The organism is Agitococcus lubricus (assembly GCF_003051055.1).
GTDB lineage: Bacteria > Pseudomonadota > Gammaproteobacteria > Pseudomonadales > Moraxellaceae > Agitococcus > Agitococcus lubricus.
The window spans coordinates 1-54133 of record NZ_QAON01000003.1; the positions used below are offsets into that span (position 1 = coordinate 1).

General features: G+C 42.5%; 70 protein-coding genes (1 of these 70 cut by a window edge). 30 read left to right on the forward strand and 40 right to left on the reverse strand.

Annotated elements, in window-relative coordinates; genetic code table 11:
• Positions 1-90: 90 nt before the first annotated feature.
• The 5 genes from C8N29_RS03720 to C8N29_RS03735 form a co-directional block, all read right to left on the reverse strand.
• Positions 91-798 (reverse strand): toprim domain-containing protein, encoded by a 708-nt coding sequence (locus C8N29_RS03720; RefSeq protein ID WP_107864700.1) that lies wholly within the window; start codon positions 796-798, stop codon positions 91-93.
• The gene (locus C8N29_RS03725) at positions 795-1148 is read right to left on the reverse strand and encodes a hypothetical protein (RefSeq protein WP_107864701.1); all 354 of its coding nucleotides are present in this window, start codon (positions 1146-1148) and stop codon (positions 795-797) included. Before C8N29_RS03725 ends, C8N29_RS03720 begins: the two co-directional genes overlap by 4 nt.
• On the reverse strand, positions 1141-1407 hold the full coding sequence (locus C8N29_RS03730; protein ID WP_107864702.1) for an Ogr/Delta-like zinc finger protein: 267 nt from the start codon (positions 1405-1407) through the stop codon (positions 1141-1143). Before C8N29_RS03730 ends, C8N29_RS03725 begins: the two co-directional genes overlap by 8 nt.
• The gene (locus C8N29_RS16730; protein ID WP_170106880.1) at positions 1382-1555 is read right to left on the reverse strand and encodes a hypothetical protein; all 174 of its coding nucleotides are present in this window, start codon (positions 1553-1555) and stop codon (positions 1382-1384) included. The genes C8N29_RS03730 and C8N29_RS16730 overlap by 26 nt, the downstream gene beginning before the upstream one ends.
• A gap of 75 nt (positions 1556-1630) precedes the next feature.
• Positions 1631-1831, reverse strand: coding sequence for a hypothetical protein (locus tag C8N29_RS03735; protein ID WP_107864703.1), 201 nt, complete (start codon positions 1829-1831; stop codon positions 1631-1633).
• Between the two features lie 285 nt (positions 1832-2116).
• Here C8N29_RS03735 and C8N29_RS03745 point away from each other — a divergent pair, with 285 nt between their 5' ends.
• A complete protein-coding gene (locus tag C8N29_RS03745; protein ID WP_107864705.1) occupies positions 2117-2443 on the forward strand; it encodes a helix-turn-helix domain-containing protein in 327 nt (108 codons plus the stop codon).
• A gap of 49 nt (positions 2444-2492) precedes the next feature.
• On the opposite strand, the gene C8N29_RS03750 is transcribed toward C8N29_RS03745, so the two are convergent.
• The 5 genes from C8N29_RS03750 to C8N29_RS03770 form a co-directional block, all read right to left on the reverse strand.
• Positions 2493-2693: a hypothetical protein gene (locus tag C8N29_RS03750; RefSeq protein WP_107864706.1), complete on the reverse strand. Its 201-nt coding sequence runs from the start codon at positions 2691-2693 to the stop codon at positions 2493-2495.
• Positions 2694-2821: 128 nt separating this feature from the next.
• On the reverse strand, positions 2822-3799 hold the full coding sequence (locus C8N29_RS03755; RefSeq protein WP_107864707.1) for a DUF1376 domain-containing protein: 978 nt from the start codon (positions 3797-3799) through the stop codon (positions 2822-2824).
• Positions 3796-4134, reverse strand: coding sequence for a hypothetical protein (locus C8N29_RS03760; protein ID WP_107864708.1), 339 nt, complete (start codon positions 4132-4134; stop codon positions 3796-3798). Before C8N29_RS03760 ends, C8N29_RS03755 begins: the two co-directional genes overlap by 4 nt.
• 72 nt (positions 4135-4206) lie before the next feature.
• Positions 4207-4746, reverse strand: coding sequence for a BRO-N domain-containing protein (locus C8N29_RS03765; protein ID WP_107864709.1), 540 nt, complete (start codon positions 4744-4746; stop codon positions 4207-4209).
• Positions 4743-4913: an Arc family DNA-binding protein gene (locus tag C8N29_RS03770; RefSeq protein WP_107864710.1), complete on the reverse strand. Its 171-nt coding sequence runs from the start codon at positions 4911-4913 to the stop codon at positions 4743-4745. The genes C8N29_RS03765 and C8N29_RS03770 overlap by 4 nt, the downstream gene beginning before the upstream one ends.
• A 106-nt stretch (positions 4914-5019) precedes the next feature.
• Here C8N29_RS03770 and C8N29_RS03775 point away from each other — a divergent pair, with 106 nt between their 5' ends.
• Together C8N29_RS03775 and C8N29_RS03780 are read left to right on the forward strand one after the other, a co-directional pair.
• On the forward strand, positions 5020-5292 hold the full coding sequence (locus C8N29_RS03775; protein WP_107864711.1) for an Arc family DNA-binding protein: 273 nt from the start codon (positions 5020-5022) through the stop codon (positions 5290-5292).
• Between the two features lie 68 nt (positions 5293-5360).
• Positions 5361-5585 carry a hypothetical protein gene (locus C8N29_RS03780; protein WP_107864712.1) on the forward strand — a complete coding sequence of 75 codons (225 nt, stop codon included), beginning with the start codon at positions 5361-5363 and terminating at the stop codon, positions 5583-5585.
• 32 nt (positions 5586-5617) lie between these two features.
• Here the strand turns inward: C8N29_RS03780 and C8N29_RS03785 are convergent, their stop codons facing one another.
• Complete coding sequence (locus C8N29_RS03785) at positions 5618-5833, reverse strand: hypothetical protein (RefSeq protein ID WP_107864713.1); 216 nt, start codon at positions 5831-5833, stop codon at positions 5618-5620.
• 332 nt (positions 5834-6165) lie between these two features.
• Between C8N29_RS03785 and C8N29_RS03790 the strand changes: the two genes are divergently transcribed.
• The 3 genes from C8N29_RS03790 to C8N29_RS03800 all read left to right on the forward strand — a co-directional run bounded on the left by C8N29_RS03790 (position 6166) and on the right by C8N29_RS03800 (position 9058).
• Positions 6166-7308 (forward strand): type I restriction endonuclease, encoded by a 1143-nt coding sequence (locus C8N29_RS03790; RefSeq protein WP_107864714.1) that lies wholly within the window; start codon positions 6166-6168, stop codon positions 7306-7308.
• A 198-nt stretch (positions 7309-7506) separates the two neighbouring features.
• On the forward strand, positions 7507-8475 hold the full coding sequence (locus C8N29_RS03795; protein WP_107864715.1) for a hypothetical protein: 969 nt from the start codon (positions 7507-7509) through the stop codon (positions 8473-8475).
• Between the two features lie 10 nt (positions 8476-8485).
• Entirely contained in the window at positions 8486-9058 is a 573-nt protein-coding gene (locus C8N29_RS03800; RefSeq protein ID WP_107864716.1) for a hypothetical protein, read from the forward strand.
• Between the two features lie 64 nt (positions 9059-9122).
• Here C8N29_RS03800 and C8N29_RS03805 read toward each other — a convergent pair whose 3' ends face one another.
• Both C8N29_RS03805 and C8N29_RS03810 read right to left on the reverse strand, forming a co-directional pair.
• Positions 9123-9350: a hypothetical protein gene (locus tag C8N29_RS03805; protein WP_107864717.1), complete on the reverse strand. Its 228-nt coding sequence runs from the start codon at positions 9348-9350 to the stop codon at positions 9123-9125.
• Between the two features lie 15 nt (positions 9351-9365).
• Positions 9366-9641 carry a hypothetical protein gene (locus C8N29_RS03810; RefSeq protein WP_107864718.1) on the reverse strand — a complete coding sequence of 92 codons (276 nt, stop codon included), beginning with the start codon at positions 9639-9641 and terminating at the stop codon, positions 9366-9368.
• Between the two features lie 144 nt (positions 9642-9785).
• On the opposite strand from C8N29_RS03810, the gene C8N29_RS03815 reads away from it, so the two are divergent.
• Both C8N29_RS03815 and C8N29_RS03820 read left to right on the forward strand, forming a co-directional pair.
• Positions 9786-9968: a type II toxin-antitoxin system HicA family toxin gene (locus C8N29_RS03815; RefSeq protein WP_107864719.1), complete on the forward strand. Its 183-nt coding sequence runs from the start codon at positions 9786-9788 to the stop codon at positions 9966-9968.
• Positions 9969-10012: 44 nt separating this feature from the next.
• Positions 10013-10417 carry a type II toxin-antitoxin system HicB family antitoxin gene (locus tag C8N29_RS03820; RefSeq protein WP_107864720.1) on the forward strand — a complete coding sequence of 135 codons (405 nt, stop codon included), beginning with the start codon at positions 10013-10015 and terminating at the stop codon, positions 10415-10417.
• Here C8N29_RS03820 and C8N29_RS03825 read toward each other — a convergent pair.
• The 25 genes from C8N29_RS03825 to C8N29_RS03945 form a co-directional block, all read right to left on the reverse strand.
• Positions 10414-11403 carry a phage late control D family protein gene (locus tag C8N29_RS03825; RefSeq protein ID WP_107864721.1) on the reverse strand — a complete coding sequence of 330 codons (990 nt, stop codon included), beginning with the start codon at positions 11401-11403 and terminating at the stop codon, positions 10414-10416. The genes C8N29_RS03820 and C8N29_RS03825 overlap by 4 nt on opposite strands.
• Positions 11400-11828: a phage tail protein gene (locus tag C8N29_RS03830; protein ID WP_107864722.1), complete on the reverse strand. Its 429-nt coding sequence runs from the start codon at positions 11826-11828 to the stop codon at positions 11400-11402. The genes C8N29_RS03825 and C8N29_RS03830 overlap by 4 nt, the downstream gene beginning before the upstream one ends.
• A 10-nt stretch (positions 11829-11838) precedes the next feature.
• On the reverse strand, positions 11839-14316 hold the full coding sequence (locus C8N29_RS03835; protein WP_107864723.1) for a phage tail tape measure protein: 2478 nt from the start codon (positions 14314-14316) through the stop codon (positions 11839-11841).
• Positions 14306-14425 (reverse strand): GpE family phage tail protein, encoded by a 120-nt coding sequence (locus C8N29_RS03840; protein WP_107864724.1) that lies wholly within the window; start codon positions 14423-14425, stop codon positions 14306-14308. The genes C8N29_RS03835 and C8N29_RS03840 overlap by 11 nt, the downstream gene beginning before the upstream one ends.
• 8 nt (positions 14426-14433) lie before the next feature.
• The gene (locus C8N29_RS03845; RefSeq protein WP_107864725.1) at positions 14434-14736 is read right to left on the reverse strand and encodes a phage tail assembly protein; all 303 of its coding nucleotides are present in this window, start codon (positions 14734-14736) and stop codon (positions 14434-14436) included.
• 60 nt (positions 14737-14796) lie between these two features.
• Entirely contained in the window at positions 14797-15309 is a 513-nt protein-coding gene (locus C8N29_RS03850; RefSeq protein WP_107864726.1) for a phage major tail tube protein, read from the reverse strand.
• A gap of 13 nt (positions 15310-15322) precedes the next feature.
• Positions 15323-16876, reverse strand: a complete 1554-nt coding sequence (locus C8N29_RS03855) for a phage tail sheath subtilisin-like domain-containing protein (protein ID WP_204509268.1) — start codon at positions 16874-16876, stop codon at positions 15323-15325.
• 26 nt (positions 16877-16902) lie between these two features.
• Positions 16903-18162 carry a phage tail protein gene (locus C8N29_RS03860; protein ID WP_107864727.1) on the reverse strand — a complete coding sequence of 420 codons (1260 nt, stop codon included), beginning with the start codon at positions 18160-18162 and terminating at the stop codon, positions 16903-16905.
• Between the two features lie 10 nt (positions 18163-18172).
• Positions 18173-19027: a hypothetical protein gene (locus C8N29_RS03865; protein ID WP_107864728.1), complete on the reverse strand. Its 855-nt coding sequence runs from the start codon at positions 19025-19027 to the stop codon at positions 18173-18175.
• A 9-nt stretch (positions 19028-19036) separates the two neighbouring features.
• Complete coding sequence (locus tag C8N29_RS03870; RefSeq protein WP_107864729.1) at positions 19037-19648, reverse strand: phage tail protein I; 612 nt, start codon at positions 19646-19648, stop codon at positions 19037-19039.
• Positions 19641-20543: a baseplate assembly protein gene (locus C8N29_RS03875; protein WP_107864730.1), complete on the reverse strand. Its 903-nt coding sequence runs from the start codon at positions 20541-20543 to the stop codon at positions 19641-19643. Before C8N29_RS03875 ends, C8N29_RS03870 begins: the two co-directional genes overlap by 8 nt.
• On the reverse strand, positions 20540-20896 hold the full coding sequence (locus C8N29_RS03880; RefSeq protein WP_204509269.1) for a GPW/gp25 family protein: 357 nt from the start codon (positions 20894-20896) through the stop codon (positions 20540-20542). The genes C8N29_RS03875 and C8N29_RS03880 overlap by 4 nt, the downstream gene beginning before the upstream one ends.
• On the reverse strand, positions 20893-21474 hold the full coding sequence (locus C8N29_RS03885) for a phage baseplate assembly protein V (RefSeq protein WP_107864731.1): 582 nt from the start codon (positions 21472-21474) through the stop codon (positions 20893-20895). Before C8N29_RS03885 ends, C8N29_RS03880 begins: the two co-directional genes overlap by 4 nt.
• A 77-nt stretch (positions 21475-21551) precedes the next feature.
• Positions 21552-22367, reverse strand: a complete 816-nt coding sequence (locus C8N29_RS03890) for a DNA adenine methylase (RefSeq protein ID WP_107864732.1) — start codon at positions 22365-22367, stop codon at positions 21552-21554.
• The gene (locus tag C8N29_RS17415; protein ID WP_107864733.1) at positions 22327-22527 is read right to left on the reverse strand and encodes a Com family DNA-binding transcriptional regulator; all 201 of its coding nucleotides are present in this window, start codon (positions 22525-22527) and stop codon (positions 22327-22329) included. The genes C8N29_RS03890 and C8N29_RS17415 overlap by 41 nt, the downstream gene beginning before the upstream one ends.
• A 3-nt stretch (positions 22528-22530) precedes the next feature.
• Entirely contained in the window at positions 22531-22986 is a 456-nt protein-coding gene (locus C8N29_RS03900; protein WP_107864734.1) for a phage virion morphogenesis protein, read from the reverse strand.
• Entirely contained in the window at positions 22979-23425 is a 447-nt protein-coding gene (locus tag C8N29_RS03905) for a phage tail protein (protein ID WP_107864735.1), read from the reverse strand. Before C8N29_RS03905 ends, C8N29_RS03900 begins: the two co-directional genes overlap by 8 nt.
• Entirely contained in the window at positions 23422-24018 is a 597-nt protein-coding gene (locus tag C8N29_RS03910) for an N-acetylmuramidase family protein (RefSeq protein WP_107864736.1), read from the reverse strand. Before C8N29_RS03910 ends, C8N29_RS03905 begins: the two co-directional genes overlap by 4 nt.
• Positions 24011-24283 (reverse strand): phage holin family protein, encoded by a 273-nt coding sequence (locus tag C8N29_RS03915; RefSeq protein ID WP_107864737.1) that lies wholly within the window; start codon positions 24281-24283, stop codon positions 24011-24013. Before C8N29_RS03915 ends, C8N29_RS03910 begins: the two co-directional genes overlap by 8 nt.
• On the reverse strand, positions 24280-24645 hold the full coding sequence (locus C8N29_RS03920; protein WP_107864738.1) for a putative holin: 366 nt from the start codon (positions 24643-24645) through the stop codon (positions 24280-24282). Before C8N29_RS03920 ends, C8N29_RS03915 begins: the two co-directional genes overlap by 4 nt.
• A gap of 1 nt (position 24646) precedes the next feature.
• On the reverse strand, positions 24647-24850 hold the full coding sequence (locus tag C8N29_RS03925) for a tail protein X (RefSeq protein WP_107864739.1): 204 nt from the start codon (positions 24848-24850) through the stop codon (positions 24647-24649).
• Positions 24850-25305, reverse strand: a complete 456-nt coding sequence (locus C8N29_RS03930; protein WP_107864740.1) for a head completion/stabilization protein — start codon at positions 25303-25305, stop codon at positions 24850-24852. The genes C8N29_RS03925 and C8N29_RS03930 overlap by 1 nt, the downstream gene beginning before the upstream one ends.
• Before the next feature lie 93 nt (positions 25306-25398).
• Positions 25399-26187 (reverse strand): phage terminase small subunit, encoded by a 789-nt coding sequence (gene gpM / locus C8N29_RS03935; protein WP_170106881.1) that lies wholly within the window; start codon positions 26185-26187, stop codon positions 25399-25401.
• 7 nt (positions 26188-26194) lie between these two features.
• A complete protein-coding gene (locus C8N29_RS03940) occupies positions 26195-27211 on the reverse strand; it encodes a phage major capsid protein, P2 family (protein ID WP_107864741.1) in 1017 nt (338 codons plus the stop codon).
• A gap of 32 nt (positions 27212-27243) precedes the next feature.
• Entirely contained in the window at positions 27244-28056 is an 813-nt protein-coding gene (locus tag C8N29_RS03945) for a GPO family capsid scaffolding protein (protein ID WP_170106882.1), read from the reverse strand.
• 157 nt (positions 28057-28213) lie between these two features.
• Here C8N29_RS03945 and C8N29_RS03950 point away from each other — a divergent pair, with 157 nt between their 5' ends.
• From C8N29_RS03950 to sixA, 8 genes are all read left to right on the forward strand, one after another.
• Positions 28214-29986 carry a terminase large subunit domain-containing protein gene (locus C8N29_RS03950; RefSeq protein ID WP_107864743.1) on the forward strand — a complete coding sequence of 591 codons (1773 nt, stop codon included), beginning with the start codon at positions 28214-28216 and terminating at the stop codon, positions 29984-29986.
• Positions 29983-30987, forward strand: coding sequence for a phage portal protein (locus C8N29_RS03955; RefSeq protein ID WP_107864744.1), 1005 nt, complete (start codon positions 29983-29985; stop codon positions 30985-30987). The genes C8N29_RS03950 and C8N29_RS03955 overlap by 4 nt, the downstream gene beginning before the upstream one ends.
• A gap of 885 nt (positions 30988-31872) precedes the next feature.
• Positions 31873-33051 (forward strand): vWA domain-containing protein, encoded by a 1179-nt coding sequence (locus C8N29_RS03960; RefSeq protein WP_107864745.1) that lies wholly within the window; start codon positions 31873-31875, stop codon positions 33049-33051.
• Positions 33052-33171: 120 nt separating this feature from the next.
• Entirely contained in the window at positions 33172-33762 is a 591-nt protein-coding gene (locus tag C8N29_RS03965; protein WP_107864746.1) for a hypothetical protein, read from the forward strand.
• 19 nt (positions 33763-33781) lie between these two features.
• Entirely contained in the window at positions 33782-34378 is a 597-nt protein-coding gene (locus C8N29_RS03970; protein WP_107864747.1) for a hypothetical protein, read from the forward strand.
• A gap of 64 nt (positions 34379-34442) precedes the next feature.
• Entirely contained in the window at positions 34443-36341 is a 1899-nt protein-coding gene (gene htpG / locus C8N29_RS03975; RefSeq protein WP_107864748.1) for a molecular chaperone HtpG, read from the forward strand.
• Positions 36342-36497: 156 nt separating this feature from the next.
• The gene (locus C8N29_RS03980) at positions 36498-37523 is read left to right on the forward strand and encodes an NAD(P)H-dependent glycerol-3-phosphate dehydrogenase (protein WP_107864749.1); all 1026 of its coding nucleotides are present in this window, start codon (positions 36498-36500) and stop codon (positions 37521-37523) included.
• 5 nt (positions 37524-37528) lie between these two features.
• A complete protein-coding gene (gene sixA / locus C8N29_RS03985; RefSeq protein ID WP_107864750.1) occupies positions 37529-38008 on the forward strand; it encodes a phosphohistidine phosphatase SixA in 480 nt (159 codons plus the stop codon).
• 84 nt (positions 38009-38092) lie between these two features.
• On the opposite strand, the gene C8N29_RS03990 is transcribed toward sixA, so the two are convergent.
• Positions 38093-38305, reverse strand: coding sequence for a cytochrome-c oxidase (locus C8N29_RS03990; protein ID WP_107864751.1), 213 nt, complete (start codon positions 38303-38305; stop codon positions 38093-38095).
• A gap of 402 nt (positions 38306-38707) precedes the next feature.
• Between C8N29_RS03990 and C8N29_RS03995 the strand changes: the two genes are divergently transcribed.
• On the forward strand, positions 38708-39025 hold the full coding sequence (locus C8N29_RS03995; RefSeq protein WP_107864752.1) for a hypothetical protein: 318 nt from the start codon (positions 38708-38710) through the stop codon (positions 39023-39025).
• Here C8N29_RS03995 and C8N29_RS04000 read toward each other — a convergent pair.
• Entirely contained in the window at positions 39022-39705 is a 684-nt protein-coding gene (locus C8N29_RS04000; RefSeq protein WP_107864753.1) for an SCP2 sterol-binding domain-containing protein, read from the reverse strand. The genes C8N29_RS03995 and C8N29_RS04000 overlap by 4 nt on opposite strands.
• 454 nt (positions 39706-40159) lie before the next feature.
• Here C8N29_RS04000 and C8N29_RS04005 point away from each other — a divergent pair, with 454 nt between their 5' ends.
• From C8N29_RS04005 to lpxA, 13 genes are all read left to right on the forward strand, one after another.
• Positions 40160-40579, forward strand: coding sequence for a phasin family protein (locus C8N29_RS04005; protein WP_107864754.1), 420 nt, complete (start codon positions 40160-40162; stop codon positions 40577-40579).
• A 253-nt stretch (positions 40580-40832) separates the two neighbouring features.
• Positions 40833-43664 (forward strand): ATP-binding protein, encoded by a 2832-nt coding sequence (locus C8N29_RS04010; protein ID WP_107864755.1) that lies wholly within the window; start codon positions 40833-40835, stop codon positions 43662-43664.
• 315 nt (positions 43665-43979) lie between these two features.
• Positions 43980-44711, forward strand: a complete 732-nt coding sequence (gene pyrH / locus C8N29_RS04015) for a UMP kinase (protein ID WP_107864756.1) — start codon at positions 43980-43982, stop codon at positions 44709-44711.
• Positions 44712-44721: 10 nt separating this feature from the next.
• A complete protein-coding gene (gene frr, locus C8N29_RS04020; protein ID WP_107864757.1) occupies positions 44722-45276 on the forward strand; it encodes a ribosome recycling factor in 555 nt (184 codons plus the stop codon).
• Positions 45277-45368: 92 nt separating this feature from the next.
• Positions 45369-46139: a polyprenyl diphosphate synthase gene (gene uppS / locus C8N29_RS04025; protein WP_275656196.1), complete on the forward strand. Its 771-nt coding sequence runs from the start codon at positions 45369-45371 to the stop codon at positions 46137-46139.
• Positions 46132-46944 carry a phosphatidate cytidylyltransferase gene (locus tag C8N29_RS04030; protein WP_107864759.1) on the forward strand — a complete coding sequence of 271 codons (813 nt, stop codon included), beginning with the start codon at positions 46132-46134 and terminating at the stop codon, positions 46942-46944. Before uppS ends, C8N29_RS04030 begins: the two co-directional genes overlap by 8 nt.
• Complete coding sequence (ispC, locus tag C8N29_RS04035; protein ID WP_239986955.1) at positions 46945-48114, forward strand: 1-deoxy-D-xylulose-5-phosphate reductoisomerase; 1170 nt, start codon at positions 46945-46947, stop codon at positions 48112-48114.
• An 11-nt stretch (positions 48115-48125) separates the two neighbouring features.
• A complete protein-coding gene (gene rseP, locus C8N29_RS04040; RefSeq protein WP_107864760.1) occupies positions 48126-49490 on the forward strand; it encodes an RIP metalloprotease RseP in 1365 nt (454 codons plus the stop codon).
• An 11-nt stretch (positions 49491-49501) separates the two neighbouring features.
• The gene (gene bamA, locus C8N29_RS04045) at positions 49502-51787 is read left to right on the forward strand and encodes an outer membrane protein assembly factor BamA (RefSeq protein WP_107864761.1); all 2286 of its coding nucleotides are present in this window, start codon (positions 49502-49504) and stop codon (positions 51785-51787) included.
• A gap of 33 nt (positions 51788-51820) precedes the next feature.
• A complete protein-coding gene (locus tag C8N29_RS04050; RefSeq protein ID WP_107864762.1) occupies positions 51821-52321 on the forward strand; it encodes an OmpH/Skp family outer membrane protein in 501 nt (166 codons plus the stop codon).
• Positions 52322-52403: 82 nt separating this feature from the next.
• Positions 52404-53447 carry a UDP-3-O-(3-hydroxymyristoyl)glucosamine N-acyltransferase gene (lpxD, locus tag C8N29_RS04055; protein WP_107864763.1) on the forward strand — a complete coding sequence of 348 codons (1044 nt, stop codon included), beginning with the start codon at positions 52404-52406 and terminating at the stop codon, positions 53445-53447.
• Between the two features lie 149 nt (positions 53448-53596).
• Positions 53597-54055, forward strand: coding sequence for a 3-hydroxyacyl-ACP dehydratase FabZ (fabZ, locus tag C8N29_RS04060; RefSeq protein WP_107864764.1), 459 nt, complete (start codon positions 53597-53599; stop codon positions 54053-54055).
• On the forward strand, positions 54056-54133 hold the 5' end (the start) of the coding sequence (gene lpxA / locus C8N29_RS04065; RefSeq protein WP_107864765.1) for an acyl-ACP--UDP-N-acetylglucosamine O-acyltransferase. 699 nt of this gene lie beyond the right edge of the window; the window shows 78 of its 777 coding nt (coding positions 1-78); the start codon lies at positions 54056-54058; the stop codon falls past the right edge of the window.

Consider the following 54133-nt stretch of genomic DNA (forward strand, 5'->3'; position numbering starts at 1 on the left):
ATTCAACGCTAGGTTATAAATCACCATTAATATTTGAACGTGATTTTTTAAGACAAGCTGCCTAAATAACTGTCCTGTTTCTCTTGACCATTACACAGGGTCATTATCCATTGCGATAACCAGTTTTGGCTTGGCGATATTGTTGGCTAAGCATTGTTCTGCCAGTGCTTTGATGGCGATGTGTGGGTAATAATTACTGGAAATAATCGCAACTGCCGTTAGTCCGTGGTGCGACAGTGCAATGGCATCGAATATCCCTTCTACAAGCCAAATTTCTTTGGCATGTAAGAGGTCGGTATTTGGCATGCTCCACCATAGTCCATTAGCACTAAAACCAGGTTTAATTCTCGCTTTAGATTTGAAGCGTTCGGGCTTATCAATAATACGTTCCCAATAACCATCAGCAAGGCTAAAGCGTACCGTCGCAGAGCCAATCTCAAGTTCTCTATCAAAGTAATACTCTTGGCTGTAGCAGCTTTTTAATGTTGTGAGGTTAAAGCCACGCGCCTCTTTTAAGTAGGCATCGGCAGCCGCATTGGGGTTTTTGTCGTCCGCTTTAAAACGGTCGCTCCAAGATTCAAATAAATCGGGGTATAAGTCGCGTAGTCCGTTTTCATAGCCACAGTTGTTGATGCGCCCACATTTAATGACCCAAGGTGCTTCAGCCGAACCGTACAGTTCTTTTTTGTGGCATGAGGGACAACGACCTTCCTGAAGCCATTTTCTATTGCCCGTTAATTTGAAGTCAAAGTCAGACTGTAAGCGTGTGAGCGCATCTGATTTAATGATGGGATTCATTGTGAGTTTGCTTTTATGGGTTTGATAGTCAGGACGGAGGCGGTACGTAAAATATCTTCGATGGTGTAATAGAGACGACGATGATTATGATGGTCATCAATCACCACTAAGCTGCTGTTACTTTTAAGGATGTTAATGTCTGCAAGGGCATTTTGCCCTTCAAACGCAGCTAATTCGTTAATGGCGATATCAATTGCAATCGTTAATGGATAGCCTTTGGTGTCGGCTAGATGATTGGCACACGCTATAATTAAATCGTCTCGTTTGCCGTTCAGGTACTGATAATACGAGGCATGAATAAAGTTTTTGGCCAAACCTTTGGCCATATTTATATCAACTTGATTAGACATCTAGCTCTCCTTGGTTTTGCTGTTTTTCAAGTGTCTCAATGATGAGTCGTTTGTTGGCCATTTTAGAAATAGGTAAAAATACGTGATGGTCAGGGGTAGCAGAGGGAGACAGGGTTCTGACCGCGTGTAACATGGCGACGAAGGTATGGCCGCATTCAGGATGACTGCACATAAACGTAATTTCTCTCAGCAAGGCTGTGACTTGCTGACTACGTCGAATAAAGGCATCCTGTTTACAGTGAGGGCATTTGGTTATCATGATTGTCGACCACCACTAAATTCTCTTTGAGCTGCTTGAGTTGAAGATGTATCAAGTAGTTTGCCGTTTCTTGGATGGACTCTAGCTGTAGTGTGTGTTTGACAGCTTCCAGTATGTTGATTTCTTCCTCTGTTAGTTCAATCACCATCTTTGAGTTACTCTTGAGTTACTTATTTTTGTCGAAAAAATGTACCGATGTTGTGCATCGATAGCCCTTATTTTTTTAATTCGTGCCCGTTTTTTTATGCTCAGATAACCCGTGATTGCCCAGTACTTGATTGGCTTGGTTCATGATTAGCTCGCGCACAATACTGGCGCGGTCACGACCCGTCTGCTTGGCAATTTGGTCAAGGAGTCTGATTTCATACGCATTTAGGTTAGTAGTGACACGATGTATGCGAACAAGGTTGGGGTCTTGGTACATGAGTCTTATCCCTGCGTGAATTGTTCTCGTCCTTTTAATCCTTCATTCACAAGAAGCCGTGACATGGCTGCAAGGCTTCTATTTTCGTTGGTTGCGATGGATTTGAGTTTTTGTAGTTCTTCAGGAGATAGCCTCAAGTAAATCGGCTCGTCTTTAAGGACACCCCGAGGGTTGTATGATTTCGTTTTTTGCTGAGTAGGCATGGTGTATTATTCTCTTGCAAAGCATAAGACAATAACATTTTTGCATCATTTTGAGTGCATGTAAATAGGGGTTTGTATCTTTATGGATTCAATAGGGGATAGGATTCGCGAAGAGCGCGAGCGTATTGGCATTAAAAATCAAACAGAATTTGGTCAGATGGGCGGTGTTGAGCGCAATGCACAATCACAATATGAGCGTAATATCCGTTGTCCAGATGCTGAGTATCTTCGCAAAATTGCTGCGATGGGTGTTGATATTCTTTATGTTGTGACAGGCACGCGAGCTACACATGCGAGTGTACTTTCTGATGATGAGCGTCGTTTACTGGCGATATATAGGGGACTTCAACACGATGATAAGATGGCCTTAAGTCGTATTGTGTCATTGATACATCAAGCGACGGTATAACAGACACTCAGGGCATGGTTAGTTTACTAACCATGCTGACTATTTAGGGTTAATCACCCTTATCAATGTTATGCATGATGGTCTCTAGTTCGTGAGCCATCCCATCCAACATATCAAAGAGTGCTTTGTTGTTGATGGTAATGTCGTGGCTACTATGTGCCAGCATGTCGGTCATCACGCGAACGATAGCTGCATTTTTTTGTAATGCTCTTACATCCTCTGGTGATATGAGGTGCTTTTGCTTAGTCATCTCTTGTCTCCTATATCATGCATCTAGTAAGTCCAACTTTTTGGGGTTTACCATCGACTGTTACTAGATGTTAGGAATTTCTATTCAGTCTTTCTAACAAACTGTCTTGTACTTTTGTGATGTGATTATCAGCTTGCTAGGCTGAATCCTTGCCCTTGTTTGGTTTTTTTTGCTGCTGCACGTTCTGCAAAGATTTGCCATTGTGGTCTTTCGTCAGCTAACTTGATGCTGACTGTGCTCCTGCTGTTAGGCGTACTGGCTAAATTGTCAGTGTTGATAGGACTTAGCTTTTGACGCTCAAGCCATTTGGCGTATTGAAAAACCCATTGCTCATGGGTGTTTTTGAAGTCAGTGGCTAGGTAGTGGGCAACAAAGTGGTTGAGATGGTGGTGGTTGTGCTTAGTGATTGGCACTTCTAGTTTGGCCATGAAGGGCTGTAGTTCTTCGATGCTGACGTTAAAGTCAAAAGGCATCTTAAAACGTGTTGTTTGTTGTGGTGTTACCGCGTTACAGGGCGTTACGCTTTGGTTAGTTACGATATCAGTAACCACAATATTTTTATCTAAATTATCTAATCTACATTCTAAATCTCCCCCCTTACCCCCCATTGTAACGGTTACAGGGGTTACATTGGCGTTACTTGTAACGGTTTCAGGCGTTACAGGTGCGTTACAAGGTAGTGTTACATCGTGCGTTACAGCCTTGTTAGCCTCTGCGATTGCTTTTTTGTTAGCACGATGACGAGCAACACGTTCGGCACTGCTGGAGCGTTTGCGTGGTGCTTGCTGTTCGTTGGCTTGTGGTTGTTCGGTGTCGCTATATAGCTCTATTAACATTGGGCTGTAGTAGCGGTTGTCGTTTTGGTTAAAGCTAAATTGAGACAAGACTAATTCTTTAATTTGCAGCCATGCCTCTAATGCAAGACTTGCCCAGCCTGCCAAGACGTTGTCGTCATTGGGCAAGGAGAGGGCAGGCGTTTGTTTCATGGCATAACACAGTAAATCTAAATAGGCGGCCTTAGCAAAGGCGTTGGCCTTTGCTTTGAACTCGCTGACTAAGTAAGCATCGTGGGCAAACTTAAACCAAGGGAGGCTTTGAATGTTCATGCTTGGCCTCCGAATTGGTTATCGTATTCGGTTTGCAGGTCGTCGTGGTTAACCTTGTATTGTTGTGAGGCTTGGTAAATGGCATTAGGGTATTCGATGCCTTTCTCAATAAGCTCGTTTAAATACTCAAGCACGTTGTAACGAATGACCTGCCCGAGTGCGAATCCATCAGTAATCGGCATGGTATACCACTCGGCTGCAACAAATGCCCTATGTTTAGATTTGTATAATGTAGGACTAAGCCATAACTCGCATGTGCCATCGTCAAAGGTTTTTAGGACTTGAACACGATAATGTATCGTGCTTTTTTTATTAAGTTTTGATAAAGTAGTCACTGTAATTACTCGTTCGTGGTTACATCTCTACGCCTCAACGAAAGCGTACTCGTTGAGGCGTTTCTTTTTCTGCTACAGCAATGCTAATTGCTCATTATCTTTGTTGAGCAAACCAATATCCGCCAGTTTATCCAGTCCTTGTTCTACCTTACGCACTGACAAACCAAGCAGAACCGCCATGCGCGATAGGGGTAATCCTTGTTGGTGGTAATACAAGATAACGCCCAGTTTGGGATTGGTGGCTAACAGGTGATGGTTGGCATTGGCGGCCATGTTGCTTTGTTGTCCGTAGCTGCCTGTTTTGCGAATGGTGGGTAGCACGTCGTCACAGACCCATGCCTCGAACGGTTCGGCTTGTGGTTTGTTGCTTTTGATGATGAGTCGGTACAAGTTGCCTTCGTTGATAAAGGTCATTTGTCGGTTCTGTCCACCAGACCAGAGGTCGCGTTTTGCTACCCCAGCTTCGCGACAATGCTTTTGAATAGCGTCTGAATCATTGCTGTAATCCAGTACATCACACACGTCTTTGGCGCAAAATAATGGCTCGCCTTGTTCGTCAAGTAAGGTGCGGATAGCGGTGTTGTTGAAGTTAAAAATGGTCATATTGTTCATGTGCTTTTCTCCGATGCAAGTTGTTGCTGTTTGTTGTACTGCTGCAAGGCAAAGACAATTTCGGCATTGAGTGTGCGATTGTTGGCAATGGCGTGTTGCTTTAATTGGTCTTTTAATGCTTGTGGCATACGAACGGTCATGTTTGGGTTGAGGTATTTACCTGACATACAATGTCTCCGTCTGAGTCTAATAAATAATATCTACTAGACCCTAATATATTGGGGTCTAGTAGATATTATTGTCAAGCCAAGTAGGCGTGTTTATACTTAAACAATGAGTAAATATTTAAACGATGCCTATAATCTTCGACTTCCTGCTGAGCTAAAGGCTCAAATTGCAGAGTCTGCCAAAGCCCATAACCGTTCTCTAAATGCGGATATTGTGCTGCGCCTGCAACAATCCTTTCTAAATGATTCATCAGTGACACCCCTTGAGATAATGCAAAAAGCCGAGCATTTTTTGGCCGAAACAATGGCGATGCGCGCTCAGGTTGAACAACAACTCGAAAAGCTGACGGCCTTGTTAGAGCAACATTCGGCTAAATAAAATTGGGTTAATGCAATGGGGTAGAGGTGGTCATTCACCCCCAATTTATTTTTTCTTAGAGGAATAACATGTTGATTGTGGAAGCAAGAGATTCGGTTGAGGTTTATGTTAATCAACTCGCGCAGGTTGCCATTAGTCACCCTGAGATTGAGGGGGCATTGGTGTCTATTCATCCCGAAGATGTTGAGAAGGTTATTGCTGCCATTATAGCTGCTTATAAAGAGGCGAAAGCATTGCGAGAAGCTCCCAATTTTAGTTTGGATGAGCGTTATCGCCCTGACAGTGAGGAATGAGCCTAGTTTTTTGATATACACGTCTGTACCCCTTAATGAATTGGGGTAGTAGCAGTGTGTTCGATGATATGCGCGGTTCGGAGTTTGTTATCACTACCAAACATATCGCTATGCTTTAGTGCAGCTCGTTGTGCGCCTGCTTTGGTTTTGTAGTGATGTTTTAGAGTGCGGGTAGTGGTTTTGCCGTTGGCGTGGGTAGTAACGACTTGAACACGATAAATAACCGTGACTTTGCTTTGTGCTGCCATGATAGCTGCCTTATGTTCTAGAGGTTTTTACTCCGTCACCATCAAAGACCAATTTGGTGGTGACAGGCTAGACAAGGTTGGTCTTACCAGCTAGAACACTGGCGAGCCTTTCGGCTCCCTTGCCTAGCCCGTCATAACATGCGGGCAGGCAAAAATAGCATAAAAAAAGCCGCAAGCGCGACTATATGCTTGTTCTAGACTTAGCAGGAGACCAATCCTGATTGCAGATGTGTGCAATGTGTTACACATTAAAGATGTCTTAGGGGCTTGTCAAGAATGTCTTGCACAATTAGGATTTTACTAGCAAGGTTAAATAATACAGAGATAGTTACATGGACGAATTTATTAAAAAAGTTATTCATCATGCCCAGCACGTCAAAAAAGTAGGGCACCTATGTACGACCGAAGAAACAACTAAACAAGCGCTCATTTTACCTGTGTTAGATATTTTGGGTTTTAGCCCTTACGACCCCACACGCGTCAGAGCCGAACATAAGGCAGACTTTAAGGGAGCCAAGAGTGGAGAGAAGGTTGATTACGCTTTATTTTGCCAAAATAAATTGGTGATGCTTATTGAAGCCAAAAACTATATTCAGACTCTTCCAAAGCATGATGCCCAGTTAGCACGTTATTTTAATTCGAGTGTTGATGTTTCTGTTGCCGCTATTACTAACGGTCGGGAATGGCGCTTTTTTACAGACCTAAATAATAAAAACGTGATGGACGATGAGCCATTTCTAATCGTGGATTTTTCTACTAACCATGAGTCCAGTTATCAACATTTATATTTTTTTCAGCATGACCAATTCCAACCAGAAAAGCTCCGAGCCTTAGCCGAAGAAGGCCGCTATTTGGCACTGTTCCAAAAAATTGTGAGTAAAAATATTACAGGGAATAATTTAGATTATGTGCGCTTTATTGTTCAGCAAGCTAATTTGCAACGGCAATTAACTAGCAAATTACTTGAGAGCCTTGCTCCAATTGTCAAGCAGGCGACTGAAACGGTATTGGCCGATATGGCGATTATTGGCTTTATGCGTAATGCCCAAGGGGACAGAAAAACACTGGTTGGCTTTCCTCACGAAGATGAGGTTAACCCAAATAACTCTAAAATTATTACCACTGCCATCGAGAAAAAACTCTTTGAACTCACTCAAACCATATTGGCGGATTGTGCCAATGATGTGGTAATGAAGGATACTGAAAGTTACTTTGCAGTGTTGTATCAAGGTAAGGTGAATCGTTGGCTGTATCGTTACTATGGTGACCGTAAAACGCCCAGTATTCAGTTTATTATTGAAATAGAAAATGTCCCTACCTTGTTTTCGGAGTTGATAAAGGCAGGGCTAACAATTCAAAACGGTAATGTGGTACTGCCAACACCTGACGATATTTTACGTATTCCTCAAATTATTAAAGACTGCTACGACTATTGCCAGAATGATGAGAATTTTAGCAAGAGTCGGGTGGGGTAGGTTGCAACGAAATATTTGTTTGATAAAGACTTGGTATACCTTCGTACGCAAAGGTTACATAGATTTATCATGTTGTTCTTATACATTATTCTGATGAGTAATAAATAAAAAATTTTACTAAAAATGAAAAGCATACATAGGCTTTCATCATTTAGTTATCAGCTACTCTTTGAGTAAAAATTAGTAAAGGACTATCTCATGCATAAAAATGAACGTGTTATTTATTTTGCCGACTTAATTGTTTCATCACATTCATCGAAGCAACAGGGCATTTCACCAAAACCGTTAATAGAGCTTGTGACATACCTTGACGCGCTAAAAAATACTGCTATTGCTAAAAAGAAATATGACGTTGATACTCAAACCATATATTTGGCAGACGTAATAGTTGACAATGTCAGAAGAGAAGTGACTCTATTGATTAGTCGCTCTAATAAGAATGCCCCTGATCCTGTTTTTGTGAATCCAGACCGAAATACTCGTCGTGTTATTACAATGCAAGATGATGAAGGTAGTGGTAGCTCTAGCCATATTGTTATTAAGCTAGATCACAAAGTTGGTATGCCTGACCGTTATTTAATGTTGATAGAAATGGCGGTTGGTTTAGGTATTTCACGATTAGAAGCATACTTTAAATATTTACTGAAAGAAGTGGCTAAGGCTAACCCAATGGGTTTTTTGGTTAATGCTTTGGACGGTAGTATAGATGCATCAGGAAATCCTCGTCAGTACAAATATCGCTCTGAATTTGAGATTAGAGGTCATCTAAGTGGTGAGTTTTGGGATGAGTTAAATAAGGGTACTATTGAAGAGCTAGAAGTTTTTACTGAGTTAGGTTATCAAAATTTGTGGGATGATGGCGGATATGCTCGTGAAGAAAAGTCATCTGTACATATTAAGGTACGACCTGATAATACAATTACTAACTCAGCAATTGTTCGTATGGTAACAAGACGAGCTGCACCTAATTATGAAAGTGCTAGATTAAGATTCAAGACTCGTGAAAACTCAAATAGAGAAGTTTTTTTAAATGCTGATAGCTTAGATTTGGCTAGAGACTATATGTATGTTAAGCGACAGATTATTAACGGATTTAATCCGCCATTAATTAGTGCTTATGATACAATTTATGAACCGATAGTGAGCAAAATTAAAACATTATTTTAGGAGAATTAGGATGATTCTTTACCAGCTTTCTCGACCATTTGCATATTTGTCGATTAAAAATCATCCTAGCAAAAAAGTATTTGACTGGATTTTTCCTGCTATTATTTCAATTACTCTTATGGTGATGTTGTCACCTTTTTGGAGTGATATTAATTTCTATGGTAATGATGGATTAATTTCTAAACTCATGACCTTTTGCCAAACTCTGCCTGGATTCTTTCTTGCTGCATTATCTGTTATTGCAACATTTAGTAAAGTTGATATAGACCAGTTACTACCTGCACCAACTCCAAAAATTAAAGTTGAAGTGCGTGGAACAGTGAATGAGATAGAACTGACTCGTAGACGTTTTTTGTGTATGTTGTTTTCTTTTTTGACTTTTGAAAGCTTGATACTGGCAATATTACCGTTGTTTATACTTGCAATTGCACCAGCGGCCTCAAAAATTATTGCTGAAGGATGGAATACATTGGCTGCGATAACTTTTATTTTTGTATATCTATTCACGTTTTTTCAAATGCTGACTGCTACCATGTTAGGTTTATATTATTTGGGTGATAGATTACATCAACCAAACATATAGTTAAAACTTTCTAATTATCCTATAAAACATAATACACTGGTGTGCCTTGTGAGAGTATTTGTAATTAACCAAGCCGATTAAATTTATTATCAATCTTGTTTAATGCCTCTTGCAGCATGGCTAATTGTTGAATCTTGCGCTCAATTTCTAACTGTTGTTGAGCAAAGGACTGCTCAAAATTTAAGTCAAAACCAACTTCATCACTCAATTCAATAAGTAAATCAAGAGCAGCATCTTTGCTTTTTAACCATTCAATTTTATTGGCGAGGGTGTGTTTGTTTAAGCAGCTCATTTTCTATATTCCTAGTTAACCTTGATAACCAATATCTAATAACGATTTTGTAAAATAACTCCGCCATGTTTCTACTTGCCATTTTAAAGAGTGTCCACAATCTAATTCATTAGCCGCATGGCGACCCCACTTAGAATCCAACAAATCACGCGCTTGTTCTTGGCTTAACTCTTGCTCTTCAACCAAGAGCTTCATCGCCTTATTCCATTCTTTTTTAGCGTTTTTACCGTTAATTAAACAAGTACCATAAAAGCCCCAGCCTTCGTTTGTTGTTTGCAAGTATTTTGACATTTTTATGTTCCTAATCAAGTGCTTATGTCGAACACTATATAATACTGTTGAGGTGAAGTGTAGCGAATAAATATAACTCTAGGGGTATTGTTTTGTATTTATTTTGGGGTTATAATAACTACATCAAAATAGGCGGAGGGCAAAATGGATAGTCGAACACTGATAAAAAAGGTGCAAGACGATGGGTGGTTTTTAGTTAGGATTACGGGTAGTCATCATCACTATAAACATGCAACAAAAAGTGGATTAGTGACGATACCTCACCCAAAAAAAGACTTAACGATAAAAACTGTTAATAGCATCTTAAAACAAGCTGGCCTCAAGTGAGGCCAGACTTGGCTATCCATGAGCCTTAAATGATGAGGTGAAAAATGTTGTATCCAATTGCGATTGAATTAGGTGATGAGACCCATGCCTTTTGTGTGACTGTGCCTGATATTGCAGGCTGTTTTTCGGCAGGTGATACCTTAGATGAAGCCATGTTGAATGTGCGTGAGGCCATAGAAGGTCATTTGTCTGTATTAGCAGATGATGGTGAAGATATTCCTGTGGCTTCAAGCCTTGAGGCACATCGTCAGAATCCTGATTTTGAGGGTTATGTTTGGGCGATTGTTGATATTGATATTAGCCGTTTTATGGGTAAATCCGAAAAAATCAATGTGACATTACCCAGTCGATTAATTCATTTAATTGACAATAAGGTAACAAATGACAGCCGCTATAAGTCACGTTCGGGCTTTTTGGCGGCAGGGGCGGAGTTGTTGTTGCGCGGTTAAATCAACGTCTCCAGCTCCAAGCCTGTTGTCAGCCCTGAGCCATTCAAATGATGAGTGGCTTTGGTGACTAGCCATTGATGGCTGTTAATCTCAGCCTTAAAGCCATTGAGCTTAATGGGTGTTTCGGGTGTAATCTCAGGACGACCCAAGGCTAATGTATAGCTAAATGTAGCCACATTACGCTTGTTGCGGTTAAGTTCGGCTTGTGCCGCGTGTTTGGCTTCGGCCTCATTTTTATAGGTTTTACGAATCACCTTGAGCTTATCGCTTGAGCCAACAATCACTTCTTGGCGTTTTGAGCCTTTTTTATCTGCCCAATACGTTTTTACGCCCGTGTAATTGCTGTCACGCTCAACAATGCTGTAGCGGTGTTGGTCGCCTTTTTGTCGGGTGAGGGTAATCGTCGGAATAGCTTTGCCACTTACCGTTGTGGCTTGGCCTGCCTTAAACAGCATTAAATAACCTGACTTAACCGTGACAATCGCATCGTAATCTTTGGCTAAGCGAGAGAGTAGGTTAAGGTCACTTTCGTCTGTTTGGTCAACGTGAGCAATGTTAACGCTTGCCAGTTCTTTACTTACTTTGGGCGTTAATTTATGAGATTTGGCAATGGTGGCAACAATCTCACCCAATGTTTTAGCGTGGTAACTGGTGGCTTTTTTTGCTTGTATGTTGTCGTTAAAGTCTGCGCTGCGAGCTTTAATTGATAGTTTGTCGGGAGAGCCTGAGTGTTCAACCTCGTCAACCGTAAACGAGCCTTTGTTGATTAAGCCAGTCTCTGCCCAACCGAGTGATAATTGAATGTTTGCACCACGTTTGGGAATGGCCAATTTACCGTCGCCATCATCCAGCACCAATTCTAATTCGTCTGCCTCGAGGCCGCGATTATCGGTGAGCGTGAGAGATTCGAGGCGGTCTTGGATTTTGGCAGAAATATCAATGCCACCAACGATTAGCTTAAAGTCAGGCTCGTTGTGACCATTCATAATTCTTCAATGCCTTCTAAGATTAAATCGCCTAAAAGGTCGACTCGATTGTCATCGACACGTTTTAAGTTAAGGTCAAAGTCGATTTTTTTAGCTTGGCCATTACTCAAAAATATGCTCTTGGTTTCGTTTAACTCGGTAATAATCCATAAACCATAAAATCGGCCAGCTCCATCAATTAAAGTCCATGCTTTGCCTGTGTCAGCCATTGAGCGTAAATAACTGAGGCTAATGGCTTTGCCTGCAATTTCAGGGCGTAGTTCACCTTTAAGAGCGATAGTATCAGACCCTAAGCCAATAAATTGTTGGCGTGGCCGTACGTTAAGCACGGGTGTTTCGGCAAACCGCCAAGAGGTTTGCCGTTGAAGTTCTTGGTAGCTAAGGGTAGGGAGGCTAAACACAAATAGGCCAAGAGCAAGCATCATAAGCAAGTCCTTAATCAATATCGGTTAAAGAGGCGCGTTGACGAGATTGTTTGCTGCGTTCGTGCTGTTCAATTTGTTGACGGACTAAAGTAGCCAATTTTTTCTCATCCATCCCTTGAGCAGCATGGATGGTGATGTGGAAGACAGATTGTCCACCTGAGGCCATTGGTGAGCGAGGGCTAATTGGTGGACGGTTATCAATGGGTGTGGCTGCCGCTGTGGTGATTGCACCACCAAGCATTAAGCCAGCAGCACTTTGTTGAAGACGTTTGCTTAGCCCAATTACTGTGTTAAGCGGAGAGTTTTGGTTGTTTGCCAAGCCTTGATTAAGTCCAGCCATCGTGTGCAAGCCAATTTCGGCAAAGACACGGGAAGGAGATTTGATGCCTAATTTCTCTTTGACGGTATTGCTAATACTATCGCCAATTTCTGCAATTTTTGTTTTGACAGCTTCCCATTTACTCGAAATACCTTGCCATAGTCCATCAATGATTTGGCCACCGATGGTCATAAATTGTTGGGGAATGCTACGGACATAAGCGACAATACCTGACCACAAATTGATAAAGAAGGCTTTAATGGGCGCCCAGTGTTGATAAATTAAATAGACGGCTGTGGCAATTAAGCCAATAGCTAACAGCAAGGGATTGGCTAATAACAAGCGACCTAAGCCCATAATGGCAAAACCGACTACACGAATGGCAGTACCAATCGCCTTTAAAATACCGATAAAGTTAAAGCCATTTAGTCCTAAATAACCCAACATAAAGCGCAAAGCAGCAAACGGAACAAGCACCCCAGCAACCGCAATGGTTAAGCCTCCTAAGACAACTAAAGTAATGGCTAACAAGCCTAAAAACTTCATAATCGCATTGGAGAGAATAGGATTTTCTTTCGCCCACTCACCAATGCCTTCAGAAACATCAGCCAGCCATGTTGTTAAGGCTTTTAATTCGGGCGCAATCGCCTCACCAAAATTGGCCATTGCATTGGTAAATGTGCCTGTTGCCGAATCCCAAAGGTTTTTGAGCGTACCGAGTTGTTGATTCACACGTTTTTGTAAATCAGCTTGAGCAGACATTTTACCTAGAGTGTCGTTATAGCCGTCTTGTCCTTTATCAATCAGTAAGTTTAAGGCTTGAATCGTTTCGGAGTCATTACCAAATAGACCACTTAATAACGGTAAGCGGTCTTCGGTGCTCATGGCTTTAAGCTGGTTCAGTTGCTTAAACATATTATCTAAACCGCCAAACTCACCTTTACCGTTGGTAAAGTCCATATTGAAGTTTTTACCAGTCGCTTTTTTGAAGTCGTCTAACTGTTTTTTGATGTTGCCTGTATCCATCATTTTGGCAAAAATTTTACTGTAAGCATTGCCAGCCGCTTCCCCCGACATAGCCGCTTGGTCTGCCATCACCAACAGCGGAGCCATCGCCTGAGCACCTTTTAAGCCTTCCGCTTTAATGGTTTTCATGCCTGCCGCTAATTTGGCAAAACCACTGAGCATATTGGTTTTATCAACACCCAAGTAATAGCTACGCTGAATGGTGTCCATCAAGCCCATCATATCGCCTTCAGCGGTGCGTGTGGCATCTTGCAGCTTAGCCGCAAATTCTGCTGCTTCTTCAAACGGCATTTTCATTTGTACGGCTAAATAGCCCGATGCCTCACCCACGCCGCCTAAAATGGCTTTAAATGACATCCCTTGTTTAACAAGCATGGCCATCATGTTTTGAAAGTCGGCAGTCGTACCAGGTAGGCTATTGCCTAGTTTGGTAGCCAGTGCATTAATTTGCTCAAACTCAGGTGCGACTTGACCATTAGACTTCATCATGGCAACACGGAGTTGCGTGGCGGCATCTTCGTTATCGGCATAGGCTTTCACAGGTACAGAGAGAGCTGCACCTGTCGCAGCTCCAGTCATCATCATACTTGTACCTTTCCCTGCCAACTCTCGACTTTGTTGCATGGTTTGCTGATACTGGCGGTTAATCTCATTTAATCGTCTGAGTCGCTCTTGTTGTTCCCTAATCGCTTGGTTGGCGCGTGCCATATCAGCCGCTAAACGCTGCTCATGTTGGCCTAAGTTATTAACATCAATGCCTGCTTGTTGTAATCGTTGCCTGACTTGCTGTAGCTGTTGTGTATGGTCGGTTTCGGCCTGAGTAAGACGATTAACCGCTAACTGCTGCCGTTGCAAGTCGCGTATCATTTTTTGTGTAGGGTTTGAGGTGGCCGCAATAGCTGCTTGCATTTGTTGCAATTTTTGACGTGCTTGGCCGAGTTCTTGTTGGGTGTCGGCCAAGCCACGGGTAAGCTGCTTAAAGCTATTAATATCACCTTGCTGTTGTTGTAGCTGGCGTAATTGTTGGCGTGCTGTTTGTAAGGCATTAGCAGCCCGCTGACTCCCTCCCGTAATTTGGCGAAGTGGGGCAGTAGCACGGTCAATCACATTTAAAATAGCCTGTAGCTGTAAATTATTCGCCATCTGTCTCTACTCGTTGCCGTGCTTGTTCGCGCCAGTCCATCAATTCCTCTAGTGACATGTCACTCATGGCTTGTGGTGGCCAATGAAAGACCACCGCAATGTCAGCCATTGCATCTTCTACGCGGTTGGGGACAAAGCCTCTTGTTTGTCCTTCTTGACGAAAAAAGAGATTGCACCTGTTCCCAGTTCGACTAAGTCAGCAGGGTCAAGTTGCTGAATATCAGGCTCGTGTAGGATGGGGGTGGTAATACGTGGTAGCAACTTGCCTAATTCATTAACGTCTAAGGTCAGTAAAGAACTCAGGCTTAAACCACGCAGCTCACCTGCATTGGGTTTGCGTACTGTCACTTCGTTAATAGTTTGTTGACCACGTTTAATGGGCGTATCAAGCATGATGGTTTTGCTGGTTGGAGTAGTCATCGTTTATGGCCTCTCACTAAAAATAAAAAAAGGGAGCGTAGGAGGTCGCTCCCCAAACGTTTACGCCAAACCTATAGCCCGACGTTGTTCTTCTAAAATATCGACACCATTGACTTTAAAGACCATGCCCATTAAATCAATTTCGATAAGGTCGACACCATTTTCAACTAAGCGATAGTAAGCAAGCCGTGCTTTAAGTTTGACTTCGGTGTCATCGCCAGCCTTTGCCTTGCCTGTATCAATCTCTTGCCAACGACCACGCATATAAATTTCGTAGGCGGTCACTTGGCCTGAGTCGTCTTGCTGATATGCCCCTGCAAAACGCAATGGCACTCCATCGATTTTGGTTGTACCAAACTGCAACAAGGCTTGTCTGATAATGCCGCCTGCGGTGATTTCAGCTTCAAGGTTTTCTTGTCCCATATCCACACCAACAGCACCGTCCATGCCTGCAGCACGATAGTCTTCAAACTTACGTGCTAACTTCGGTAGTTGAATTTCGGGGACTTGGCCAAGCCAGCTCTCACCATCATTAAACACATTAAAGTTTTTAACTTTTTTGGGTAATGCCATGAGGTTTTAACTCCTATTGACCATTAATCGATTTAGCAAATTCGACTAAATAACGGTCGGTAATACGTTGACGGAACATTAAGTCTTCAAGTGGTGGGACTGGGGTGTAATCGTAATCAAGATAGCAGCGACCATCTTTTAAGATGTCTTTGCTATTAGCTTCAGGGTCAAACCAACATTGGCCGTCAATGATGTAACCATTGTTTTTTAACTCACGAAACTTGGCATTTACTCCTTCAACAATGTCTTTAATCAACGAGGCGTGCATCGGCTTATCAACTGCCCAAAAGTGAGCTTCAGCAATGGTGTCAGCCAACACTTGCGCCGTGCGTGTATAGTTTTCAAAAGCAAAGAGTGGGTCTTCTGAGCAAGTCCGTGACCCCCAAAAGCGAAAACCTTTTTGCTGAATTAAGGTGGTGACTTCGTGACTGTTTAAGTAGCCAGCATCGGTATTGGGGTCTTGTAAGTCCCAGTGAATATCGTTGCTAATTCCCATGACGCCATTAACTGCGACGTTGGATAGGGTTTTATGCCAGCCAATTTCTTGGTCAATTTTAGCGCGCAAACCGAGAGCATAAGCCACCGATGATACGGTTTGTAAACTGGTGATTGTTTCACTATTGGCGTTGCCAGCCCCTTGTGCGCTTTGCCCGTCTAAGCCCAAATAAGTGCCTACATAACTGGGGTCTACATCGACCGCAAGACTGGCATCAGCACCGATTAAAACGGTACTCATACTAAACTGGCCATTGTTATAACTGAGGGTGATGACATTGCTGCCTGCCGCTAAATTAATGGCTGTTTCAATGGTGGCAGCGATTTCATTCAAATTAGCTGCACTGCCAAAATTTAAGGGGGCAGTGACAATATCTGTACCATTAACGGTTACTTCTAAGGTTAGGCCAGATAAAGTTATCCAGTCCTCCAACGTGGTATTTGCTTCATTGATAGGCGAAATAATCGTTGCTACTGAGCCACTAGATTGAGTCGTTAAAACGGCATTTGTAAAATGCGGCCATAAAACCATCATTTCGCGTGCGGCAAAATTGTTACGGTACAAAACAGCTTCTTCTTTTGTTTGTGCACCGTCAGCATAGGCATAAACAAAAGCACGTAATTTTTGCGCAATACTGACTAATTCATTGGTAACGGCTTGGGTATCAAGGTATGGCACACCTAAAATACGAGGCTTTACACCCAGTTGTGACTGGGCGCTGAGTAGCGCTTTTAAGCCCGTCTTTTGGCCATTGGGTAATACCGTGCCAATGACATTAGCGGTAGTCGCTGCTGAACTATTACCTTCTGCTACCCGTACAATAACCATCACGGGTTTGGTATTAGCTTCAATAGCTTGTAGGGTTTTGAGTAATGTGCCTTGTGTACCCGCTTTGGCAATGGCGGCATAAATATCTGTGACTAAAACAGCTTTATTAAGCGGAAAAAAGTCAGCATTGGCATCGTCAGCAATGGCTACAAAGCCAATAATAGCTGTACTGATTGTACGAGTTGTCCGAGTGCCTTCGTTGATTTCGAAAACGCGGACACCGTGGTGATATTGATTAGGCATATAGACCTCGTTTCAATTGATTGATATTAGGCGTAGACAACAATTAAGCCAGCTTGACCATGAGCACCAGCATAATTATTCCCATAAGCGTCGTAGTAATAGCCCTGTCCTAGTTGGCCTGCGGTCAGCTCAAGTGTCATATTGTTATCAGTTGAATTTTTGATGAGGCATTCTAAAATCGCACCATTACCCCCCGGACCTCCTGCACCTGATGGATCATTAGGCGAAAAAGAACCATAAGCACCATCGCCTCCTAAACCATAATTACCTAATGGGACACCATTGATAGTGTAGGCATAGTAGGGGTAAGGATGATCTTGATGTACCCTTTTGGGGGATACGTCTGAAGGGCGTGCTGCCCCTAACAGCATGGCATAGCCGACATTTAAGGCTGCATGACCATGATTACCTGCATAGCCTGTATATCGACCAGCATCTTCACCAATATCACGCATACCTGATTTACCTGCCAGTCCACCTTCAGCTCTAGCAATTTCACCAATCCCAACGAGAGTGATGCTTGAATGTGTGCCATTTTCTGCAAGACCTTGATTGGGAGAACTGGAATAATCATTGACCCCTGAAAAATTTTCATTGACTTGGCCACCACCAGCTCCACCACCTACTAATAAAATCCGAACAATGGTCTGTGGTGGTAGTGTCATTAACCCTGTTTGACCATTTGTTAAGGTGAGAATAGGCGTGTTGAAATAGCCACTTTTTTGCTTATAGAGTTGTTCTAAAGAAACGGCTTCATCTAAATGTGTGGCATTAGAAACTTTGAATGGTTGATTTGAGTTGCCGTTAATTAATGCATAACGCGCATCACCTTCTGCCTGAGACAGTGTAATCACATTCGGGTTTTGAATAATGGTGATGGTGTCAGCAGCACTACTTTGCAGGTAGACAGGAATAACTAACTCTCCACCTGCACCTTGAGTCAGTGTTGGTTTGTAGTTATAGGGATAGTTTGCCAAGTAAATGATATCGCCATCCGTGTCTATGAGTGCAATTTCACAGAGATAGAAACCGCCTACATTCGCAGGTATTTTTATCTTTGCAATATACACACTGGCATCTGAAGGGCTGACAGTCACCGATTCTAATAATGCACGATATTGCTCATGGATAAGAGCGATTGCATTCACCCGTGTCTGTGGTAAATAGGGTTCGCCATTGGCGTCTCCGACCGCAAACTCGACAATCTGTACAGGTGTACCACCGTTAGCGGCACTAGCCAGTTTGATAAGTCCTAAGGAGGTAGGTATGCAGTAAAAGTCAGCCATTTTTCCCACCTTAGTTATTAATCATTTTATTAAGGAGAGCAAATTGAGGACTAAAGTCATCAGAGTGACCTAAGTAAGTAATCACAAAGGTGACACTTGTATTGGCTGAAACTGATGTGTCCGTAGTGACAAATTGACCTGTACCTGCACAGGCAAAATAGACTTCATTAATATTGGTATTTGTATTGACGGTGACCAGACATAGTTGGCCTAAGCTATAATTTTTACGCTCAGTAGTGATACTACCAAAAATAATACTAATGGCTTGACGAGGATTTGAGTCATCTATATTGATGGTCACTTGGCTAGTATCTAGCAAATCATCGCCATCCATTTGCTGTATATTTACCGCACTAAGGTCAGCAGGATTATTTAATTGTTGTGCAAAATACCTTGCCACTTTAGGGAGTAGTTGATTGATGCCAGATAGTTGCGTGTTAAAGTTATTAACTAGTTGACCAAGAATCTGACCTACTTGACCTTCTTCTGATAATGCTTCGTTTATAGCAGTGCTTATTAACTCTGCAATATTTTCAGACGTACCTTCGTTGCTTGTATTATGTCCAATAATTTCGGATAAAAAAGGAATAGGAATAATTGGCTTAAATAAAAGTAGTGCAGCATTGTTCCCTAGATACTTTAATAATTGACCTGTTAATAAAGGTTTGTTTTTGAAAAAACCATTGTGTGTTACCCATAGCACATCGTTAGTGACTAAGTCGTTAGGGAGTTCTGTTGACTGCGCTGGATTAAACTCTCCCGCATACCGTGCATTTTGGAAAAATAACTCTGTATTTTCAGTTTCAATAATTGCTGCCGATAAAGAGGCTAAAACAGCAATTAAGTGACTACGCGCTAAACTCATGAGAAACTCCTAAGGAACAAACGGATAAATCGGCGTGGATACGCCAGAAGATAGAGCGCCTGCTAGTTGAAGGTGCCCTGATAACAAAATGGATGGCGAGTAGGGATAAATGGCCGACTCATATCCAGCGGTCATGCTGCCCCCGTAAAAAGAATCACCAAATGCATCGGTAGTGATTTGTAAGGTATAGTGACTGCGTAAGTTTTTAGCGGCATTTATGACTCGCATAATGTTGGCAAAACTATCGGCACTGATATCTGTCAATGGCAATGTGGTGTTTACCGTAAATGTATAGGGCGCAGTGGGAGGGGTATGTTCAAACCATTCGTTAATTTCTGCCTCGACTAAGTTTGCTAACGCCCGCTCAAGGGCTGCTCGTGTTCCTTTATGTTTGTGAATAAAAACACTGTTTTTAATCGCATTACGTTTTTGAGCTTCAGTCCAATTAACATCCCACTCGTCGACAGAAAATGCCCATGCTAACCACGGTAAAAGCTCAACAGGGCATAAGTCTGGATGCCATGCATGCTGAAAGTCGCTTGGATACTGCTCTAAGCGTTCGGTTAATGTCGCAACATGACGCTCAAGTGACGTGGCATTAGGGGGTAGTAGGTTAGGCATTTGTACCTCCTACGGTGATGGTCTTATTCGTGCAGTAACCTACTTGATGTGGCTGAATGACTACATCCACAGTCGGGCTGACTAAATTGACCTTTTGTACGCCTGCTTGATGTAAGGCATGATGTAGACCTGAAATCGTAATATCTAAACCATTGCCACGGCTGTTTGCTAAGTACTTATCGAGTTCGAGTTGTGCATTAGCTAACACTAAATTTTCGTCGGGACCTGCAAATAAAACTAATTCGGCAACCACAGAAAAATTCACTACATCAACACTGAATACCTGAACATGGTCGGTGAGTGGTCTAACAGTTTTAGCATTTAATGCTGCGTTTACTTTTGATAATAATGTGGAGTCTGCCGCCCCTGTACCAGTTCGGGATAAGACATAAATCTCCACGACGCCCTCACTTGGCGAGAGTGCTGTAATATCCGCTACTTGGCCATCGGCACTCAGACCATGAAAGATATAACTGGCTTCACTGCCTGCGGTGGTAAACGCCTCAAACGAAAGTTGAATTCGGCGCTTAAAATCTTCGTCAGATTCATAAGTAGGTAAAACAGGGGGAATCGCATTGGGGTTGCCTGCGTCAACTAATAGGCGTTTGAGATGATAATTTGCAGCAAGCTGGTCTAAGTCAGCATCTTTAGCAAAGGCAAGCATAATGCTGATGGCTTTTTGATTAGTGCGTTGTAGTAAACGCATTTCTCGATACGCATATACTTGTAAGAGTTTGACTAATGGCTCAGATTCAAGCTCGAGGACGGCAGCCAAGTTTGCATCTAAACCAATCAACTCTGTTTTTAATTCAGAGAAAATCTGCTCAAAACTTTTTTGTTCAATCACATTGGGCGAAGGGAGCTGAGACAAATCAATACGCTGAAAAATAGTCATGCTATCACCCCAATATTGGTGGTTAAACTGACAGCTTTTCTTTGGCCATTGACCAACTGAGAGCCTTCAATATCGATAATTGACTGTCCGTTTGCTTGAGAGCTGATTTGAATGCGTGTGAGTTGTAAGCGTGGCTCAAAACGAACTAATGCGGTTGCAATGGCTGCATATAGCTGTATGGGTGATTGGGTATGAGCTGGGCTATCTAGTAAGTCAAAAATGGTCGAGCCATAATTCAAGCGCATCAATCTAGAAACAAGCGGGGTAGTTAAGATATCTTTCACTGATTGATTCAGATGATTAATATCGTAAATGGCTCGACCCGTTTTAGCGTTCATGCCTTTGTATATCATGGCGTATTCATCCTTGGCTGGGGTGTTCCTGTTCCTATATGGCCGCCATGAGCATCATATTTATCCCGCATTTGTTGCATAGAACCGTTGATATCTTTGACATTTCCGCCTGACTCAATATCGCCAGTCACATTGAGTTTGCCGTCTAAATCAAGATCACCCGTGACCTTTAACCCGCCAGCGCTTTTAAGCTCAAAGGTTGCATTTGTCGGTAAAATGGCACTGAGTTTATGTGCCTGATAGTCATACTCAATCACCGCGCCATCAGGATAGGTGCGTTTAGGTTTTTTAGGGTCAATATCAGGGGATGGATGAGCTATAGAACTCAGCGCAGCAATAATCACGGCTTGGCTTAAATCGCCACTGGGGGAGACTAAAACGACTTGTTCACCAACGGAGGGTGGATTCCACTCTTTAACCGCACCCATGCGTGTATGACCCACACTTAACCAATTAGTTTTTATCTCACCAACTAAACAACGACATTGAGGGTTTTCGGGGTCAGAGAAGTCCACATCGCTGATTGAAGCAATGCGAATGAGGTTTTCTATAAGTCGGTAAAGGTCGGCGATATTCATGCCGATATCGTGCTATACGCACATAAAAAAATCGTCTGATGAAGGCGGTAAAAGTCCGTTTTACCGCCAGAAACAAACTATGCAGGATTGAAGTTCATAATGATAACTTCATTTGCCGCATTATATTCTTTGCCTAAACTCCAACGAACACTGGTCTCAACGAGGTGAAACTCACTAAAAATATCGCGAATTTCAGGTACATTATTGAGGCTCAAAATAAACTTACCCTTGATACTCCTTAATTGGTCACGTAATAGCTCAAAGTCTTTTTTATTAAAAATGCCTTTGCCATAGTAGTTTTCGCAATCAAAATAGGGAGGGTCTAGGTAAAACAAAGTATCAGGCAAATCAAAGCGTTCTATGATTTTGGCATAGTGCTGATTTTCGATAGTGACACGCTGTAATCGTCGATGTGCTTGCTCCAGCTCCTCCTTAATCGAAGATAGGTTAATGGGGGGTAAGCGTGTTGCTGCAACGGTAAAGTTGTGTTCAACCGCTTTACCACCATAACTCAAGCGCACCAAATAGTAATAACGCACTGCACGTTGAATGTCGGTTAAGGTTTCGGGCGGGATGAGTTTTAGCCGTTCGTATTCATCACGACAAATCAATAAATATTCAAATTGTCGAATAAACTCATCGAAGTGATGCTTAATCACGCGATACAAATTGGTCAGCTCTTTGTTGATGTCGTTAATAATTTCAACGTTACTGGGGGTTTTCTTAAACATTACCCAACCAGCACCACCAAACACTTCGCAATAGCAGTTATGGGCAGGCATTAAGCTGATAATTTCACGAGCAAGTTTACTTTTACCACCGACCCACGCTAAAAAAGCCTTTCCACTTGAATTATATTGGGGGGGTGATGGTTCGTGGTGTATCTGTGCCATGAGGTTTCTCCGAGGAAAAAGACGCTCGATGGCGTTCAGGGATTAAGGAGTTCTCGACTCTCAATGAATTGACTGTAGAACAGCGCGGACATTTAATTTCGATAAACGTAAACTCAGCATTGGCCAATTTACGATGACAGTGTGAACAGCGAATCTCCATGTTTTACCTTGTTAAATGGTCTATTAAAAAATCTCTAGCCCAAGTTTTGTCATCATCACTAAAGCCTAATAACTCGCGTTTAGGATAGTCGTACTCATTACGATAGCGACTAACTTTATCGCGTAAACCCAATTGATGAACACGGGCAATGCGTGCCGTTCTGCCATCAAAACCAACTGCGACAGAACCGTCTGTTATTGCAATTTTTAAGTGCGAAGCCTTAGTGAGTTTATTAAACAATGTTTGTTTAATGCGCCCTTGTTTGGAGCGAATCAGGCGTTGTGGTTTACGTGGCACATAAGCCGAACCATCGACATTTTGTTGAGCTTTAATACGGTCACTTTGGCGTTTGCGTAAGCCTTTGGCTAATTCGCGCATTAATTGGCGACGTGCACTGCCATTCAATTTAGCCAATAGTGGGGCAGCCCATGTTGCCAATTCGCTAAAGTTATCACTCATTGGCTACACCGTTAATAAATAACCCAGATGGCCATGCAAACGTTTCAATGTCTAATATTGGCTCAGCTGGGTGAGTGATACTCTCGATTTGCCCCATATTATTTTTGCTGACAATCACACGTTCTGTGAGTTCCAATTTAATCGATAAGTCAACTTTATCATTGGCCAAAATGTCGGCTTCAAATTCAAAATTAGCCGGGAAGCATTTATCTTGTTGATGTTGTTGATACCATGCTAAAAGCACCAACATGACTTTGTCGGAGTCGCCGCTAAAGTCGGTTAAAATCACATTGGCTGTATATTGGTACTCAAACGACAAGGTTAAGCTATTGCAGACAATTTTGCCTTTGTCGGCGAAGGTGAGTAGAGTATCAGGACTGTCGTGTAGACCATCTACAAAATTTAAGAGCTGTGCGCGTAAGTCTTGCAGCTTGTTCATTTGCTAGTCTCTTGCTCATATTTGGCAAAAGCCTTCGCCAGTTTCAAATCATACTGATTACGTTGATAGTCAGCCCCATTATAAAGTCGAGCAAATTCCGAAAAACGCAGCTCTTTTAAGGCTTTGTGCATGCTTTTATTTTTGAGGATAAAGGTGCAAAACGCATAGAGCTGGCGATTTTCGTTTGTGGCCATGTCATTCTTAAAGGCACTTGCAGACGAATAGCCTAAAAGTTGCCAATGAAAGCCCATGATTTGAAAAAGTCCCCAGCTTGTTGATTCAATGGCGGCAGCTTGATGAATGAGTGATGCTTGTAATAATCGTGTCCATTCTGAATAGCTACCTTTGTACCCGCCGCTTAATCGATTGACGATGTTAGGTTGAGTTTCTGCAAAACTATCCGCTTTGATGCCATATTTTTTCAGTTGCCGATACATAACATGGCGTTCAAATAAAATCACAGGTCGGTCATCATCTAAAAAGCCATTCCCTTTACTCTCAATATCACACACTGCTTTTAAGGCGGATAATTTAATACCCAAGCGATTAGCAGCTGCTATCTTGTCTTGTTCGGTTAGACGTGGTTTAGCCATGACTATGCTTCCTAAAAAAATGAGCCACATTACCTTTATTGACTAAAGTCAACCATGCAAGTCCCACAGCAGCTAAGGACATAAAAGGGGAGACATGACAGGGAAATTGATTTAGTGCCAGTTTGACCATGATGGAAAAACTAAACACCATCAATAGATAAGCACCAAATGACATGACAGGCCGATAACGAGCACCTTTACGTTGAAAGGTGAAAAGACGTAAGCAAATAACCAGACAGGCAATAAACAATACCCATGCGCTCATTTTTTTGGCCTCGGAAATATCACATCCAATAAAGCCCTGATATCGACCGTTTTTAGTTTTTCAAGTAATGCCAATGTCACTGTCACTACACACGTTGATGCTAAAAATGCGGCAACAGCCATTTCTTGAAAGTAGCCTTTGTTAATCAACTCAGGAGCAAGAAAGTACCCCATAATTAAAGAGACAAAAGCATAGGCAAAACGGCTTAATAGATGCGGTTCTTTAGAGATTAAGAAAAATAAAATCGCCCCAGCAAACGAGCCAATTAGTGCATTACCATCGACATTGGGGAATAAGGCAGTTAAACCAATCCCAGTGGCTGTGGCGACAACAACGGCAGAAGTAGAGGTGGGTTCAGTCATGTTAATCCCACAGTTGAACAGTATCGATGACTGTGTTTTTTTGAGGAATATCGGGCATAGTAATGACTGTCCCAATCGGCAAAATCACAGGTAAAAAAGCCAGCTGTGGATTTGCATCTAAAATCTGTTCAACATGGTTTGTGTTGCCATAAAAACGCCAACAGACTATATCTACACGGTCACCTTGTATTGAGACGATTTGCATTAAATCAGCTCCACTATAGCTCGTGACTTTCCCTGTATGTCTGCAATTGCCCAGTTAGCATCTCGACGATAGATGTCAATGTTCATATCGAGCATCTCAGCTTTTTTATTGCCAAGGGCGGTTGTGTCAAAGTCTCGATAGTGTTCAACAAGCTGTGCTTTGGCAAAACTAAAAACGGCTTGTTTATATAAAGCGATTAACCGTGACTGGTTATTGATGGAGCTACTGGGTACGGCATTCAGAGACATGTATCCATCACGTTGTTGTGATAATTGCCAATCCATAAGTGCCGTATTCACTTGAGAAATTGCTAAAGTCAGCGCAAATACCAATCTGTCACCACTGATGATGCCATCTAACTTTTGAGTTTTGATAAAATCATCGCTACTAAGGTCTGGAAAAAATCCATTATTATTCACTTGATGAGCAGCGGTATGACCTGTCGCTACAAACATCGCTCGCTCCAAATAGAAGGGCGGTGGGGATAAACATCAGGCTCTAACATAGATGCTGGTATTATCCGCCGCCCTGACGTCGGGGTCCGACTCTTAAGGACTAGATTTGTCCAATTCTTCCAATGCTTCATCCCCCAATTTGATGACATCTGCCATAGAATTACTGCTATCCGTAATCTTGGTAGGTTGATTAGAAGGTGAGATGTTATTTTCAGGGTCGGTCATCTTCTTAATCAGCTTTTCCAAACGACTGATATCGGTTTTGACGCCTGATTTATCATGAAGTTCATAAGCGCGTTTTAACTCAACTAAGGCTTGAGCTGGGTCAATGTCTGTTAAGCAATAACCTAATGCCTTGTGTAGACGTGCACGAACTTGGTCAGGCATATCTTGGTCACGAGTAAGCTGTTCAACTTCAACTAAACTTTCTAAAAGAGCCGCTTTATCAGTTTCGGCATTACCTAACAGGGTTAAGGCATTGATGGCAATTTCTTCGCTAAGCAATGTTGCTGTTGTACGCTCAAATTTATCAGGCATTGCTAGGCCATGCGCAATCGCATAGCGGCCAATGACTAATGCACCATCAAAATCTAAAGCATCAATCCGCCATAACATCACCGTCATTAACACATCATCTTGCGCGCCCTTACCACCTTGTAATACGCCATCCACATAAGGTTCGTATTTAGGTAACAGTTCACGCTTGATACCAGCGCGATGCTCAATACTTTGAATCGATGATAGTTTACGTTTGTCCTCATTCAGTTGAATGAGCATTAACTCATAGACTGAGGCTTCTTTTAAGCGAGTGCCATCATCGCCCGAAATTGTCGCGGCCTTAGCCGCAACAACCGTATTAAAATGTTTGCGTGCTAGACTCATTGTGATATCACCATTCCAGAACGATATTTTCAGCGAGACAGCCGCGACCATAATCTTCAACGATATAGTCATCATTACTGCTCTCATAATTCGTAATGCGGTCGTATTCAGGCTCTTCTTTCGTCAAACGACGACGCGAACCTTCTTGCCAATAAATACTGAGGTTATCGTAGGCCGTAATCAGAATTGCGCCATCTGGCACAAAAGGCACACGAACGGCTGGAAGGCCACCTACACGCTTTTGGCTGATGACGATATCAGAGGCTAGTTGCTCGGAGGCTGGCTGGTCTTGATTGATGAGAGGAAAGTATTTATCAGCCAACAAACTACGTCCCATAATCGCTACAAGTGCCGTATCTTCTTGATACCACGGCTCAATTAAGTTGTTGACTAAATCAAAAACTAAAGCATCCAAATTAGCATAATCTGCACCAGCTGCTTTTCCAACGCGGATTTCACCTGCATTAGCCCCTTGAGCTAACACACGTTGAGCGGCATTTTCGCGGTATTTTTGCAGCCAGCCTTTGTTTACGTCCTGTAAGAGTGGATTGAGATTACGGTTGGTATTCGCAGCAATACTGATGCCATTAAAGCCCGTCATGATGCGATCTAACGCCTGACGTTTTAGAATATGATTACGAATCCGTACTTGGAAGTCAGGATATTTTGCCCACATGTCTAATTGTGCGTAGCTAATAAAGGTGTCGTAATCCGTCTTCTGACAGTTGTATTCATCCATCAAATCCAGTTGATGTACGGATTTTGGCTGGCGAGGGTTTTGGGTTGTGTTAGTACGACTAGCAATAGGTGCAGGAACACCTAAGCCCAATTTCTGACCTTGTTTTTCGGTCACGGGTACCATGTTGATACGGCCTAAAAAGCTGCTGTTTTCTTGAATACGGTCTTCTAATTTCTGTTGTACAGAAGGATTAACCGTAAATTTTTTTTCAATAGAGTCTACATTATTCAACGCGGCAACCGTTTGGCTATATTGTTGATAACGTAAGCGAGTTTCATTACGCATAATTAAAGTCTCAAAAATAAATAAACGACTATTTAGCAATCGGTCTGTTGTTGACCATTTCCACCTGTCGCAGGAGGACGCTGCGTATAATTTGCAGGAGGTTGACCATCAATTTTTGTTCTAAAATTTGCAGAGGCTTGTTTCTCAGCAGCCAGTTCGGTTTCTATTTTGGTGAGCTGCTTGCCTAAGTTATCCACCGTGGCTTTTAAGTTAGTGCAGTATTTGGTGACTTCTTCAAAGCATTTTTCGATGTCAGAAAAATTGGCTTGAACTTTTTCTTCTTTGGGACGTAGTTTGGCTAAGATTTTGTTAAACAAAGAAGGCTCATTAGAAGTGATAGGGTCTTCGCTAAATTCCCAAACTTCTTCTGAGGTAGAAATCAAGTTTTCAGGTTTTTGTTTGCGTGCAGCCAATGGGCTATTTTTGGCGGTTTGGCTAAAGGTAATATATTCAGTCCCCAAAGAGGCAGGACTATCAGTTACCGCAAGGCCAACCAAATAAGAGCCACCCACCGCAGGAAAGTCAGGTTGTATTTCGACCGAGAAATATACTTTTTGTTTGGCTTTGGCCATCGCCACTAAATCATTGCTGGCGTCGATTTCAGCAAATAATGCCATCTTACCCTTTAAGTCACCGTCTTTGATTTCTTCGGCAGTACAAGAAATCACATCACCATAGGCCTTAAATGCACTATCTGGAAATAATCCACGAAAATGTTCCAACCAAACTCGCGCACCGTAAGTTTGCTGGTTGTAATTTTTAGCCATATCCATAATATCTTGACGGCTAATCGCACGACGGTCAGTTGTTTGTCCTTCAACTGCAACCCGAAACTTCTTACGCATAGTTAACCCCACAAAGCGACTCATTAAAAAGTGGAATAATCGAATAGCTTGCATGGTTTACTTTGTCTGATGATGATTCAAATATTTGGCGCGGTAAAATAGCGTTTTACCGTCAAATCCCCCAAAAGAAATAGCCTGCCGAAATTACTATGTCGGCATGAAAGATATTTCTCAAACCACAGACAGAACAGAGATTAAACTTGCCGCTCGTGCCTTGTTTTGGCAGGGGTGGAGCGTTTCTGCAATTTCGGGTTATATAGATGTTCCTAGACCAACCGTTGAGTCATGGAAACAACGGGAGGCATGGGATAAAGCTCGACCCATTGATAGAGTCGACTCAGCTCTTGAAGCCCGCTTATTACAGTTAATTGCCAAAGAGCATAAAGAGGGTAAAGACTACAAGGAAATTGATTTGTTAGGTCGGCAAATGGAAAGACTTGCCCGTGTTCGTCGTTATGAAAAGACTGAAAATGAAGTTGACCTAAATCCTAAAATCGCCAATCGAAATAAAGGCTCACGTAAGCAGCCAGCTAAAAATGAAGTCAGTGAAGAAGCACAGTTAAAAATTGTTGAAGCTTTTCATGATTCAATTTTTGATTATCAAAAGGCATGGCAGTTAGCAGGATTAACTCACCGTATCCGCAATTTATTAAAAAGCCGTCAAATTGGTGCAACATGGTATTTTGCCTTCGAAGCCTTTGTTGATGCGCTGGAAACAGGCCGTAATCAAATATTTTTATCTGCCTCCAAAGCGCAGGCTCATGTGTTTAAACAGTACATCATTCAATTTGCCAAAGAGTATGGCGAGGTAGAGCTGAGAGGCGACCCTATTGTTCTACCCAATGGCGCACACCTTTATTTTCTCGGTACCAATGCCAGAACTGCCCAAAGTTATCATGGCAATATTTATATGGATGAGTATTTCTGGATTCATAAATTTCGTGAATTCCGAAAAGTCGCTTCAGGCATGGCCATGCACAAAAAATGGCGGCAGACCTATATTTCAACCCCATCCAGTATTACCCATGAAGCATATAACTTTTGGAGTGGTGAGCATTTTAATCGTGGTCGAGCCAAAGATCAGCGCATCAAACTAGATATTAGTCATCAGGCATTACATCAAGGGCGACTTTGCGAAGATGGTCAATTTAGACAAATCGTGAATGTCGAGGATGCTTTACGTGGTGGTTGTGATTTATTTGATATTGACCAGCTGCGTTTAGAGTATAGCCCAGACGAATATGACAACTTATTGATGTGCGTCTTTTTGGATGACTCTTTTTCCTCATTTCGTTTGGCTGAGTTAATGGCTTGTATGGTGGATAGCTGGGAGGTTTGGACAGACTTTAAACCTTACGCCAGTCGTCCATTAGGTGATCGTGAAGTATGGCTAGGTTATGATCCACAAAAATCAGAGAACGGAGATAATGCCGCATTGATTGCATTAAGCGCACCGTTAAGCGAAAACGGCATTATCCGTGCCGTTGAAAAGCATCAATTCAAAGGAGCTGATTTTAGAGCGCAAGCCGAATACATAGAAAACATGACGAAAAAATATCGTGTCACTCACATAGGTATTGATGTCACGGGGATTGGTTATGGTGTCTATGAAAATGTGAAACATTTTTTTCCAGCAGCTGTGCCATTCCATTATTCACCAGATGTTAAAAATCAATTGGTGCTAAAAGCCCAAGATGTGATTCGTAGCCGACGCTTTCAATTTGATTCGGGCTGGACTGACTTGGCCAGTGCTTTTACAGCCATCAAGCGCACACTTACCGACAGCCAACGTCAAGTGACCTTTAAAGCCAGCCGCTCTGAAGAGACAGGCCATGCCGATTTAGCGTGGGCAACCATGCACGCTTTACATAAAGAGCCTTTGGCTATTCAAAGTCAACATGGCCGCAGCATTATGGAGTTTTATTCATGACCACCGAAATAGTCCAACCCAAAGCTGACAAGGTGGAAATATTTAGTTTTGGTGACCCAACGCCTGTTTTAGAAACACAGCAAGTTTATTACTGGGAGGAGTGTTGGACATACAATAAGTGGTATGAACCACCCATGGATTTAGATGGCTTAGCTAAATCATTACAAGCAGCTCCACATCACAGCTCCTCAATTTATGTGAAGCGTAATATCTTAGTGAAGTGTTTTAAGCCTCATCCTTTATTGTCTAGAGCAGAGTTTAGTCGCTTTGCTTTAGATTTTTTGGTATTTGGAAATGCTTATCTAGAACGTGTGCAATCGATGACGGCTAAGACCTTGCCACTAAAACCTACCTTAGCCAAATATATGCGTCGTGGTACCGAGTTAGATACTTATTTTTTTGTGCCTACTTTTAAAGAGGAACATGAGTTTAAAAAAGACTCTATTTTTCATTTAATGAATCCTGACGTAAATCAGGAAATTTATGGCATTCCTGAATATTTAAGTGCTTTACAGTCAACGTGGCTAAATGAATCAGCTACCTTGTTTAGACGTAAGTATTATAAGAATGGCAGTCATGCTGGGTTTATCTTATACATGACCGATGCAGCTCAAGATACTAAAGATATTGATGCAATGCGTGAAGCTTTAAAGAGTGCAAAAGGGCCCGGCAATTTCCGTAATTTATTTATGTATGCACCCAATGGTAAAAAGGATGGTATTCAACTGATACCCGTTTCAGAAGTAGCAGCTAAAGACGAATTCTTAAACATTAAAAATGTCACCCGTGATGACCAGCTCGCAGCGCATCGTGTGCCAGCCCAGTTAATTGGTATTGTACCTAATAATGCGGGTGGCTTTGGTGATGTTGAAAAAGCGGCGAGAGTCTTTGTGGCGAATGAGCTGGAGCCATTGCAAGAACGATTCAAAGAGTTAAATGACTGGATGGGTGAAGAGATAGTAAAGTTTGAACCGTATACTTTACAAATTGAACATCAATAAATGCTTCAATATTTCAGGCCACCTTCGGGTGGCTTTTTTTTGTCATTAAAAGGGTGAAAAAAAGCAATCGTGACCCCGCCACGCCTGCCCACTAAATAGGTCGCTTTTGATGAGGATGATGCATATTCTGAAAGCCACTTAACAGTAGTGCGCTCAGTAAGTTTTCAGGCACTTCCTTTGATGCACCATGATGCGAGATGATGCTGTTTTTGACAAACATAGGCAGCTTTATAAAGCATTGCTTTAACATCAAGTCAGTAGTTCTAGATGACTGTAATAAAGGTAATGGCTAATTTTATTTTTATTTAAGTTGTTGTTTTGATTTATTTTTTTATGATTTTTTGTGGTGTAAGAATGATGTAATTTGGTGTGATATAAATTACATTTTTTATTTATGTTATTGATTTAGAAGGAATTTATTTTATATTCGAAAGTACATGGATTCTTACCAGTTGATTACTTTTTTATTACAAATTAATTGATTTTTTTTATATGTATTTCAATGGCTTAGAGTGATTTCCCATTGTTATTACAGTTATTACAGTTTTTTTTACTTCACCACCAAAATAAAAATTTGCCGTATTTTCTATTCATCTCATTACAATTTTTGCCTACATTGGGAACGTGATGGGAAAACTTAAATTGCGAATTTTTCTGTATAAGTTTATGATTTATAAAAGTATTTCGTAGTGAGGTGAGGTGTCCGAAATTTCGAATCCCTCTCTCACCGCCAGTTTAAGCCGCGTTTTTACGTGGCTTTTTCATTTTTATCTTACCTTAATCTTCTAAGCATTAAATATATCCTTGCGTAACGCTTGTTATTTGCATAAATGACACGGCTTGCTTTAATCTTATCGGCTAGTTGTCAATCTTGAGGCAAACGCCGTGTTAACCAAACTATTTTATACGCTCAAGCAATATCAAGTGCCCGTTTCAGTACGTGAGTATTTAGATTTGTTAAATGCGCTAAATCAGGGCTTAGTGTTTGCGGATAGTGATGAGTTTTATCGCTTAGCACGGATTTGTCTGATTAAAGATGAAAAGCATTTCGACAAATTTGACCGCGCATTCAAACATTTTTTTGATGGTTTAGACACCTTAGCCAACCCTCTCGATAACGCCGCTATTCCTGAAGATTGGTTGCGTAAAGAAATTGAAAAAACACTGACCCCCGAAGAATTAGCACAAATTGAAAAAATGGGCTCACTCGACAAACTCATGGAAGAATTTGAGAAGCGCTTACAAGAACAACATAAACGCCATCAAGGCGGCAACCGTATGGTCGGTACAGGCGGTACATCCCCTTTTGGCGCGTATGGGGCTAACCCTGAAGGGATTCGCTTAGCAGGGACATCACGCAATAAATCGGCAGTCAAAGTTTGGGAAAAACGCGAATTTAAGAATCTTGATGATTCGCTTGAATTAGGTGTGCGCAATTTACAAGTCGCGTTAAGACGTTTAAGACGATTTGCACGTCAAGGTGTAGAAGAAGAATTAGATATCAATGACACCATCCGTTCCACCGCACATAAAGGCGGCTTATTAGATATAAAAATGGTGCCTGAGCGCAAGAACCGCGTCAAAGTCTTGATATTTTTTGACATTGGCGGCTCTATGGACCCTTATGTTGAAGTATGCGAAGCACTCTTTTCGGCGGCGCGTAGCGAATTCAAGCATTTACACTATTTTTATTTCCATAATTTTATTTATGAAAGTGTTTGGCAAGATAATAACCGCCGTTGGTCGGAGCGTTTGCCCCTTTGGGATATTATTCATAAATATGGACCCGATTATCGGGTAATTTTTGTCGGTGATGCCACCATGTCACCCTATGAAATTCTGTCTGTGGGTGGTTCTGTAGAGCATTTTAATGAAGAAGCAGGGGCGGTATGGATGCAACGTATGACGCAGCATTTTCAAAAAGTGGTTTGGTTAAACCCAGAGGCTGAACGTGCTTGGCAACATACGCAATCTATTGGTCATGTTCGGAAATTGGTCGACAACAAAATGTATCCCTTGACCTTGCAAGGAATTGAGGCAGCCACCCGTTACTTGAGTAAGTAACATGATTGCTAGCTTTTATATGCGGATAGCGAAATAAAAAAGTGGTCTTGTTCGCTTATTTTTGAGCGAACAAGAAGCGCAGACAATAATAGTAAAAAACAATCAACACAGGGGGTGTGTGTGAGTAAAAATTTTAGTTGGTTTTTGCGTGTTGTTTTATATATTCCCTTATGTTTAGTGGCTCTGTTCATGGCCGCTTACTCAACTTTCTCGTCGAGCTTTGATAGTAATATGCAAACCTGTTTACAGGAAGTGCCGAATGTGATTGGTAATCCTGACCGTAAACAAATTGTGCCTTTAGTAGGCTGCTTAAAAAAGAAAAGTAATTATTTTTTAAGTAAAGCCATGAAAGAAGAGAGACTCTATCAATATGCGTATCCCAAATTACCGTGTTATTTTATCGGTAAGTGGTATATGTCTTCTGGCTATAAAGAGTATTGGTTAACCATCGAACCTGATGCCTCTTATCGTTTGGAGCAGCTCCAATACCAAACTAACTTACAGCAAAAGTTGACCTTTATTCACTCAGGTGTTTGGAGTAACGAAAACGACAGAGTCATTCGGTTTATGGATAATGCACAATTATGGCCAATTCACGACAGTAAACTGCGCTGGTCTGACAGTAAACACTTTATCTTATATGATGATTTAGATGAGCCTTCTTACTTTTTTAGGCATACAGAGTTAGCCCCTGACTGTAAATTTCAGTAATTGCTGTGGGTGAGTATTCATGCAAGGTTTGTGGCAACAGCAACTAAAAATTTTTCTGAGAACGGCACTTTATTTGCCCGTTGCTTTCGTCCTTTATGTGTTAATCAACGCCTATGTAATGGGAAAGTTTGCACAGACCTTAGAACATTGTATGCAGCAGCCCCTGAATATTCATAACCCCGAACAAGTCCGTGGTTTTGTCCAATGCTTGCAAAAACGCAGTAATTCTTGGGTGCAATGGCGTACCAAACCTGAGCGTTATTATCAAGCAACGACGCCACATACGCCCTGCCAATGGGTTGGACGTTGGCAGGCCAAACGTGATGATATGTCGTTTGCCATTGAGTTAAAACCAGACGGACGCTATGTCATTGATAGCAACTCCTTAAAAAGCAAAACGGAGACAGAGATAGAAATTGCGTCTTTTAAGGGCGTATGGAGTAGTCCTGAGCCACAAACGATTTTATGGTTTAATAACCAACGTATTTGGCCGATAGACCAAAATACGGTCAAATGGCTTAACGAAAATCAATTAGTGATTACTGAGCAAAATGGCACAGAAACCTACTATCAACGCCAATCTTATATGATTCCAAATTGTCCAGCTAACCCTTGAACTTAGATAGCGCATCCCCATGTTGAGGAAAACTTGATACTGTTTTCTTAAAGGAGTCCTCAACATGACTGATACTGTACAAAAAGAAACCTTAGGCTTTCAGACCGAAGTCTCCAAACTCTTACATCTCATGATTCATTCTTTATATAGTAATCCTGAGATTTTCTTGCGTGAACTGATTTCGAATGCCTCTGATGCCGCTGATAAATTACGTTTTGAAGCCTTAACCCATGCCGATTGGTTAAGCGAAGATCCTGAGTTAAAAATTTGGATTGATGTTGATAAAGAAGCCAAAACCATTACCTTGCGGGATAACGGTATTGGCATGAGTCGCCAAGAAGTGATTGATAACTTAGGCACGATTGCGCGCTCTGGCACCTCAGAATTTGTTAAAAATTTAACAGGTGACCAAAAGAAAGATGCGCAATTAATTGGTCAATTTGGTGTTGGTTTTTATTCTGCCTTTGTTGTTGCCCAAAAAGTAGAAGTCTATACCCGTCGTGCAGGGGTAGCCGCTTCTGAGGCTGTGAAGTGGGAGTCTGAAGGCGAAGGCGCATTTACTGTAGAAAGTATTGACAAAGCTGAGCGTGGCACAACCATCGTTTTACATTTACGTCCGACTCAAGAAGAATTTGCTGACGCTTTCCGCTTAAAAAATATCATTCACAAATATGCCGAGCATATTGCCATTCCTGTGTGTATGAAAGCACAAAAATGGAATGATGAAGGTAAAGAAGAGGTCGGTGATTATGAGGCAGTGAATAAAGCAGCTGCTTTATGGACACGTCCACGCAACGAAATTAGCGAAGAAGAATATCAAGGTTTTTATAAACACATTGCCCATGATTATGAAAACCCATTGGCATGGAACCACAATAAAGTTGAAGGTAAATTAGAATATACCTCGTTGTTGTTTGTACCAAAACGTGCACCCCATGATTTGTATCAACGTGACGGCGTGCGTGGCTTAAAATTGTATGTCCAACGTGTGTTTATTATGGACGATGCCGAACAATTCTTGCCAATGTACTTACGGTTTGTGAAAGGTATTGTTGACTCTAATGACTTACCACTTAACGTGTCACGTGAGTTATTACAATCAGGTAAAGTGGTTGATAGCATGAAGTCTGCTTTAACACGTCGTGTGTTAGATATGTTGACCAGCATGGCCGACAGCAAAGCCGAAGATTATGCGGCTTGTTGGGCGCAATTTGGTAATGTCTTAAAAGAAGGTGTTGCCGAAGACCAAAGCAATCAAGATAAAGTCTTAAAACTATTAAGATTTGCCTCTACCTTATCAGGTGATGCAGTTGAATCTGTGGCTTTAGCCGATTATGTCGCGCGTATGAAAGAAGGCCAAGAGAAAATTTATTATCTCACTGCCGAGAACTTTACAGCTGCTAGCCAAAGTCCACATTTAGAAGTGTTCCGCAAAAAAGGGGTAGAAGTCTTGTTGTTGACTGACCGTTTAGACGAATGGTTAATGACACACTTAACCGAGTTTGATGGCAAACAATTCCAACATATTGCCAAAGGCGATTTGGACTTAGGCAGTTTAAGCAGCGAAGAAGACAAAAAAGCCGAAGAACAATTGCAAGAGACCAGTCAGCCTTTAGTTGAGCGTTTACAAAAAATCTTAGCGGATAAGGTTCAAGCGGTAAAAGCCACTCAACGCTTAACGGATTCCCCAGCGTGTTTGGTGCGTAGCCAATATGATTTGGGTGCAGCCATGCGTCAATTATTAGAGGCAAGTGGTCAAAAGTTACCAGAATCTAAACCAACCTTAGAAATTAACCCAAGTCATCCCTTAGTGGCGCGTTTAAGCAACACGAATGATGATGCACGTTTTGAAACTTTAGCGTTAATTGTCTTAGACCAAGCCACTTTAGCCGAAGGCAGTGCGCTAGCTGACCCAGCCGCTTATGTCAAACGTCTGAATAGTTTATTGATGGAATTGGTGTAGGATGTGTTGACGCCGCTCAACGCTCTCAGCGGAGTTGAGATTTGCACTCCCTGAGCGGAGTCGAAGGCTAAGAGAAGGGCGCTTGATGCGCCCTTTTTTGCTTAAATAGCTAAAGTTTGCTATGGTCAATATAAATTTAGCCTAATAGGAAAATGTATGAGCGTATCTAAACCGCGTGTTGCAGTATTAGGGGGCGGAAGTTTTGGTACGGTAATAGCGAACTTGGCCGCAAGTAACGGTTGCCACACAACACAATGGTTACGTGATGCAGAGCTAGTCGCTGAAATGCAAGCGACGCATCAAAATACGCGTTATCTCAAGGGCTTTGATTTACATCCTACCTTAGCGTTTAGTAGCGATTTAGCGCAAAGCGTTGGTCAAGCTGACTTAGTCTTTGTTGCAATTCCTAGCAAAGCCTTTCGCCAAGTTGTGCAAAATGCGAAACCTTATTTACAAACCAAACAAATGCTCGTCAGTATGACTAAAGGTATTGAGGCAGGTACGTTTTCATTGATGAGTCAAATTCTCCGTGAAGAAGTGCCTAACGCGCGTTTGGGGGTATTAAGTGGGCCTAATTTAGCCAAAGAAATTGCTGCCAAAATGCCTGCAGGTACGGTGATTGCCAGTTTAGACCCCGATTTACGTGCCACGGTGCATCAAGCCTTAGCCTGTCCTTATTTTAGAGTATTTGCCAATACCGATATTTATGGTGTAGAGCTAAGCGGCGCGTTAAAGAATATCTATGCCATTGCCACAGGCATGGCGCAAGCCAATAAAGTGGGTGAAAATACCCGTAGTATGTTATTGACCCGTGCTTTAGCTGAGATGAGCCGTTTTGCTGTGCAATTGGGAGCAAATCCCTTAACTTTTCTAGGATTAGCGGGCGTTGGTGATTTGTTCGCAACCTGTAGCTCCCCGTTGAGTCGCAATTATCAAGTCGGTTTTGCCTTAGGTTCAGGTAAAAAGCTGGCCGATATTATTGCAGATTTAGAGCAAACCGCAGAAGGGATTAACACCATTCAACAAGTCAAACAACAAGCCGATAAATTAGGTGTGTATATGCCGATTGTCAGTGGTTTGTACGACATTATTTTTAACGAACAGCCTATTATTGACGTGGCTGCTAAAATGATGAATAGCGGTCAACGTAGTGATGTTGAATTTGTATTACCTAATCGGTGAGAACTATGCAAATTATTTTGATTCGTCATGGCCAAGCAGAATCGCAAAAAACAACCGATGCTGCACGGCAACTGACAGCCATCGGCGAATGGCAAGCACAACAAACGGCTGCATGGTTATTAAATCATGGTTATCAGCTAGATGGCTTATTTGCCAGCCCTTATGTGCGTGCGCAACAAACGGCTTATCATATTGGCCAAGCCTTAGATATGCACATGAGTACAACGGACTTAATTACCCCTGACAGCGACCCTACACAAGCAATTGCATGGCTAGACAGTTTAGAGTTGCCAGAAACGGCTAGCATTGCCTTAGTTTGTCATATGCCGATTGTGGGACGTTTAGCCAGCTATTTTTTGGCGGGTACTACGCGCCATGACCTACCGTTTTATTTGGCAGAAGCCAAAGTCATTGAATTGCCTGTATTAGCAGCGGGTTTAGGTAAAACAGTGACGCAATTTGTTCCGCCAGAACATCCGATTTAATGACCACAGATGACGGTATTCAGTAATAAAAAAGACGCGTTACGCGTCTTTTTTTATCAGTCGTACCGAAGACATATTGGTTTATTACGACGTCATAATACGGCGTAAATGTATGCCTTCGATGCTGCAAAAATTGGCTCTAATGCCTCGGCGTTCAAACTCGTTACGTAACTCTTCGATGACGATTTTTTCAACTTCACCTTCTACATCCGCAACAATTTTACCCAACATAGCGGTGAGTGGGCCGCGGTGCTCTTTAACAAGCTCGTCAAGATTCGTGATTTCTATGGTAATCATGGTATTTCATCGCAAAATAGTGGGACAAATAACTAACACCGACATCTCACATTAAATCATAGCTCTGCATCTTAACATGCCTAACAGGACAGTACAGCCAAGTTTTTAATTTTTATCATAAAATCCGTTTGTATCTAACGGGGTCGTATTAGCTTAATCTCAGTAGGCATGCTCTGCTAAACGTTTGGTTAATCGTCAGAGAGGGCTTAGTGGGTATCTATACTTTGTCAAAGGGATGGCCTATAGTATGATAAATCATCAAGCCTCAGGCAGTATGTTGGGACAGCATGGATAAATAGGGCGTTTTAGTTGCCTAAATTATCGATGCCTTTCTTGTCAATACAGTATCCCTTAACGCGAATACGCGTTTAACCATTCTACTCAGTTTTCATAGTCAAGATTATGCATATAGGATTTATTATTTTGGGGACTGCCTTGTTGTCCAGTGTGCTGACCGTGCTTGTCGCATGGTTGTTTCTACGTCAAGTGTGGCAGCAGCAGTTAGAGTATCGTTTGCGGCAGTTACACGATGATATAGGTCGTACCGTAGAAACCCGTGTTCGCCGAGCGGTGACTGAAAGTTTACGTGATGCACGGCCAACCGATACCATTCGTGAAAATACATGGAAAGCAGCCAAAACGAGCTCGGATATTTTGAGTGATAGTTTTAGTGTATTACTAAGTCGTTGGCGCAAACAACCTGATGAGCTAGAGCGTTAAGACAACAATTTAACCACAGTACCTGCAATCCCTCCCGTAATCATCAGTGCCATACCGATGAGCAAGAGTTTACTGAGTTTTAATTGTTGTGCTAACTGTTGTTCTACACGTGTCAATTGTTGTTGCTGTTGCGATAGCTCGACTTTTAATGCGGCAATTTCTTGGCGAGTTTGTTTAATGAGTGTGGGCAGAGGCTGTAAATCTTGTAACCAGCTTAAGTCTTGCTCGCTCAGTTTTTGCCACAGTGTTTTCAGTGGCCAATGACTTTTTAACCACTGGCTTGCAGCCGCGCGTAAGTTAAATTCTTGTAAGAGTTGGCGTAAATTATCTAAGGTGGGGGTTTCACCCCATAAGTGTAAATGACCGCGTGATTCAGCATACTGCTCAGACTCTAAACCCAATAAAGTCCATACTAAATCCCTGACCCGACCGCTAAGACGCACTTGTACTTCCCCTTGCGGTTTAGGGCTGACCTCAATGCCATCACTGGTAAATAATAAATAAAATACTTGATAAGGGGCAAAGGTTTTGACGCGCACCACAATGCCATCTAAATGAATGAGTTGGTGGCGTGTTGTGGGGTCTAAATCAACAAACGCATTTAATAGGCTCTCCAAACTGTTGAGCCAGAAATATGTAATTGATGACGTATGGGGTGGCTGTTTAGCGTCGCTACTCATATCAATGCCATTACCTAGATAAGACGGTTAACCATAGACGATAACGAAAACAATAAGGTCTTTGTTATGTAAAAAACTACAGTTTAGACAAATGCTGCTATTCTATATTATCACTCAGTCCCTAACACTCTTGTTATGTGGGTTTGTCGTGCGAGCGGCTGGCAGTGCCTACGCAAAAACGACACACCTCACGTCCCTAAGAGAAGATGATATATCAGAATAAATGTTATTTAACGGATTTATACATAAGTGCTTACACACCTATGGCTGTCTTTTTATATTGTCAGACAATTTGTCTTTATACCAGTTTTCTGCATGGTAGGATATACCCCTTTATCAGGATTGATACGTGCTTTTGTGATTTTTTATCGGAGCCATTTATCGTTATTGGCTACAATCATACAAATGTTCGTCTGCAAGAATCCTAGTCCACAGCTAAGTATCGGGGGCGATTATGCCAAGTGAGAAAAAAATGACTGATAAACAACGTAAATTAACATCTGCCACTGAGTTACGCAAATATACACAAGAAATTTGGTTGGCTGGTTTAGGTGCGTTCTCCCGTGCAGAAGAAGAGGGTGGTAAATTATTTGATAGTCTCGTTAAAGTTGGCGAAGAATTAGAATCTAAAACCCGTGATATCGCGGATAATACCGTAGAAACGGTAGTTGAGGCGCGTGACAAGGTATTAGAAAAAGCGAGCGATACCCGTGAAAAAGTTGAACGTGCCTTTGATGACCGCTTAGCCGCCGCTTTAGGCCGCTTAGGGATTCCGTCACAACGTGAAATTGAAGCCGTGAATCAACGTTTAGACACCTTAACGCAAGTGCTACAACAACTTACTGACCAAATGCGTCAAAATCAACAAAAATAAAATAAACCCGCCATTGTGCGGGTTTTTTTATCCATGCTTGTTTGTCGATGTCTCACAAAAACAGCGTATAGGTTTGCTAACTTGCCTTTAATTGACCGACAGAAACATTATTTTGCTAAGAAAGACACTTTAGTCCATGTGCAGATATGTTAAAGTCAAACGCAGATGTCAATACCAATAAGGGTCAACAGACCCCAGACCTCCTCATATTATCTTGCCAGATATTAGTTACTATTTTCTGGAGTAAAAAAGTTTGTATAGGCGCTGTGCACGTTATTTATCTCAACTGCTAATCACGTATCTATGCTGCTGGATAGTAGCGGCTGGTGCTCTTGAATTAAGCGTTGAAGAACAACAATGGTTGCAAGCACATCCCGTTATTCGTGTGGGTATTGACCCTGCATGGCCACCCTATGAGTTTTTGGATAAACAGGGTCAACATCAAGGCATGAGTGCCGATTATTTGGCTTTAATTGCGGCTAAGTTAAAGATTAAATTTGTGGTAGGTGAGCCATTGCCGTGGTCACAAACACAAAAAAAATTAGTACAAAAAGAATTAGATATAACGCCTTCCATTGCCGAAACCGCCAAGCGGCGGCAATTTTTACTGTTTAGTCAATCGTATATTTCCTTTCCTTTAGTCATTTTAACGCGTGCGAATGAGAGTTTTATTGGGCAGTTGGATGATTTACAAGGGCAACGCGTGGGTGTGGAGGCTGACTATTACACAGATGAAATTCTGCAACAGTATCATCCCCGTATTCAGCGTGTACGTTATCCATTTTTACATGATTTATTATCTGGCTTGGCATTAGGACAAGTTGATTATATTTTGACTAATCATGCCTCCGCCTCATATGCGGTACAGAGTTTACATATTTCTGGCTTAAAATTAGCCGCAGTGACTCGTTATGACTCGCCTCTAAGTATTGGCGTGCGTGACGACTGGCCAATCTTTGTTAGTATTCTAAATAAAGCTCTAGCCGAAATTACGCCAGAACAACAACAAAAAATCCGAGAAAAATGGTTAGGTGTGAATAAACACACTGTGTATATGACGGACATTTGGCGTTTGCACTCGGACATTGTGTTATTAGTTTTATTGTTGAGTTTTTTGTTAGTGCTAGTGGCGATGTTAGCCTATTTTCGTCATCGTCTACACAAACGCCAACGTGCTGCACAACAAGTACAAAAAGACCTTGTAGAAAGTGAAAAACGCTTTCGCTTGTTAATAGAGCATGCGCCAATTGCATTTGCGATTTTTAAGGGGCAAACGGGCATTATCAAAATGCTCAATCGTTGTTTTGTCAATACCTTTGGTTATAAACCCAATGAGCTATACGATGTAGAGGATTGGTGGCGATGTGCCTATCCTAATCCAGCCTATCGGGAGCAAATCAAACAAGAATGGTTTAGGCGTTTAACTATCGCCAAACAAACGCAACATAATTTAGAGCCGATGGAAGCGATTGTGCGCTGTCGTGATGGCTCAGAGCGTCATATTCGTTTTCATTCCATATTGATAGGTACATTTAACTTAGTTGCCTTTATTGACTTAACCGAACAAAAGAAAAACGAACAAGCCTTACGCTCAGCCAAGGATACCGCCGAAAATGCCACCAAAGCCAAAAGTTTATTTTTGGCCAATATGAGCCATGAAATACGCACACCAATGAATGGTATTTTGGGGCTAACCGTTCTATTAGAAAAAACCGAATTAAACGAACGCCAACGGGATTATGTGGCAAAAATTTATAATTCAGGTGAGTTTTTATTGGGTATTCTTAATGACATTCTCGACTTATCTAAAGTCGAAGCAGGCAAATTAGAGCTAGAAGCGCAAGCATTTAGCCTCAATCAATTATTAGAGCCAATCCGTACCTTAGCGCTCAGTGCCACCCAGCAAAAACCCGTCGAAATCTTTTTTAATATTGCCATTGATGTGCCTTCCGTCATGGTCGGCGATGTATTGCGATTGGGACAAATTTTGACCAATTTGTTGGGAAATGCGATTAAATTCAGTGCTAACGGCGAGGTAGAGTTAGGGATTGCCTATTTAACCCAATATGAGGCTTCGACCTTACATTTATGGGTCAGAGACACAGGTATTGGCATGACGGCCGAGCAACTGAAAAATATCTTTGAGGCGTTTAATCAAGCAGATGCATCAACCACGCGCCGTTTTGGGGGTACGGGTTTAGGCTTAACGATTTGCAAGCGTTTAGTACAACTGATGAATGGTGATATTCGTGTACAAAGTACGCCAAACGAAGGCAGCCGTTTTGACGTTTATATTCCCTTGACCTTCACCTCTATAGATACGGTTACCCCCCATCACCCAGTCAGCCTCAAACTGTTATTATTAGACGATAATGCCCATGCTGCTATTGCGACACGGACACTGATTGAGCGTTTGGGCTGGCAAGTGGATGTATGGCACAGTTTAGAAACACAACAAAGCTGTTATGAACAAGTCTATGATTACATCTTGATAGATGCCAGTTTATTAAACGAGCGTGACTATCCTATTTTTCGTCATAATAGCCCTAAAGTCTTATTGCAAACACCGTGGCAAGAAAATGACCCCATGTTAGGCAGTCAACTGAGTTTTAGCCATACGCTGACCAAGCCCTTGACCGAACAAACCTTAGTCACACTCAGTCAAACTGTCAGCACCAAAATGCAGGTCATTGAAGAAAAACCCTTATTGGGACACCGTATTTTATTGGTTGAAGACAATACCATTAATCAATTAGTGGGTGTGCGCTTATTAGAGAGTTTAGGTGCAGAAGTGGATGTCGCCGAAAACGGTTATGTGGCCTTGAGTTTGATTCAACAGATAGGCAATCACTATGACTTAATTTTGATGGATTTACAAATGCCCGTCATGGATGGCTTAGAAACCACCCGCCAATTACGTTTGATTGAGCAATATGCCGACTTACCTGTGATTGCCATGACAGCTAATGTGTTATCTACAGACCGAGAGGATTGTTTTGCCGCGGGTATGAACGATTTTATGAGTAAACCCATTCGTTTAGAAGAATTAAGAAAGAAGCTCATTCAGTGGTTGCCCACTCTTTGAATGCCCATATCCTCCAAGATACGGCCAGTTTTTGTCAAAAGCACGACGCTAAGTGCTGTTCTTATATTTCGGCACGCCTGTGCTTTCTGTTAAGATTCACGCCCTGTATGTGAAGACAAGCGTCACAAGGTATGTGCGTACAGCCAGCTTATCAGATGAAGCATCCGTGTTATGAGCTAAGGCTTGACGTATTATGTCGTGACTCATTGGCTTCAAACTGCCCTCAAGTGGCGTCTGTCATGACAATACAGACTCAGGTCATAGAGCAGTAGAATAAATTGTTTAACCCTTTTCTTAGCGCCAAAGGAGACTCTCATGGTCGAACGCCGTCCTGCTTATCAACGTATCTTGTTAAAGCTTTCTGGTGAGGCGCTTGCGGGTGATGCAGATATGGGGATTGACCCTAAAGTGCTCAGTCGTATGGCCTTAGAAATAGGTCAATTAGTAGGGATAGGGGTAGAAGTCGGGATTGTACTGGGGGGCGGTAACTTATTTCGTGGCGCAGCTTTACAAGCCGCAGGTTTAGACCGTGTAGCAGGCGACCATATGGGCATGTTAGCGACGGTGATGAACGGTCTCGCCATGCGTGATGCGCTTGAGCGTAACAATATTAAAACCCGTGTCATGTCTGCCATTCCAATGAGTGGCGTGGTTGACCACTATGACCGTCGGGCAGCTACACGTGCTTTACAAAGTGGCGATGTCTGTATTTTTGTTGCGGGTACGGGGAATCCTTTTTTTACCACCGACACAGCTGCTTGTTTACGTGGCATTGAAATTAACGCCAATGTAGTGATTAAAGCAACCAAAGTAGACGGTGTTTATAATGCTGACCCCATGAAAGACCCAACGGCTGTTAAATATGACTATTTAACGTTTGACGAAGTGTTAGAGAAAAAATTAGGGGTGATGGACCTCACCGCTATTTGTTTATGTCGTGACCAAAATATGCCCTTGCGTGTGTTTGATATGAATAAACAGGGCGCATTATTGAATTTAATTTTTGGCCATACCGAAGGCACCCTCATCGGTAAACAGCCACGCTAAGGAGTTTGACATGATAAATGACTTAAAAAAGGACTGCGAAGTCCGTATGAGAAAAAGTGTAGAGGCCTTAGACCAAGCCTTTATGAGAGTGCGTACAGGTCGTGCCCATCCTGCTATCTTAAAAGATGTGATGGTACCCTATTATGGCATGGATACCCCCTTAAATCAGGTGGCCAATGTCGGGGTGGAAGATGCGCGGACATTAGTGGTGCAGCCTTATGAGCGCTCTATGATTCAGGCCATTGATAAAGCCATTCGTAACTCAGATTTGGGCTTAAACCCGATGACAGGTGATGTAATTCGTATTCCACTGCCGCCACTCACCGAAGAAACACGCCGTAATATGCAAAAAACTGCACGGGCAGAGGCTGAAAATGGCCGTGTAGCGGTACGTAATATTCGCCGTGATGTCTTAGCCGACATCAAAGAACTCTTAAAAGAAAAGGAAATTTCTGAGGATGAGGAGCGTCGTGCCAGTGAAGATATCCAAAAAATCACTGACAAGTTTATTGCGGAAATTGAAAAAGCTTTACAAGCTAAAGAAGCCGAATTAATGCAAGTATAAACATCCTTTCAGCATCTGCGTCTCATGGTTGGCTAATGACCATAAGTCGACATGATGCTGACCCTCATTGCCTATTATTAAGGATTAGTTTTGTGAGTATTGCGCCCGATATTGATAGCCATAGTGGCAAGTTACCCAAACATATTGCGATTATCATGGATGGAAATAATCGTTGGGCGAAAGCCAAAGGTTTGATGGGGGGCGCAGGCCATAAAGCAGGCGAAAGCGCGCTGCAAGCGATTGTCGAACATGCAGCGCGTCGACAGATAGACGTACTTACGGTATTCGCCTTTTCCAGTGAAAATTGGCGACGACCCGAACAAGAAGTCGGTTTATTGATGCGTTTATTTGTTCATGCCTTAGACAAACGGGTAGCAGAGTTACATAAAAATAACTTGCGTGTTCGTTTTATGGGCGACCGTCAACGTTTTTCGCCCTTATTACAACAAGGGATGGTGAATGCCGAACAAAAAACAGCTGCCAATACTGGCATGACCTTGGTGATTGCCGTGAGTTATGGTGGTCAGTGGGACATGGCGCATGCGGCTTATCAGTTAGCATTGCAAGTACAACAAGGGCAAATTAACCCACAAGCGATGTCCTTTGAGAATTTTCAGCAGTATTATCAACAGCATATTCAAATACACGACTTGCCGCCAGTCGATTTATTGATTCGTACAGGTGGGGATTTACGAATTAGTAATTTTCTTCTATGGCAAGCAGCCTATGCAGAATATTATTTTAGCGATTTATTATGGCCAGACTTTAATGAGTCGGCATTAGATACGGCACTTCAGGAATATGCACAGCGTCAGCGTCGTTTTGGTCGAACCAGTGCACAGGTAGAGGCTCATCATGCTTAAAGAACGGATAATCACTGCACTGATTTTAGTGCCTATCGTCATTTGGTGCGTATTTTTTGCCCAAGGAACGCATGCGTTTGCAGCCTTTGCAGGCGCAATTGTATTAGTTGGTGCATGGGAGTGGACGGCCTTGATGGCATGGCAGCAGCCTATCGCGCGTGCTTTGTTTACAGGGGTTGTAGCCATCGGATTAGTGGCTATGAGTCTGCCACATTTGAAGCATTTGCAACCTGTGCTCTATGCCGTATCGGTTGGCTTTTGGTTGATTGCTGTGCGTGCTGTCATTTTTTATCCGGAATCTGCACGATTCTGGGCAAAAACGCCGATTTTAGTACCGTCTGGTCTCATTTTATTGATTCCTGCATGGACAGCATTGTGTTACTTACATCAAGAATCACCACTGTGGTTGATGTATGTGTTTGTCCTCGTTTGGGGAGCAGATACAGGCGCGTATTTTGCTGGCCGACGTTTTGGTAAACACAAATTAGCTCCCAAAGTCAGTCCTGGTAAAACGGTCGAAGGTTTTATCGGTGGCGTGATATTGACCACAATGATTATTGTCGCTGTGGCTATCTCTCGTGATTTGAATGCCATGAAGTTTGCTGCTTTTGTGGGGTTGTCCTTGTTGACGGTACTGGCATCGGTGATGGGGGATTTGCTGGAGTCGATGGTTAAACGTCAGGCAGGCGTTAAAGATTCAGGCAATATTTTTCCAGGTCATGGGGGTGCGTTAGACCGTATTGATAGTTTAACTGCCGCAGCACCTTTATTTGCCTTAGGCTGGTGGGTGGCTGGAGGCTTCTAAGTGATGCAACAAATTACTATTTTAGGTGCTACTGGCTCTATAGGCCAAAGTACCTTAGCCGTCATTGACTTACATCCTGAGCGTTACCGTGTTTTTGCCTTAACTGCACATCAACGTATTGAGGAATTAGCACGCTTATGCCTCCGCTATCAACCACGTTATGCGGTGGTTCAGCAGGCAGCAGACATTTCTAAACTGGCGGCTTTATTACATTATCAAGGCACCGAAATCTTAGCTGGGACAGACGCTTTGGCTTATGTCGCTAGTCATGCAGAATGCGACACCGTGATGGCGGCGATTGTAGGGGCGGCAGGCTTATTGCCAACGCTGGCGGCAGTACATGCAGGAAAGCGAGTCTTGCTGGCCAATAAAGAAGCCTTAGTGATGGCAGGTGCGTTATTTATGCGCGCTGTCCAAGAGGCGAAAGCGACCTTATTACCCATCGACTCTGAACACAACGCCATTTTTCAGTGTTTACCCGCCCACTATGGGCAGGGCTTGACACAGGTCGGTGTCGAACGCATTTTATTGACCGCTTCGGGTGGTCCTTTTCGTCAATTCACTATGGCACAATTAGCGGCTGTGACGCCCGAACAAGCCTGTAAACATCCAAATTGGGTGATGGGACGTAAAATTTCCGTTGACTCGGCCACGCTGATGAATAAAGGCTTAGAGTTTATTGAGGCCTGTTGGTTGTTTAATGCCCGTCCAGAACAAGTACAGATTGTTATTCATCCACAGAGTATTATTCACTCCCTCGTTCAGTACGTCGATGGCTCGACATTGGCACAATTAGGTAATCCTGATATGCGGACACCGATTGCCAATGCCTTAGCCTTTCCCGAACGGATTCAAGCGGGGGTTTCGGCGCTGGATTTGTGTCAGCACCATTTGCAATTCTATCCGCCTGATGAACAGCGTTTTCCCTGTTTGGCGTTGGCTAGACAAGCGATGCAGCAGGGCGGTACCACACCTGCGATTTTGAACGCCGCCAATGAAGTAGCCGTTGCTGCCTTTTTGAACGAACAGTTACCTTTTATTGCAATTCCACAGTTAATTGAGACGGTACTTACACAATTGCCAATGAGTCCTGCTGATAACTTAGAGACAATTCTCGCAGCCGATGAACAAGCACGGCAACTTGCACAGCGTGCACTTTCTCGTTATTAGTGGTGTAATGTATGGGTATTCTGCAAATTATTATTGCTGCCATTATTGTGTTAGGCCCATTAATTGCGATTCATGAATTTGGGCATTTCTGGGTGGCACGTCGTTGTGGTGTTAAAGTATTAACCTTTTCGATTGGTTTTGGTCCTGCCTTAGCCAAGTGGCGAGGTAAAGACGGTGTAGATTATCAGCTCGCTGCCATCCCGTTAGGCGGATTTGTGCGTATGGTGGATGAGCGTGAAGGGGAAGTGCCTGTAGCTGATATTCCTTACGCCTTTAACCGTCAGCCCGTCTTAGCGCGTATGGCGATTGTTGCGGCAGGCCCACTGATTAACTTGGCCTTCGCCGTCTTATTGTTTTGGGTATTGTTTTTACAAGGTGAGGAGCATCTCAAAACTATCGTTGGTTCAGTAAAACCTAACACGCCCGCAGCGGTTGCAGGTTTACAAGTGGGTGACCATATTGTTGCGGTCGATGGTAAACCTCTGTCAGACTGGGAAGGCATCACCTATGCGTTGGTAAAACATATCGGTGAAACAGGTCATGTTCAGCTCACGGTGGAGTCTAATCATGCCACACAGAGCCAAATCATCAACGTACCGATTCGTAATTATCTCAATACGCCCAATCAAGACCCCATTACCGCACTGGGTTTTACGCCATATCAACCGCCGCTAGAGCCGATTATTGGTGAGGTCGTTGCTGACGGTGCTGCTGCCAAACAAGGCTTACAAACGGGTGATAAAATCCTTGTTGCCAATCAACAGCCCATCAAAACATGGCAAGATTTTGTTGAGATTGTCCGTACACATCCCGAAAAGTCCTTTAGCGCGACCATTGAGCGTCATGGTCAACAACTGACCTTATCACTCACCCCGCGTATGGAGCGTGATGAGCTAGGACATAAAGAAGGAAAATTGGGTATTGGCTTAAAGCAACAGCCCATTAACATTCCCCCTGCATATATTCAAAAACAGGACTATAACCTGTTCAGTGCGTTTGTCAGAGCTTGTGATAAAACCTATGACTTAATTGTCATGACCGTCAGCTCATTAGGGAAAATGATTATTGGTTTAATTGGTTTGGATAACCTGAGTGGGCCAATTACCATTGCCAAAGTGGCAGGGCATACCGCAGATATTGGCTGGCAAGCGATGATTGGTTTTATGGCCTTGCTCAGTGTGAGCTTAGGGGTACTGAACTTATTACCTATTCCTATTTTAGACGGAGGCCATTTAGTGTATTACGCCATTGAAGGTGTGCTTGGTCGTCCTTTATCTGAATCTGTTCAGCAAGTTGGTTTGAAAATTGGTTTCGCCATCATGGGCTGTTTAATGTTTCTAGCAATTTTTAATGATTTAAGCCGCTTATTTGGCTAGTGGAATTTTTTATGCTTAAACGGCTTTCGACTATCGCTGTAGGTTTTGTATGCGCTGCTAATGCCTCTGCCGATGACTTTGTGGTCAAAGATATTCGTTTAGAAGGTTTAATGCGAGTGTCACCTGCCAGTGTTTATGCACAATTACCCATCAATAACGGTGAGCAGGTCAATGACGATAAAATTAGTCAAGCGATTCGTGCCTTATTCAAAACAGGCAACTTTGAAGATGTCAGTATTGCGAAAGAAAATGATGTCTTGATTATTCAATTGGTTGAGCGTCCCGCAATTGCGACCATCAAAATCGATGGCAATAAAGCCATTGATACGGATACCTTGATGAAAGCATTGAAAGATGCAGGACTCACCGAAGGCGAAGTCTTAAAGCGCGCTACCTTAGACCACATTAAAGGAGAGCTAGAGCGTCAATATTTTAGTCAAGGCCGTTACGATGCCTCCATTACCGTCACTAATACGCCTAAACCACGTAATCGTGTTGCCGTCGATATTAAAATCGACGAAGGAAATTCGGCCAAAATTAAAGCCATTAATATTGTCGGTAATCAGGCCTTTAGTGAAAAAGACTTACTCGATTTTTTTCAGCTTAAAACGACCCATTTCACCTCTTTTTTCAAAAATGACGACAAGTATGCCAAGGAAAAACTCGCAGGGGATTTAGAAAGTTTACGTTCTTATTACCTTGATAGGGGCTACATCAATTTTACCATTAACTCCAATCAAGTCACGTTGAGTCCAGACAAAAAAAATGTCTTTATTGATATCAGTATCAGTGAGGGCGATAAATATAACTTTGGCACTAGCAAAATTTTGGGCGATTTAGTTGTGCCCGAAGACGATTTGAAAAAGTTATTGTTGGTCAAAACGGGTTCAACGTATTCGCAACAACTGGTCACAGCCACCACCAAGTTAATGCGTCATCGTTTGGGGACGGATGGTTATTTATTTGCCGAAATCAATCCCATTCCTGAAATTGATGACACCACTAAAACAGTCAATCTCAATTTTTATGTCAATCCTGCTAAAAAAACCTATGTACGTCGGATTAACTTCAAAGGAAACGTGAAAACGGATGACCATGTTTTACGTCGAGAAATGCGCCAATTTGAAGGGGCATTAGTCTCTACCGATAAAATTGATTTATCTAAGTTACGTTTGCAACGCTTAGGTTTTTTTAAGGATGTGAATGTTGAAACGCCTAAAGTCGCCAATACGCCAGACCAAGTCGATGTTAATGTGACGGTAGAAGAGCAGCCGTCAGGCACATTAACAGCCAGTTTGGGCTATTCCCAAGGTGCAGGGATGATTTTTAGTTTGGGTGTGAGTCAAAATAACTTTTTGGGCACAGGTAATCGGGTATCGGTGAATTTGAATCGCTCCGATACCAGTGACTCGTATAATTTGGCCTTTCTTGACCCGTACTTTACCCTAGATGGTATTAGCCGTGGGTATAACATTTATTATAAAAAAACCAAGTTTGACAGTCTTAATGTCAGCCGATATGTCACGGATTCCAAAGGTGCAAGTTTAACCTTTGGTTATCCCATTGATGAAACTAAAAGCATTAGTTTGGCACTCGGTTTTGACCAAACGGATATTACAACAGGTACCTTGGCCTCACAGTTAGTACAAAATTTTGTCAAGTCTGAAGGAAATACCATTAACAGTTATACAGGCTCTGTCTCTTGGAACTATAGCACCCTAAACCGAGGCGTATTTGCAGACCGAGGGGCATCTCAACGTGTTGGCTTAGACTTTGCCATGCCAGGCAGTGATGTCAGCTATCTGAAGTTATCGTATAGTGGCCAAGTCTATTTTCCTCTCAGTGACGATGTCAGTTTACGTTTAAGAACGGATTTGGGTTATGGTGATAACTTACCGTTCTACAAACACTTTTTTGCAGGCGGCTATGGTTCGGTACGTGGTTACCGTGATAATACCTTAGGCCCACGCAGTCCCGCCTATGCAGGTGACCCTGACCCTGAAGTGGTAGGGGGAAATATCTTAGTAGAAAACAGTGCGGAGCTTGTTGTACCGACACCTTTTGCCCGCGAAAATCGTCAGTTACGTACGGTGTTTTTTGTGGATTCAGGCATGGTGTATTTTGGTAACGAAGACCCCTATAACTTTGATTTAACAAATTTACGTTATAGTGCAGGGGTCTCGATTGCTTGGTTAACGGCAATTGGGCCGTTATCGTTTAGTTTGTCGCGGCCACTGAATAAACAGCCAGAAGATGAAACACAAACATTTCAATTTACCATTGGTCAGCCATTTTAAGCGGCTGTTCATTTATTGTTAGGAGCGAGGGTTATGCGTATAAAATCCACTTTAGTGGCCTTAATGTTGGCTGCAATGACGACGCCTGTCATGGCAGGTAATGCCGCCGTAGCAGATAGTCAAGCGGCTATTTTGGCGAGTGACTTTGCCAAAAAGACATTTGAAAAGTTAAATGCAGATATGAAACCGCAACGCGACCGTTTAGACCAGTTGCGTAAAGATATTGCAGCCATAGAAGAAAAATTCCAAAAAAATCAGGCTGTCATGAGTGATAAAGATAAACGTGAATTGCAAAAACAAGCAGAAGCGAAATTATCCGAATTTAAGTCCTTAGCCGATGCACTACAAAAGCGCGCACAAGAAGTCCAAAATGACATGTTAAAAACCTTGATTCCTAAAACAGAAACGGTGGTTGAAGAGTTAAGAAAAGCAGGCAATATCGACATTATCATTGAGAAGAAAAATGTGATTTTTGCTGACCCATCCGTTGATTTAACGAAAAAAATTACTGAAAAATTAAATGCAATGAAGTAATCCCTTCTGCATTCATATTCGAGCCGAGCCAGTCCCTGTGTGATTGGCTTTTTTAGGGCTTATTGAGTCTAAGAGAACAGCAATGACCACATGGACTTTAGCGCGTATTGCCGAGTTGGTAGGTGGCGTAGTTCAGGGTAATCCCGAATATAGCATTCATGGTTTGGCGACCTTAAAAAGTGCCCAAGCACACCAATTGAGTTTTTTGGCTAACCCCTTATACAAATCCGCTTTGTTGAGTACACAAGCGGGAGCGGTACTCTTGAGTGCAGATGACGCAAGCACTTATCAGGGGCAAGCCTTAATTGTTAAAAGTCCTTATGCAGCCTATGCACAATTGACGCATTACTTTGACCGTACGCCAACCCCCACAGTGGGGATTCATCCACAAGCAATCATTGCCGCCTCTGCCACGATTGACCCCACAGCGTGTATTGCTGCAGGTGCGGTGATAGGCGAAGACGCTGTTATTGGCGCAGGGACTATGATTGAGTCAGGCGCGGTAGTTGGTGCACGTGTGACGATGGGGAATCAGTGTCGCATTCGCGCCAATGCGGTCATTCATCATGATTGTCTGTTGGGCAATCGTGTGACGATTCATTCGGGTGCAGTGATAGGGGATGATGGTTTTGGTTTTGCCCCCCATCAAGGCCGTTGGCATAAAATTGCCCAAATTGGTCGGGTCGTATTACATGATGATGTCGATATTGGTTCTAATACCACCATCGACCGTGGCGCCTTGGATGACACCATTATTCATCAAGGGGCAATCATTGATAATCAAGTACAAATTGCCCATAACGTCGAAATTGGTGCACATACCGCTATTGCCGCCTGTTGTGGTATTTCAGGCAGTAGTAAAATTGGTGCTCATTGTGTGTTAGCAGGTGGGGTAGGTTTAGTCGGCCATATCGAAATTTGCGATAAGGTGCATATTACGGGCATGACGATGATTACCAAATCCATTACTAAAGCGGGCAGTTATTCATCGGGAACCGCCTTTGATAGTACCGATAATTGGAAAAAAATGGCGGTACGTTTGAAAAAATTGGACGACATGGCCAAACGTGTGCGTGAGTTAGAGACTCTAGTCAAGCAACTAACGGCCAATCAATCGTCTGTTTGATACGCTAAAAATAGCGCATCAGTGCGGATAAAATAGCGCCTCTGTAGGACTGAATCGCTGAAAACACGAAGTAATTGCTGTTTTGTTGGCTTGAACAAGGCATAATAGCGGGCTTGAGTCTTCAGCGTGAAAGGCAGATGAGAGCGAGCATGACGGATAATATTCAATTACCCCTTTATACCGATCAAATCAAAGAGCTGTTACCCCATCGTTATCCGTTTTTACTGATAGATAGAGTGACGGACATTGAACTAGGACGTTCAGTGCAAGGCTATAAAAACGTCACGATTAACGAAGAATACTTTAATGGCCATTTTCCAGAGCATCCCGTCATGCCTGGTATGTTAATTTTAGAAGCCATGGCGCAAGTGTCAGGTATTCTAGGCTTTTTGACCAGTGGCAAACGTCCAGCCGATGGTCATATTTATTTGTTTGTGGGTGCAGACAATACACGCTTCAAGCGGCAAGTCATTCCTGGTGATTGCTTAACCTTGTATTCGGAGTTTGTCACCAGTAAGCGTCATATTCATAAATTTTCATGTCGTGCGATGGTCGGTAATGAATTAGCGGCTAGTGCAGATATTTTAGTGGCCGAACAGGTAATATAAATGACAATACATCCAACGGCGATTATTGATAGTAATGCCCAAATTGCAGACGATGTCATCATCGGTCCTTATACGATT

What these genes read in the sequence shown, in the direction of transcription:
- C8N29_RS03990 (WP_107864751.1), bottom strand. Translation starts at nt 38,305, where the DNA reads ATGATTACCATAGAAATCACGAATCTTGACGAGCTTGTTAAAGAGCAC.
- C8N29_RS03940 (WP_107864741.1), bottom strand. Translation starts at nt 27,211, where the DNA reads ATGCGTAATGAAACTCGCTTACGTTATCAACAATATAGCCAAACGGTT.
- C8N29_RS03830 (WP_107864722.1), bottom strand. Translation starts at nt 11,828, where the DNA reads ATGATGCTTGCTCTTGGCCTATTTGTGTTTAGCCTCCCTACCCTTAGC.
- pyrH (WP_107864756.1), top strand. Translation starts at nt 43,980, where the DNA reads ATGGTCGAACGCCGTCCTGCTTATCAACGTATCTTGTTAAAGCTTTCT.
- fabZ (WP_107864764.1), top strand. Translation starts at nt 53,597, where the DNA reads ATGACGGATAATATTCAATTACCCCTTTATACCGATCAAATCAAAGAG.
- C8N29_RS03730 (WP_107864702.1), bottom strand. Translation starts at nt 1,407, where the DNA reads ATGATAACCAAATGCCCTCACTGTAAACAGGATGCCTTTATTCGACGT.
- C8N29_RS17415 (WP_107864733.1), bottom strand. Translation starts at nt 22,527, where the DNA reads ATGGAGATTCGCTGTTCACACTGTCATCGTAAATTGGCCAATGCTGAG.
- C8N29_RS03820 (WP_107864720.1), top strand. Translation starts at nt 10,013, where the DNA reads ATGTTGTATCCAATTGCGATTGAATTAGGTGATGAGACCCATGCCTTT.
- C8N29_RS03860 (WP_107864727.1), bottom strand. Translation starts at nt 18,162, where the DNA reads ATGGCTGACTTTTACTGCATACCTACCTCCTTAGGACTTATCAAACTG.
- C8N29_RS03870 (WP_107864729.1), bottom strand. Translation starts at nt 19,648, where the DNA reads ATGCCTAACCTACTACCCCCTAATGCCACGTCACTTGAGCGTCATGTT.
- C8N29_RS03840 (WP_107864724.1), bottom strand. Translation starts at nt 14,425, where the DNA reads ATGGCTGACATTGCGGTGGTCTTTCATTGGCCACCACAAGCCATGAGT.
- gpM (WP_170106881.1), bottom strand. Translation starts at nt 26,187, where the DNA reads ATGAGTCTAGCACGCAAACATTTTAATACGGTTGTTGCGGCTAAGGCC.
- C8N29_RS03900 (WP_107864734.1), bottom strand. Translation starts at nt 22,986, where the DNA reads ATGAGTGATAACTTTAGCGAATTGGCAACATGGGCTGCCCCACTATTG.
- sixA (WP_107864750.1), top strand. Translation starts at nt 37,529, where the DNA reads ATGCAAATTATTTTGATTCGTCATGGCCAAGCAGAATCGCAAAAAACA.
- C8N29_RS04050 (WP_107864762.1), top strand. Translation starts at nt 51,821, where the DNA reads ATGCGTATAAAATCCACTTTAGTGGCCTTAATGTTGGCTGCAATGACG.
- C8N29_RS03995 (WP_107864752.1), top strand. Translation starts at nt 38,708, where the DNA reads ATGCATATAGGATTTATTATTTTGGGGACTGCCTTGTTGTCCAGTGTG.
- C8N29_RS03795 (WP_107864715.1), top strand. Translation starts at nt 7,507, where the DNA reads ATGCATAAAAATGAACGTGTTATTTATTTTGCCGACTTAATTGTTTCA.
- C8N29_RS03945 (WP_170106882.1), bottom strand. Translation starts at nt 28,056, where the DNA reads ATGCGTAAGAAGTTTCGGGTTGCAGTTGAAGGACAAACAACTGACCGT.
- C8N29_RS03765 (WP_107864709.1), bottom strand. Translation starts at nt 4,746, where the DNA reads ATGAACAATATGACCATTTTTAACTTCAACAACACCGCTATCCGCACC.
- C8N29_RS03775 (WP_107864711.1), top strand. Translation starts at nt 5,020, where the DNA reads ATGAGTAAATATTTAAACGATGCCTATAATCTTCGACTTCCTGCTGAG.
- C8N29_RS04000 (WP_107864753.1), bottom strand. Translation starts at nt 39,705, where the DNA reads ATGAGTAGCGACGCTAAACAGCCACCCCATACGTCATCAATTACATAT.
- bamA (WP_107864761.1), top strand. Translation starts at nt 49,502, where the DNA reads ATGCTTAAACGGCTTTCGACTATCGCTGTAGGTTTTGTATGCGCTGCT.
- C8N29_RS03865 (WP_107864728.1), bottom strand. Translation starts at nt 19,027, where the DNA reads ATGAGTTTAGCGCGTAGTCACTTAATTGCTGTTTTAGCCTCTTTATCG.
- C8N29_RS03735 (WP_107864703.1), bottom strand. Translation starts at nt 1,831, where the DNA reads ATGTACCAAGACCCCAACCTTGTTCGCATACATCGTGTCACTACTAAC.
- C8N29_RS03770 (WP_107864710.1), bottom strand. Translation starts at nt 4,913, where the DNA reads ATGTCAGGTAAATACCTCAACCCAAACATGACCGTTCGTATGCCACAA.
- frr (WP_107864757.1), top strand. Translation starts at nt 44,722, where the DNA reads ATGATAAATGACTTAAAAAAGGACTGCGAAGTCCGTATGAGAAAAAGT.
- C8N29_RS03955 (WP_107864744.1), top strand. Translation starts at nt 29,983, where the DNA reads ATGACCACCGAAATAGTCCAACCCAAAGCTGACAAGGTGGAAATATTT.
- C8N29_RS03780 (WP_107864712.1), top strand. Translation starts at nt 5,361, where the DNA reads ATGTTGATTGTGGAAGCAAGAGATTCGGTTGAGGTTTATGTTAATCAA.
- C8N29_RS03910 (WP_107864736.1), bottom strand. Translation starts at nt 24,018, where the DNA reads ATGGCTAAACCACGTCTAACCGAACAAGACAAGATAGCAGCTGCTAAT.
- C8N29_RS03720 (WP_107864700.1), bottom strand. Translation starts at nt 798, where the DNA reads ATGAATCCCATCATTAAATCAGATGCGCTCACACGCTTACAGTCTGAC.
- C8N29_RS03875 (WP_107864730.1), bottom strand. Translation starts at nt 20,543, where the DNA reads ATGACTATTTTTCAGCGTATTGATTTGTCTCAGCTCCCTTCGCCCAAT.
- C8N29_RS03790 (WP_107864714.1), top strand. Translation starts at nt 6,166, where the DNA reads ATGGACGAATTTATTAAAAAAGTTATTCATCATGCCCAGCACGTCAAA.
- C8N29_RS04030 (WP_107864759.1), top strand. Translation starts at nt 46,132, where the DNA reads ATGCTTAAAGAACGGATAATCACTGCACTGATTTTAGTGCCTATCGTC.
- C8N29_RS03905 (WP_107864735.1), bottom strand. Translation starts at nt 23,425, where the DNA reads ATGAACAAGCTGCAAGACTTACGCGCACAGCTCTTAAATTTTGTAGAT.
- C8N29_RS03930 (WP_107864740.1), bottom strand. Translation starts at nt 25,305, where the DNA reads ATGTTTGTAGCGACAGGTCATACCGCTGCTCATCAAGTGAATAATAAT.
- C8N29_RS03950 (WP_107864743.1), top strand. Translation starts at nt 28,214, where the DNA reads ATGAAAGATATTTCTCAAACCACAGACAGAACAGAGATTAAACTTGCC.
- C8N29_RS03970 (WP_107864747.1), top strand. Translation starts at nt 33,782, where the DNA reads ATGCAAGGTTTGTGGCAACAGCAACTAAAAATTTTTCTGAGAACGGCA.
- C8N29_RS03725 (WP_107864701.1), bottom strand. Translation starts at nt 1,148, where the DNA reads ATGTCTAATCAAGTTGATATAAATATGGCCAAAGGTTTGGCCAAAAAC.
- C8N29_RS03825 (WP_107864721.1), bottom strand. Translation starts at nt 11,403, where the DNA reads ATGAATGGTCACAACGAGCCTGACTTTAAGCTAATCGTTGGTGGCATT.
- C8N29_RS03785 (WP_107864713.1), bottom strand. Translation starts at nt 5,833, where the DNA reads ATGGCAGCACAAAGCAAAGTCACGGTTATTTATCGTGTTCAAGTCGTT.
- C8N29_RS03855 (WP_204509268.1), bottom strand. Translation starts at nt 16,876, where the DNA reads ATGCCTAATCAATATCACCACGGTGTCCGCGTTTTCGAAATCAACGAA.
- C8N29_RS03850 (WP_107864726.1), bottom strand. Translation starts at nt 15,309, where the DNA reads ATGGCATTACCCAAAAAAGTTAAAAACTTTAATGTGTTTAATGATGGT.
- C8N29_RS03845 (WP_107864725.1), bottom strand. Translation starts at nt 14,736, where the DNA reads ATGACTACTCCAACCAGCAAAACCATCATGCTTGATACGCCCATTAAA.
- lpxD (WP_107864763.1), top strand. Translation starts at nt 52,404, where the DNA reads ATGACCACATGGACTTTAGCGCGTATTGCCGAGTTGGTAGGTGGCGTA.
- C8N29_RS03810 (WP_107864718.1), bottom strand. Translation starts at nt 9,641, where the DNA reads ATGTCAAAATACTTGCAAACAACAAACGAAGGCTGGGGCTTTTATGGT.
- C8N29_RS03925 (WP_107864739.1), bottom strand. Translation starts at nt 24,850, where the DNA reads ATGCAAATCGTCTCAATACAAGGTGACCGTGTAGATATAGTCTGTTGG.
- C8N29_RS03800 (WP_107864716.1), top strand. Translation starts at nt 8,486, where the DNA reads ATGATTCTTTACCAGCTTTCTCGACCATTTGCATATTTGTCGATTAAA.
- C8N29_RS03815 (WP_107864719.1), top strand. Translation starts at nt 9,786, where the DNA reads ATGGATAGTCGAACACTGATAAAAAAGGTGCAAGACGATGGGTGGTTT.
- C8N29_RS03805 (WP_107864717.1), bottom strand. Translation starts at nt 9,350, where the DNA reads ATGAGCTGCTTAAACAAACACACCCTCGCCAATAAAATTGAATGGTTA.
- C8N29_RS03750 (WP_107864706.1), bottom strand. Translation starts at nt 2,693, where the DNA reads ATGACTAAGCAAAAGCACCTCATATCACCAGAGGATGTAAGAGCATTA.
- C8N29_RS03880 (WP_204509269.1), bottom strand. Translation starts at nt 20,896, where the DNA reads ATGATATACAAAGGCATGAACGCTAAAACGGGTCGAGCCATTTACGAT.
- C8N29_RS03980 (WP_107864749.1), top strand. Translation starts at nt 36,498, where the DNA reads ATGAGCGTATCTAAACCGCGTGTTGCAGTATTAGGGGGCGGAAGTTTT.
- C8N29_RS03885 (WP_107864731.1), bottom strand. Translation starts at nt 21,474, where the DNA reads ATGAATATCGCCGACCTTTACCGACTTATAGAAAACCTCATTCGCATT.
- C8N29_RS04005 (WP_107864754.1), top strand. Translation starts at nt 40,160, where the DNA reads ATGCCAAGTGAGAAAAAAATGACTGATAAACAACGTAAATTAACATCT.
- C8N29_RS03890 (WP_107864732.1), bottom strand. Translation starts at nt 22,367, where the DNA reads ATGGCACAGATACACCACGAACCATCACCCCCCCAATATAATTCAAGT.
- C8N29_RS03745 (WP_107864705.1), top strand. Translation starts at nt 2,117, where the DNA reads ATGGATTCAATAGGGGATAGGATTCGCGAAGAGCGCGAGCGTATTGGC.
- C8N29_RS03920 (WP_107864738.1), bottom strand. Translation starts at nt 24,645, where the DNA reads ATGACTGAACCCACCTCTACTTCTGCCGTTGTTGTCGCCACAGCCACT.
- rseP (WP_107864760.1), top strand. Translation starts at nt 48,126, where the DNA reads ATGGGTATTCTGCAAATTATTATTGCTGCCATTATTGTGTTAGGCCCA.
- C8N29_RS03915 (WP_107864737.1), bottom strand. Translation starts at nt 24,283, where the DNA reads ATGAGCGCATGGGTATTGTTTATTGCCTGTCTGGTTATTTGCTTACGT.
- htpG (WP_107864748.1), top strand. Translation starts at nt 34,443, where the DNA reads ATGACTGATACTGTACAAAAAGAAACCTTAGGCTTTCAGACCGAAGTC.
- C8N29_RS16730 (WP_170106880.1), bottom strand. Translation starts at nt 1,555, where the DNA reads ATGGTGATTGAACTAACAGAGGAAGAAATCAACATACTGGAAGCTGTC.
- C8N29_RS03755 (WP_107864707.1), bottom strand. Translation starts at nt 3,799, where the DNA reads ATGAACATTCAAAGCCTCCCTTGGTTTAAGTTTGCCCACGATGCTTAC.
- C8N29_RS03835 (WP_107864723.1), bottom strand. Translation starts at nt 14,316, where the DNA reads ATGGCGAATAATTTACAGCTACAGGCTATTTTAAATGTGATTGACCGT.